General features: G+C 61.7%; 43 protein-coding genes. 19 read left to right on the top strand and 24 right to left on the bottom strand.

The features are described 5' to 3' along the window. Positions 1-749 (bottom strand): type I methionyl aminopeptidase (map, locus tag ACQY6C_RS12515; RefSeq protein ID WP_427969221.1); only part of this gene is annotated, 749 nt, incomplete at its 3' end. 40 nt (positions 750-789) lie between these two features. Continuing rightward, complete coding sequence (locus ACQY6C_RS12510) at positions 790-1,605, bottom strand: DUF4163 domain-containing protein (RefSeq protein WP_427969219.1); 816 nt, start codon at positions 1,603-1,605, stop codon at positions 790-792. Between the two features lie 60 nt (positions 1,606-1,665). Here ACQY6C_RS12510 and ACQY6C_RS12505 point away from each other — a divergent pair, with 60 nt between their 5' ends. From ACQY6C_RS12505 to ACQY6C_RS12475, 7 genes are all read left to right on the top strand, one after another. Then, positions 1,666-3,054 (top strand): leucyl aminopeptidase family protein, encoded by a 1,389-nt coding sequence (locus ACQY6C_RS12505; RefSeq protein ID WP_427969217.1) that lies wholly within the window; start codon positions 1,666-1,668, stop codon positions 3,052-3,054. Positions 3,055-3,150: 96 nt separating this feature from the next. After that, positions 3,151-3,504, top strand: a complete 354-nt coding sequence (locus ACQY6C_RS12500) for a hypothetical protein (RefSeq protein ID WP_427969215.1) — start codon at positions 3,151-3,153, stop codon at positions 3,502-3,504. A 7-nt stretch (positions 3,505-3,511) separates the two neighbouring features. Next, positions 3,512-4,444, top strand: coding sequence for an N-acetyl-gamma-glutamyl-phosphate reductase (argC, locus tag ACQY6C_RS12495; RefSeq protein WP_427969213.1), 933 nt, complete (start codon positions 3,512-3,514; stop codon positions 4,442-4,444). Positions 4,445-4,720: 276 nt separating this feature from the next. After that, positions 4,721-5,059 carry a P-II family nitrogen regulator gene (locus ACQY6C_RS12490; RefSeq protein WP_427969211.1) on the top strand — a complete coding sequence of 113 codons (339 nt, stop codon included), beginning with the start codon at positions 4,721-4,723 and terminating at the stop codon, positions 5,057-5,059. Between the two features lie 102 nt (positions 5,060-5,161). After that, positions 5,162-6,571: a type I glutamate--ammonia ligase gene (gene glnA, locus ACQY6C_RS12485; RefSeq protein WP_427969209.1), complete on the top strand. Its 1,410-nt coding sequence runs from the start codon at positions 5,162-5,164 to the stop codon at positions 6,569-6,571. Positions 6,572-6,736: 165 nt separating this feature from the next. Continuing rightward, positions 6,737-7,414 (top strand): phytanoyl-CoA dioxygenase family protein, encoded by a 678-nt coding sequence (locus ACQY6C_RS12480; RefSeq protein ID WP_427969207.1) that lies wholly within the window; start codon positions 6,737-6,739, stop codon positions 7,412-7,414. A 577-nt stretch (positions 7,415-7,991) separates the two neighbouring features. After that, positions 7,992-8,603 carry a lysozyme gene (locus ACQY6C_RS12475; RefSeq protein WP_427969205.1) on the top strand — a complete coding sequence of 204 codons (612 nt, stop codon included), beginning with the start codon at positions 7,992-7,994 and terminating at the stop codon, positions 8,601-8,603. On the opposite strand, the gene ACQY6C_RS12470 is transcribed toward ACQY6C_RS12475, so the two are convergent. The 4 genes from ACQY6C_RS12470 to ACQY6C_RS12455 all read right to left on the bottom strand — a co-directional run bounded on the left by ACQY6C_RS12470 (position 8,597) and on the right by ACQY6C_RS12455 (position 17,209). After that, entirely contained in the window at positions 8,597-12,796 is a 4,200-nt protein-coding gene (locus ACQY6C_RS12470) for a translocation/assembly module TamB domain-containing protein (protein ID WP_427969203.1), read from the bottom strand. The two genes, ACQY6C_RS12475 and ACQY6C_RS12470, sit on opposite strands and share 7 nt — an antisense overlap. Further along, positions 12,796-14,994 (bottom strand): autotransporter assembly complex protein TamA, encoded by a 2,199-nt coding sequence (locus tag ACQY6C_RS12465; protein ID WP_427969201.1) that lies wholly within the window; start codon positions 14,992-14,994, stop codon positions 12,796-12,798. Before ACQY6C_RS12465 ends, ACQY6C_RS12470 begins: the two co-directional genes overlap by 1 nt. Further along, the gene (locus ACQY6C_RS12460) at positions 14,963-15,796 is read right to left on the bottom strand and encodes an arginyltransferase (RefSeq protein ID WP_427969199.1); all 834 of its coding nucleotides are present in this window, start codon (positions 15,794-15,796) and stop codon (positions 14,963-14,965) included. The genes ACQY6C_RS12465 and ACQY6C_RS12460 overlap by 32 nt, the downstream gene beginning before the upstream one ends. 159 nt (positions 15,797-15,955) lie before the next feature. Next, complete coding sequence (locus ACQY6C_RS12455; RefSeq protein WP_427969197.1) at positions 15,956-17,209, bottom strand: threonine ammonia-lyase; 1,254 nt, start codon at positions 17,207-17,209, stop codon at positions 15,956-15,958. Positions 17,210-17,396: 187 nt separating this feature from the next. Here ACQY6C_RS12455 and ACQY6C_RS12450 point away from each other — a divergent pair, with 187 nt between their 5' ends. After that, positions 17,397-19,016, top strand: coding sequence for an amidohydrolase (locus tag ACQY6C_RS12450; protein ID WP_427969227.1), 1,620 nt, complete (start codon positions 17,397-17,399; stop codon positions 19,014-19,016). Positions 19,017-19,108: 92 nt separating this feature from the next. Here ACQY6C_RS12450 and ACQY6C_RS12445 read toward each other — a convergent pair whose 3' ends face one another. Continuing rightward, positions 19,109-19,255 carry a hypothetical protein gene (locus ACQY6C_RS12445; protein WP_427969195.1) on the bottom strand — a complete coding sequence of 49 codons (147 nt, stop codon included), beginning with the start codon at positions 19,253-19,255 and terminating at the stop codon, positions 19,109-19,111. A gap of 204 nt (positions 19,256-19,459) precedes the next feature. On the opposite strand from ACQY6C_RS12445, the gene ACQY6C_RS12440 reads away from it, so the two are divergent. Beyond that, on the top strand, positions 19,460-19,681 hold the full coding sequence (locus tag ACQY6C_RS12440) for a hypothetical protein (protein ID WP_427969193.1): 222 nt from the start codon (positions 19,460-19,462) through the stop codon (positions 19,679-19,681). A gap of 111 nt (positions 19,682-19,792) precedes the next feature. Here the strand turns inward: ACQY6C_RS12440 and tatC are convergent, their stop codons facing one another. The 9 genes from tatC to ACQY6C_RS12395 form a co-directional block, all read right to left on the bottom strand. Then, positions 19,793-20,647 (bottom strand): twin-arginine translocase subunit TatC, encoded by an 855-nt coding sequence (gene tatC, locus ACQY6C_RS12435; RefSeq protein ID WP_427969191.1) that lies wholly within the window; start codon positions 20,645-20,647, stop codon positions 19,793-19,795. Positions 20,648-20,656: 9 nt separating this feature from the next. Further along, positions 20,657-21,136, bottom strand: coding sequence for a Sec-independent protein translocase protein TatB (gene tatB / locus ACQY6C_RS12430; RefSeq protein ID WP_427969189.1), 480 nt, complete (start codon positions 21,134-21,136; stop codon positions 20,657-20,659). Positions 21,137-21,141: 5 nt separating this feature from the next. Continuing rightward, positions 21,142-21,402, bottom strand: a complete 261-nt coding sequence (gene tatA / locus ACQY6C_RS12425) for a twin-arginine translocase TatA/TatE family subunit (RefSeq protein ID WP_427969187.1) — start codon at positions 21,400-21,402, stop codon at positions 21,142-21,144. A 60-nt stretch (positions 21,403-21,462) separates the two neighbouring features. Further along, a complete protein-coding gene (gene scpB, locus ACQY6C_RS12420; RefSeq protein WP_427969225.1) occupies positions 21,463-22,104 on the bottom strand; it encodes an SMC-Scp complex subunit ScpB in 642 nt (213 codons plus the stop codon). Positions 22,105-22,124: 20 nt separating this feature from the next. Beyond that, entirely contained in the window at positions 22,125-22,934 is an 810-nt protein-coding gene (locus ACQY6C_RS12415; RefSeq protein WP_427969185.1) for a segregation and condensation protein A, read from the bottom strand. Continuing rightward, entirely contained in the window at positions 22,931-23,950 is a 1,020-nt protein-coding gene (gene nagZ / locus ACQY6C_RS12410; RefSeq protein WP_427969183.1) for a beta-N-acetylhexosaminidase, read from the bottom strand. Before nagZ ends, ACQY6C_RS12415 begins: the two co-directional genes overlap by 4 nt. A 102-nt stretch (positions 23,951-24,052) precedes the next feature. Next, on the bottom strand, positions 24,053-24,703 hold the full coding sequence (locus tag ACQY6C_RS12405) for an SPOR domain-containing protein (RefSeq protein ID WP_427969181.1): 651 nt from the start codon (positions 24,701-24,703) through the stop codon (positions 24,053-24,055). Positions 24,704-24,745: 42 nt separating this feature from the next. Further along, positions 24,746-26,491: an arginine--tRNA ligase gene (argS, locus tag ACQY6C_RS12400; protein ID WP_427969179.1), complete on the bottom strand. Its 1,746-nt coding sequence runs from the start codon at positions 26,489-26,491 to the stop codon at positions 24,746-24,748. A gap of 203 nt (positions 26,492-26,694) precedes the next feature. Beyond that, positions 26,695-27,345, bottom strand: a complete 651-nt coding sequence (locus ACQY6C_RS12395) for a hypothetical protein (protein ID WP_427969177.1) — start codon at positions 27,343-27,345, stop codon at positions 26,695-26,697. Between the two features lie 89 nt (positions 27,346-27,434). Here ACQY6C_RS12395 and ispH point away from each other — a divergent pair, with 89 nt between their 5' ends. From ispH to rnhA, 3 genes are read left to right on the top strand one after another with little or no spacing between them, the layout of a single operon-like run. After that, complete coding sequence (gene ispH / locus ACQY6C_RS12390) at positions 27,435-28,427, top strand: 4-hydroxy-3-methylbut-2-enyl diphosphate reductase (protein WP_427969176.1); 993 nt, start codon at positions 27,435-27,437, stop codon at positions 28,425-28,427. A gap of 15 nt (positions 28,428-28,442) precedes the next feature. Further along, entirely contained in the window at positions 28,443-29,423 is a 981-nt protein-coding gene (thrB, locus tag ACQY6C_RS12385; RefSeq protein ID WP_427969174.1) for a homoserine kinase, read from the top strand. 17 nt (positions 29,424-29,440) lie between these two features. Then, positions 29,441-29,896, top strand: a complete 456-nt coding sequence (rnhA, locus tag ACQY6C_RS12380; RefSeq protein ID WP_427969172.1) for a ribonuclease HI — start codon at positions 29,441-29,443, stop codon at positions 29,894-29,896. Between the two features lie 66 nt (positions 29,897-29,962). Here rnhA and ACQY6C_RS12375 read toward each other — a convergent pair whose 3' ends face one another. The 3 genes from ACQY6C_RS12375 to ACQY6C_RS12365 are packed head-to-tail and all read right to left on the bottom strand — an operon-like array spanning position 29,963 to position 32,247. Next, positions 29,963-30,139 carry a YegP family protein gene (locus tag ACQY6C_RS12375; protein WP_427969170.1) on the bottom strand — a complete coding sequence of 59 codons (177 nt, stop codon included), beginning with the start codon at positions 30,137-30,139 and terminating at the stop codon, positions 29,963-29,965. 60 nt (positions 30,140-30,199) lie between these two features. Then, positions 30,200-31,294 carry an NAD(P)/FAD-dependent oxidoreductase gene (locus tag ACQY6C_RS12370; RefSeq protein WP_427969168.1) on the bottom strand — a complete coding sequence of 365 codons (1,095 nt, stop codon included), beginning with the start codon at positions 31,292-31,294 and terminating at the stop codon, positions 30,200-30,202. Further along, complete coding sequence (locus ACQY6C_RS12365) at positions 31,291-32,247, bottom strand: alpha/beta fold hydrolase (protein ID WP_427969166.1); 957 nt, start codon at positions 32,245-32,247, stop codon at positions 31,291-31,293. The genes ACQY6C_RS12370 and ACQY6C_RS12365 overlap by 4 nt, the downstream gene beginning before the upstream one ends. Before the next feature lie 120 nt (positions 32,248-32,367). On the opposite strand from ACQY6C_RS12365, the gene ACQY6C_RS12360 reads away from it, so the two are divergent. The 7 genes from ACQY6C_RS12360 (at position 32,368) to ACQY6C_RS12330 (ending at position 39,774) form a co-directional block, all read left to right on the top strand. Continuing rightward, complete coding sequence (locus tag ACQY6C_RS12360) at positions 32,368-32,859, top strand: A24 family peptidase (RefSeq protein ID WP_427969164.1); 492 nt, start codon at positions 32,368-32,370, stop codon at positions 32,857-32,859. A gap of 87 nt (positions 32,860-32,946) precedes the next feature. Further along, the gene (gene cpaB, locus ACQY6C_RS12355) at positions 32,947-34,038 is read left to right on the top strand and encodes a Flp pilus assembly protein CpaB (protein ID WP_427969162.1); all 1,092 of its coding nucleotides are present in this window, start codon (positions 32,947-32,949) and stop codon (positions 34,036-34,038) included. 77 nt (positions 34,039-34,115) lie between these two features. Continuing rightward, a complete protein-coding gene (locus ACQY6C_RS12350; protein WP_427969223.1) occupies positions 34,116-35,717 on the top strand; it encodes a type II and III secretion system protein family protein in 1,602 nt (533 codons plus the stop codon). An 18-nt stretch (positions 35,718-35,735) separates the two neighbouring features. Beyond that, positions 35,736-36,392 carry a CpaD family pilus assembly protein gene (locus tag ACQY6C_RS12345; protein WP_427969160.1) on the top strand — a complete coding sequence of 219 codons (657 nt, stop codon included), beginning with the start codon at positions 35,736-35,738 and terminating at the stop codon, positions 36,390-36,392. Between the two features lie 3 nt (positions 36,393-36,395). Then, a complete protein-coding gene (locus ACQY6C_RS12340) occupies positions 36,396-37,688 on the top strand; it encodes a pilus assembly protein CpaE (protein WP_427969158.1) in 1,293 nt (430 codons plus the stop codon). Between the two features lie 92 nt (positions 37,689-37,780). Next, positions 37,781-38,752: a type II secretion system F family protein gene (locus ACQY6C_RS12335; RefSeq protein WP_427969156.1), complete on the top strand. Its 972-nt coding sequence runs from the start codon at positions 37,781-37,783 to the stop codon at positions 38,750-38,752. A 20-nt stretch (positions 38,753-38,772) separates the two neighbouring features. After that, positions 38,773-39,774 carry a type II secretion system F family protein gene (locus tag ACQY6C_RS12330; RefSeq protein WP_427969154.1) on the top strand — a complete coding sequence of 334 codons (1,002 nt, stop codon included), beginning with the start codon at positions 38,773-38,775 and terminating at the stop codon, positions 39,772-39,774. A gap of 114 nt (positions 39,775-39,888) precedes the next feature. Here ACQY6C_RS12330 and ACQY6C_RS12325 read toward each other — a convergent pair whose 3' ends face one another. From ACQY6C_RS12325 to ACQY6C_RS12305, 5 genes are all read right to left on the bottom strand, one after another. Beyond that, positions 39,889-40,371, bottom strand: a complete 483-nt coding sequence (locus tag ACQY6C_RS12325; RefSeq protein WP_427969152.1) for a MarR family winged helix-turn-helix transcriptional regulator — start codon at positions 40,369-40,371, stop codon at positions 39,889-39,891. A gap of 51 nt (positions 40,372-40,422) precedes the next feature. Then, entirely contained in the window at positions 40,423-41,292 is an 870-nt protein-coding gene (locus tag ACQY6C_RS12320; RefSeq protein WP_427969150.1) for a crotonase/enoyl-CoA hydratase family protein, read from the bottom strand. Between the two features lie 182 nt (positions 41,293-41,474). Next, positions 41,475-42,260, bottom strand: coding sequence for an SDR family NAD(P)-dependent oxidoreductase (locus ACQY6C_RS12315; RefSeq protein ID WP_427969148.1), 786 nt, complete (start codon positions 42,258-42,260; stop codon positions 41,475-41,477). A gap of 131 nt (positions 42,261-42,391) precedes the next feature. Beyond that, entirely contained in the window at positions 42,392-43,561 is a 1,170-nt protein-coding gene (locus ACQY6C_RS12310) for an acetyl-CoA C-acetyltransferase (protein WP_427969146.1), read from the bottom strand. Positions 43,562-43,767: 206 nt separating this feature from the next. Further along, the coding region (locus ACQY6C_RS12305) for a hypothetical protein (protein ID WP_427969144.1) at positions 43,768-44,172 on the bottom strand (405 nt) is incomplete at its 5' end.

Genomic DNA, 44,172 nt, shown 5'->3' with positions numbered 1-44,172 from the left:
TCGAATTGCGCCGATAGCGACTTGTCGCGGGTCACCGCAGTCCAGCCATCGCCAAGCACCTTGGCCCAGGGTTTGCCCGCATTGATCATCGGTTCGATGGTGAAGAACATGCCGGGCTTCAGCTCCGGCCCCGTGCCCGCCTTGGCCGCATGGATCACTTCAGGCGCGTCGTGGAACAGGCGGCCCAGCCCGTGGCCGCAGAACTCGCGCACCACGCCATAGCGAAACTGCTTTGCGTGCGCTTCGATCGCTGCGCCGATATCGCCCAGCCGCGCGCCGGGCTTGCCCGCCGCTTCGATCCCCAGCATCAGGCATTCATAGGTCACATCGACCAGCCGTTTCGCCTTGAGCGGCGGCTCGCCGGCAAAGAACATGCGGCTGCTATCGCCGTGCCAGCCGTCAAGCAGCGGGGTCACGTCGACGTTGACGATATCGCCTTCCTTCAGCGTCTTCTCGCTGGGAATGCCGTGGCAAACCACGTGGTTGATGGAGATGCAGCAGCTATGCGCATATCCGCGATAGCCGAGCGTAGCCGGCACCGCGCCTCCATCGAGCGTCATCTGCCGCACGGCATCATCGATGCTGGCGGTTGTAACACCCGGTTTCACAAGGTTGGTGACCTCGTCGAGAATTTCGGCGGCAAGACGGCCCGCCTTGCGCATGCCTTCGAAGCCTTCTGGCCCATGCAGCTTGATGGTGCCGTCACGATAGACGGTCTGATCGCCTTCGACTGTTTGATACTGGTTCATAGGCGCCCATGTAGCGTCGAAGCCGCCAAAATGCGAGCGCTCAGCGCATCACGCTGAAAGCTGCGGCATATTCGGGCTTAACCGCAGCGAGCACGGCGGCGTCTACCGGCACGGTGATGTCGTAGCTCCCTTCGGCATAGGAACCGGCGACATAGGGATCGGCGATCAGCCCGATGCGGTTGAATGTCTTGCCGTTGGAAGAGCCGAGCAGCACTGTCAGCTCGCCCACCTTGGGGCATTCGGAGAATATCCCACTGCCCTCGCCGGCGCGATCGCCAAGACGCTTGGCGCGTTCCTTGTCGAGTGCGGCGCAATAGCGTTGCTGCACCGCCTGCATGAATGAGTCAGGCGCCACAAAGAACTCGATCGGTTTCAACTCCTGTCCTGCCTCGCGATCCCATACCAGCGACGTCGATCCGTGGTTGGGATGCGCACCGCCGGTGTAGGTGTAGATCGCAGCCGACAGGCTCAGGAAACGCGGCGTATCGGCCACCACCAGCCATTCGGTTCCTTCGGCATAGGGGTGATAGGGGAAGTCCATCTCCTTGGCGTCGGCCTGCGCTTCACGCGCTTCGGCCATGAGCTTGCTTCTGTTGGTCTCGAGCACCTTGTCGAACTTCGCCTTCAGTTCGGGAATTGCAGCGGCCTGCGCCGGATAGGCGAAATCGAAACTGTAGAGATCGGTCTTCTCGCTGACCTTGACCCCTTCCTGCGTAGACGCTGCGACCGCGGTGGCGCTGCTTTCTGCAGGAGCATCGCCGGTCACAATTGCCTTGGCGTTTGCGCCCGTTGCTTCATCGCTATCCGCAGCGGACGAACAGGCACCAACGGCAAGCATTGCAAGGCAGAGGATCATTCTGGAGGGCAAGGTCATTCTCCTGGTGACATGCCGCCGGGCGCGGCTATTGGGATATCTATGACTGACCTGACCGATCTGATCCAGCCCGATCGCGGGCAAGACGCGACCACTATCCACCTGATCGACCGCGACGGGTTCGAAAGCTGGGCAAAGGCGCTTTCCAATGGGCAACGCGCAGCGCTGGCCGCTCAGAAGTTTGAAGGTGGCGGCTACCAGATCGGTATCGTGCCCGATGGCGATGGCTGGTTTGCGGTAGGCGGCGTGGCCGATCCGGACGAACTATCGAGCTGGTGTCTCGCCAAGCTGGCCGAAGAACTGCCCGAAGGCACCTATCGCCTGGCCAAGGGCGATGCCGGTGCTGCGATGTATGGCTGGATGACCGCGCAATATCGCTTCGACCGCTATCGCAAGGACGACAAGCCTGCCGGTCCGCGCGTGTTGCTGACCAAGCAGGTCAAGCAGATAGAGCCGATGCTGCAGGAAGCCAGCGCAGACTGCCTGGTGCGCGATCTGGTCAACACTCCTGCCGAGGACATGGGACCGGCGGCAATCGAAGCGGAGTGCGAGAAGCTGGCCAAGGAATTCGGCGCCAAGCTGAAGGTGAGCAAGGGCGACACGCTGGAGAAGGACTATCCCATGGTCCATGCGGTCGGCCGCGCTGCCGCGCGGACACATGCGCCGCGCCTGATTCATCTGGTCTGGGGTAAGGAGAAAGACCCCGTAATCGCCGTGGTCGGCAAGGGCGTGGCGTTCGATTCTGGCGGGCTCGACATCAAACCGGCCAGCGGAATGCTGCTGATGAAGAAGGACATGGGCGGCGCGGCCCATGCCATTGCGCTTGCCCGGCTGGTAATGCAGGCCGGCCTGCCGGTACGCCTGCACCTGCTGGTCCCGGCGGTCGAGAATGCGATCGCGGGCAATGCCTTCCGCCCCGGAGATGTCATTTCCTCTCGCAAGGGCCTGACGGTCGAGATCGGCAATACCGATGCCGAAGGGCGGCTGGTTCTGGGCGATGCGCTTGCCCGTGCGAGCGAGGAAGACCCGGAGTTCATCGTGGATTTCGCGACGCTCACCGGCGCGGCACGGGTCGCACTGGGGCCGGACCTGCCCGCTCTCATGACCCGGCGGGACGAAACCGCGCAGGACCTGATCGATGCTGGCCATGCGCATGACGACGAAGTCTGGCGGATGCCCTTGCCCGCCGCTTACGAGGAATGGCTCAAGTCCGATATCGCCGACACGAACAACACGCATAGTAACGGATTTGCGGGCGCAAGCGTGGCCGGTCTGTTCCTCGACAAGTTCGTCGGAGAGGACATCGACTGGGCCCATTTTGACACTTTCGCATGGCGCCCGGCACCCAAGCCAGGGCGGTCGAAAGGTGGCGCGGCCTATGGCCTGCGAGCAGCCTTCCACATGTTACGCGCGCGTTACGCTGGAAAATAAGACACCAGCGGCTAACTTGCCCGAAAGCGTTGCGGCGTATAAGCGCCCGCGAATCCAGTGCGGGCTCACCCGCACCAGCAAGGGGAAGCCGCCGAAGTGACCGGCAGTGCGACATATCAGGTTCCAGAAGGCCCGCTGTGCCTTGCGGGCCCGATCGCGCGTCCGGAGCCCGGCGCTCTGCCGCTGCGCGGGGACCTGGCGCATATCGCGCTGGCGGGCACACACCTGGCCGCTCATTATGTCGTGCCGGACATCCGGTCTGTCGGCGATGCCGCGGCGCCGCTTCTCCTCATGCCGCGCGATGACAGCGAGACTGTGACCACGCTGGACGCCGGAACCGAGCTTGAGGTGCTGGACATCGCCGGTGATTGGGTCTGGGGCTGCCTCGGCCCAAAAGGACCGGCGGGATACCTCAAATCCGATTGCCTCGCGCCCGTATCTGACCGATAGGCCCCGCATGACTATACGCGTCTTCATCGATGGTGCCGCGGGCACCACCGGGATCGAAATCCATGATCGGCTCGCCAGCCGCAATGAGTTCGAACTGATCGTGCTGGGCAATGCCGAGCGCAAGAGCGAAACTGCGCGGCGCGACGCGCTCCACACAGCCGATATCGCCATCCTGTGCCTGCCTGACGATGCCGCGCGCGAAGCGGTGGCGCTGGCCGAAGGATCCGACACGCGGATCATCGATGCCTCGTCGGCGCACCGCGTAGCCGATGGCTGGACCTATGGCTTTCCCGAACTGGTCGGGCGAGATGCGGTTGCGAATGCGGCGCGCGTTTCCAATCCCGGCTGCTACCCGACCGGCTTCCTGGCTCTGGTTGCCCCGCTGGTCCGCGCCGGCTTGCTCCCCGCAGACTGGCCTTACACATTCAATGCCGTTTCGGGCTATTCGGGGGGCGGCAAGGCGCTGATCGAACGGTTCGAAGCCAGCCCTGAAATCGCCTTCCGGGCCTATGGCCTTGGCATGGGGCACAAGCACCTTCCCGAAATGCAGAAATATGCCGGGCTGGTCCACGCCCCCGTCTTTTCGCCCAGCGTGATCCCGGCAATGCGCGGGATGGTGGGCGATGTCCCTTTGCCGCTGCAGGCCATGGGAGCGAAATCGAATCCGGCCGAACTGCAGGGCTGCCTCGCCGCCGCCTATGAGGACACGCCCTTCATCACCGTCCATCCATTGGCCGATGCCCCGACCGAGCTCTTGCTTGAACGGGATGCGCAGCCATGGGACGGGCTGGAGTTGTGGGTCTTTGCCGATAATGATGCGAGCCAGGTCCGGCTTGTCGCGCGGCTCGACAATCTGGGAAAAGGCGCCAGCGGCGCGGCGGTCCAAAGCCTCAATCTGATGTGCGGCTTGCCTGAAACCGCAGGCCTCAGGCTCGCCTGACTTCGAACCATTGCCTAAATTTTAAGCACTGGCAGTCCGTCTATTAGGCAGACGATCTGCCCGCGATCATTTCTTGCCCTGGCAGGCTTGCTTGCGAAACGCCTTTTCGTGCAAGGGCACTTCCTCTATCAGATCGTTTTCCACGCCTTGGCACGATTCTTGGATAAGAATTTGGAGCAAGAATCCGCCAGGGATTTGGTTCAGCCCACCGGCTTTGCCCCTAGTGAAACGCGCGAGGGGACAAGGCCGGTTCAACGTGCCGGGGGCCGTTAAGACGTGAAAAAGATCGAAGCGATCATCAAACCGTTCAAGCTCGACGAAGTGAAGGAAGCGCTGCATGAAATCGGCGTGTCGGGCATCACCGTGACGGAAGCCAAGGGTTTCGGTCGCCAGAAGGGCCATACCGAGCTCTATCGCGGCGCCGAATATGTCGTCGACTTCCTGCCCAAGGTGAAACTGGAAGTGGTGGTGAGCGATGCGATCGCCGAGCGTGTGGTCGAAGCGATCGCCGCCGCGGCACAGACCGGCCGCATTGGCGACGGCAAGATCTTCGTATCCACCATCGACAGCGCCCTGCGCATCCGCACGGGCGAAAAAGACGACGACGCAGTTTAACTGGGTGGTCCCGAACCGCACAGGCAAAGGGCCACAATCTTCTCAACCCTGCCCGAAAACGACGGGCGAATACAAAAAAGACTAGCTGGAGGCTGACTAATAATGAGCAAGGCGAAAGACGTCCTGAAACTGATCAAGGACAATGAGATCGAGTGGGTCGACCTCCGCTTTACCGACCCCAAGGGCAAGTGGCAGCACCTCACCATGTGCGCCGGCGTCATGGGCGAGGACGAGTTCGAAGACGGCCTGATGTTTGACGGCTCCTCGATCGCGGGCTGGAAGACGATCAACGAATCCGACATGATCCTGAAGCCCGATCTCGACGCGACCTGGATCGATCCGTTCAGCGCGACCCCGATGCTGATCGTGAATTGCGATATCGTGGAGCCTTCGACCGGCGACCTCTACAGCCGCGACCCGCGCTCGACTGCGAAGCGCGCCGAGGCCTTCCTGAAGAGCACCGGCATCGGCGACACAGTGTTCGTCGGCCCGGAAGCCGAGTTCTTCATGTTCGACGACGTCCGCTTCGAAGACGGCTATGCCGGATCGGGCTTCGCCGTGGACGATATCGAACTGCCGACCAACAGCGGCAAGGAATATGACGCCGGCAACATGGCGCACCGTCCGCGCGCCAAGGGCGGCTATTTCCCCGTCGCTCCGGTCGATAGCTGCATGGATATCCGCGGCGAAATGGTTGCGACCATGCTCGAAATGGGCCTGCCTTGCGACAAGCATCACCACGAAGTTGCCGCTGCTCAGCACGAACTGGGCCTGACCTTCGGCACGCTGGTGGAAACTGCCGACCGGATGCAGGTTTACAAATATGTCGTGCACCAGGTCGCCCATGCCTATGGCAAGACCGCGACCTTCATGCCCAAGCCGATCAAGGAAGATAACGGTTCCGGCATGCACACTCACATGTCGATCTGGGCCGATGGCAAGCCGACCTTCGCAGGCAATGAATATGCCGGCCTGTCGGAAAACTGCCTCTATTACATCGGCGGCGTGATCAAGCATGCCAAGGCGCTGAATGCCTTCACCAACCCGACCACCAACAGCTACAAGCGCCTGGTGCCGGGCTTCGAAGCCCCCGTGCTGCTGGCCTATTCGGCCCGCAACCGTTCGGCTTCGTGCCGCATCCCTTATGGTGCGGGCGACAAGGCGAAGCGCGTCGAGTTCCGCTTCCCCGATGCGATGGCCAACCCCTATCTCGCCTATTCGGCGCTGCTGATGGCGGGCCTCGACGGGATCCAGAACAAGATCCATCCGGGCGAAGCCATGGACAAGAACCTCTACGACCTGCCGCCGGCAGAGCTGGCCGAGGTTCCGACCGTCTGCGGCTCGCTGCGCGAAGCTCTCGAAGCGCTCGAAGCCGATCACGAGTTCCTGCTCAAGGGCGACGTGTTCTCGAAAGACCAGCTCGATGCCTATGCCGAACTCAAGTGGGAGGAAGTCCTCCGCACGGAGACGACCCCCTGCCCGGTCGAGTTCGACATGTATTACAGCATGTAATTTGATTGCGGCCCTCGGGCCGCAATCACGCCCTCAAGCAGCAAAGCGACAGGGCAACAAGATAGGGCCGCTCGGGAAACCGGGCGGCCTTCTTCGTATGTATGTCAGCTAACGACCCAATTGCGGACGTTGCAGGTCAACCCGGCCAGGAGTTATTGCGTCCGGATGCGCGACCTCCCCACATTCGATTTTTCCGTTGATGGCGCCCAACTATTCAAGGGCGCTCTAATGCCGTGCCTCGCCAACTTAGAGGCGGCGGTGGCAAACCTGCCGACCGACGAAGCTGGTGTCCGCATTAGCGGTGTTGATGCGCTGCGACCTCTGCTTGCTGCTGAAGGTTGCATTGGGTCAGTCGCCGCTTCAGTTCTGGGCATCCGAGCGAAGGCGGTGCGAGCAATCCTTTTCAATAAGTCACCGGAAACCAACTGGTCCCTTGCATGGCATCAGGACCGGACCATCTGTGTGAAGGAAAAGCGCGATGTGATGGGGTTCGGTCCGTGGACAGTGAAAAGCGGGTTGCTGCATGTCGCACCTCCATTCGACTTGCTTGGTCGCATGGTAACCTTGCGCGCCCACTTGGACGATGTGCCTGCTAGCAACGCGCCGCTGCTTATTGCTCCTGGCTCGCACAAACGTGGGCGAATATCGGTCGGCGAAGTTGATCAAGTGGTGCAAAACTGTGGCACCAAAGCGTGTTTAGCGGAAGCGGGGGACATCTGGCTCTATGCTACCCCGATCCTGCACGCGTCTGAGGCTGCAACTAAGCCAAGGGCTAGGCGCGTGTTGCAGGTAGATTTTGCTGCAGAACCGCTTCCCGATGGATTGGAGTGGCTGGGCGTCTAACGTCCGCTTTCCACCCCAATTTCAGCCGGTCGGCAATCGATCCATTAGCGGACATGGGGCGCAACTTCGAATAGATACGCAAGTTGTGCTTGGCCGTCCCAGTCCAAAGGAATAACCATCATCTTTCCTGACCATGCTGGCAGACGCGACGACCATCCCCGCCGATACTGCCGAAGCGACTCCAAGATTGTAAGAGGCGCACCACTTGCCGCCGGATCATCATCGAAGCCAGGCTCCCATTGGCAGCAGGGACAAATCCCGGTGCCGATTATTCCGCTTCGCTCATCATATGAGCTACCGTCAAAGTAGCCGGGAAAGCCGCAACAAGGGCATAGGAAGTTACCATCTTCGTCGCGTATGTTGTATTGACGAGCATCCTGCATGGGCTGGATTGATATCGAATGGAATGTCCGCTTTCCACCCACGTTCGGACATTACCCGCTTCCCCTAAAACCGCCACAGCCCGGCTACCTTACGTTCGTCTGCGCGGCAAGGCGGACCCGGAATCCATTTTCCTACTCGTCAAAGATCTGCCTAATTCCCCGGCCTCCCTTCCCCCAAAGCGAGGCCATCTCCCATGCAACGCAAAGCGATTTTCGACACCGTCCGCCAGATGATCGGGCGCGGGTTCAGCCAATCCGAAGTCGACACGCTCAACCGCGCGATCGACGCAGCCGAAAATTGCGATCAGGACAGTGTTCCATGTGTTCCATCGAGTAGGATTCCGCTGCGAGTTTCGCCCGTCGGTATCGCCCTGATCAAGCGCTTCGAAGGCTGCGCGCGGCTGCGACCGGACGGATTGATCGAAGCCTATCCTGATCCCGCAACGGGCAGCGAGCCCTGGACTATTGGCTGGGGCGCGACCGGGCCAGATATTCGCAAGGGCACAATGTGGACGCAGGAGGAATGCGACGCACGGCTTGAGCGGGATCTGGTTCGATACGCCGATGATGTCGCAAGGGCGATCAATGGCGCTCCCACCTCTCAAGCTCAGTTCGATGCACTAGTGAGCTTCCACTACAATACAGGGGCGATTGCGCGCGCCACGCTGACCCGCAAGCATGTCGCGGGCGATCATGCGGGTGCGACGGCGGAGTTCCTGCGCTGGAACAAGGCGAGCGGACGCGTGCTCAAAGGCCTGACCCGCCGCAGGCAAGCCGAAGCGCAGCTCTATGCCAGCACTCAGTAATCGCGGCGAACCTGCACGGTCACGGAATTGCGCCCGATGGTCGAAACCGAACCGAGCAGGGCCAGCCAACTTGTAATGCGGAATTCAAGTTCTGTTGCGCTGTAACCGCGCCCGTCGGTGACCAGTTCGACATAGAATTTGCGCCCGACATTCTTGCCCAGCGCAACGCCTGTCGCGCGGCCCAGCGCCGGATCGGCCTCCACGATCCGCAAGCGATCAAGACCGATGGCACTGCGCAGCTGGTTGATCGGGTCCATGCCCGATCCGCCCCTGAGGCTGGCGAGCGCGCTGCCCAATTGCAGGGCATCGGTCGCGGAAAGCGAGGTGATCGAACCGCCGAACAGCAGCCGCGAAAGGATTTCCTCTTCCGGCAGGGCGGGCTCGGAGGAGAAGGTGATTTGCGGTTCAAGCGCATTCCCGGTGACGCTGACGCTCACAGTCAGGCTGTCCTTGGTCGTCTCGGCCAGTATGTCGAGCTGCGGATCGATCGGGACATTCTCGTCGAAATCGATCTTTCCGCGAGTCAGGTCGAAACGGGTTCCGGCGAATGTGTAGTCCCCGCGCACAACTTCTGCCGAGCCGCCCATCCGCGGGTCGTCGGTCGTGCCGCGCAAAATGATATCGCCGCGCCATTCGCTGTTGAGCCCCATCCCGTCGACATCGATACCGCGCCTCGCCCGCGCATCGATGAGATAGCGCCAGCTACCCGTGCGTCGCGATACAGGCGCGATGTCGGCCGGAAGGTTGATCTCGCGCGTCGCGATATCGGGCAGGCTCGCCGCCTCCGCCGCGCTGCCCAGCGTCCAGCGTGCCTGGTTAACTTGCAGCCGCCCGGCGATGGTTCCGCCCACGCCGTTCGAAACGATCCGCAGTGGACCGGTTACCGTCGCAGAAAGACCGTTGGCCTCGATCAGCCTCGCATTGCTGGCCGCAGCGCGCAGATCCAGCCCGGGCCCACTGCCCGCCTCGATCCCCGAAAGATCGATCGTCCCGCTGCCGCGAACCTTGCCATCATTGGGTGCAGTGCCTTCAAAGCTCTGCAACCTGAGCAGCGAGCCGTCGAAATTCCCCCGCACGGTAATTTCGCGCAGATCGGTGCCGGAGAGCGAGCTTTGCAAACGCAGGCTCTCACTCGCAACGGACCCGCGCACGCGCGGTTCGAGCAAGGTTCCGCGCACATCCGCGGCCAACTCCACAGGCCCGGTCAGATCGAATGTCTCGATCGCGAGCAGCCGCCACAAGGCGTCCGCTCCGCCCTGGTAACGCAGCTGAGCGAACAGCGTGCCAGCTTGCAAACGATCGACCAGAGTGCCGTGCTCCGGCAGGCCGGTAATGCTTGCCTGGATACGCCCCAGCCGCGTCCCCTCGTCATCCAGTATGGCCCGCGCCTGCATCCGGTTCTGGCCCAGATCCGCCACCAGCGAGAGATCGAGCGGACGCGAAGTGAGGACCAGCCCAGACCGGCTGAGGCCATCCACCTTCAGTCGCGCCGAACCGGAGGGAGGAACGCCCGCTGCGTCCCGATATTCGATCGTGCCGGAAGCGGTGCCGCCAAGCCCAAGGTCCGCCCCGCCGACATCAAGCAACGAGAGCGGCATCGAGACAAGGCCAAGATCGAGGGCTGTCGCCCCGCCTCCGAACCTGCCCTCTGCCACCGCGCGACCTCGGCCATAGCGAATCTGCGAGCGCGAAAGCTGCCAGCCGCCATCCTCTTGCCGGGTCAGAACCGCACGGCGCGGCATCCTGATCCTGCGCCCGGCAAAATCGCCGCGCGCAATCAGCGCCATCCGGTCGCGGGCGAAGTCGCCGTCGAGCTGCAGGTTGAAGCGGCTGCCGCGCTGCCCGGCGATACGCGCAGAAATGTTGCCCTGCCCGTCGACCACATTCGCTTGAGCAGCCATCCGCCCCACGAACAGCCTGCCGTAACTGAGCCCTTCGGCGTCAAGCGTCCCTTCGATCCGGCTCGCGCCATCGTTCAAAAGCCCGGTCAGGTCGATATCGGCGCGCCCGAGCGCGATCCGTGTCTCGCCACCAAACGCGGCGTTGCGCGCAGCGAGATTGACGCCAAATCCCTGCCCGCCGTCCTGCGGCAGCAGAGCAATCGTACCGTCGAGCCCGCCGCCCTTCAGCGCGAGCGTGCCGCGCGCGGCTCCGTCGGCAAGTGTCAGCTGGCCGGAAATATCCGTCTTCCAGACCTGCAGCCGTTCGACCGCGAGTGCAGTCGGCCCCTGTTCAGGAGAGACGAGGCCCAGCACGCCCTCGAACGGCCCGAGCATCGACCCGCCTTCGGTTTCGATGCGGAAGCCCTGGTCGCTCGGGCTCAGCGCCACACGCACATCGGAAAGCCCCGCCGATGGCATGGGATCGGCGAAAACCAGCACCGCCCTGGGGCCCGTATCGTCGATCTCCGCCTCGGCGGTGAACTGGCCATATTGCGTATGCCTCCCTTCGCCGGAAAGCATCGTGCGCCCTTCGCTGACCTTGCCATCGAGCGTGAGCGTGAGCTTTTCAGCCTCGAGCGAAAACGCCTTGAAAGCGAGCGGCGAGCTTCCTCCCGCATCCACCCCGCCCTTGAACGCGATCTGCGGCCCGGCGAGATTGGCCAGCGTCGCATTGCTGACCTTGCCCACTCGGCCCGCGACATCGGCATGCAGCGTCCACGCCGTGCCCTGCCCCAGCTTGAACAGGATCTTCGCATTGGCATCGGCAGTGCCGATATTCTCCAGTGTGAGCGCACGGGCATTGACGGGTCCGGCCAGCGCATAGGCGCCATTCTCCGTGTCTCCGCGAAGCGCAAGGCGCGCAGAGAGACCGGGGAAAGTGAGCCGCAAATCGTCCGAAATGAGGCGCGACCCGCTATAGGTCAGGCGGCCTTCCAGCCTGCCATTCACCAGCTGCGGATCGATCCAGTCATTGCCCGTATCGACGCGCGCGCTGCGCATCTGCAAGGGAATGCTCCATTGCGATCCGTCGAAACTGGCGGTGCTGCGCTGTGTCAGATCGGCGGCGCGTATGTCGCCCGAAGCCAGCTCTGCAATTTCAATCTCATGATCTATCGCAAGATCGCGGAACTTCCCGTCGAGCGTCACATTGGCATGCGCGCCATTGAGTACGAAATCCTTCCCGAACAGTGCGGGGTCGGTAAGCCGCAAGGAGAGCCCGAAATCGTCGAAGCGGTTGTCCGCAAGGTCGATCGCGCCCATGCCCCCGCCCGCAAGCGACGCCCCCACGAAGCGCAGCTTTCCATCGAGCGTGCTGTTCTCAAGCCTACCCTCGGCAGAAATCGAGAGCTTGCCGCCCAGCGCGCGACCAGCGGCGCCGCCAAGTGCATCGAATGCGGCGACCTGGCCCAACAAGCCATAGGTCCCGGCGCGGTTTGTGACTTTGAACGATGCGAAGCGACGCCCGTCGCGCTGCACCAGCGCCCCGCCATTCCAATCCTTCCAGGTCCCGTCCCCTTCGACCCGCGCCGCATAGCCCGCGCTCGCGCCGGTCAGCCCTGCGATCACGCCGCCAGCGGGCGCGCGATAATCGAGCGCCATGTCGAACCGGTCGCCATCGGGTTCCGCGTCAATCAACAGCGCGAGCTTGTCTTCCCGCCCGAACTTGCCATCGGCCTTGAGCAGGACGCGCCCTTTCCGCACATCGGCGCGCGCGACCAGGTCAGCGCGCTGCGCATCGTCACCCACAATGCCAGGAGCGAGAGTGAGGTTCTCGATCTCGAAACGATCAACCCTGATGTCGAAATCGGGCAGGATCGGCGCATCGGGATCGCCGGGCAAAAGCTCGGGTATCCGGCTGAGCGTTCCGCGCCGCGCAACCAGCTCGCGCACATCAAGCCCCGCAGTCAACCAATGCAGCGGGCGCCAATCCAGACTCACCTCGGGCACGGTAAGGAATGGCCCCTTGGGATCGAGCAGCACGACGTCGTGCAGCACAGCCTTGCTGTAGATGTCTCCCTCGATCCGCCCGACCGTGAAACGCAGGCCCGATGCAGGAGCCACCTGCGCGATCTGATCGGCAATGAGACGCTTGCCAAAGGGACTATTGATGAAGACGAAGGCAAGCAGGAGTGGAGCGATGATTAGCGCCAATGCCCAGCCGATCCGCTTGGCCCAGCGCCGCTTGCGGCCGCTCGAGGCCGGCTCGGGCGCTTCCTGCTCCACAGTGTCGATGGCTTCTTCTTCCGCCATCAGAAGGTCTGCCCCAGGCCGACATAGACCACCACGCGGCTATCGAACAGCGGGTTACGATTAAGCGGCACGCCCACATCGACCCGGATCGGGCCGAAGCTGGTGTTGTAGCGCAGGCCCAATCCCGCGCCCCAATTGACGAAGCGGAAATCGGGCGTGGTCTTGAGCGATACCGTGCCCATATCGATGAATGGAACCAGCGAAACTGCCCCGTCCATCAGACCGGTATCTATGCGCGCCTCAAGCGAGAATTCGACCAGCGAGCGCCCCCCGGTCGGCTCCCCGAAATCGGTCCGGGGGCCGACTGCCTGGTAAGCATAGCCACGTACTGACCCTGCCCCGCCGGCATAGATCCGGCGCGACGGCGCGATCTGGAAGATTTCTGCACCCTGGATACTCGCGAGGCGCGTTCGCCCGGCAATGACCATGCCTTCATTCAACTGCTTGTAAATCGAGGCATCCAGCTGGTTGCGAAGATAGAATGTCTCGCTGCCTTGCGAACGCGAGACTTCCGGCGCCAGAAATGCCGTAACCCGGAAGCCTTTGGTCGGGTCAAGCAGGGAGTCGCTGGTATCGATCGTGGCGCGCCCGAACAGCGATCCGATGAGATATTCCTGACGCGGGCGCGGAATACCGCCGATCACCCGGTTGCGCTCGTCGGTGAAGAGAACCTCCGCCCCGACCGACCAGCTGAAGGGCTTCTGAAACAACAGATTTGACAACCGCTCGAATGCTCCACGCACAGCGACCGTGCGCGCATCGACCGCTTCGGTCTTCACATTGCTGGCATAGGCATCAACCGTCAGCAGCTGGTCGCGGCCGCGAAAATTATTTCGACGATAGGTAATGCCCGTAAGCTGCTCTCGCGTACCGGCGATCCCCCGGATCCTCAGCATGCCTTCAGGCGGGAAGAAGTTGCGGTCCTCCCAGCTCGCTTCCACCTTGAAACCATCTTCCGTGCCATAGCCAATCGCCCCGGCAATGCTGCGCGTCTTGGCCTTTTCCATGGTCACATCCAGCGCCACGACACCGGGCTTATCGCCTTCTGGCGGCGCGGTTTCGCGCGGAGTTACGGTGACAGACGAAACGAGCCCTGTTGCGACGATCGCACGTCGAAGATCCAGCTCCAGACTGCGTTGGTAGGTGTCGCCCATATCGAAGCGCGCGATCCGTTCCAGGTGCCTGTCTGAAAGGTATTTCGGAACGTTACTCGTCACTTCGCCAAAGGCATATTTCCCGCCCGGCTCGACCGGCATGGTCAAATCGCCTTCCGCGCGCGCGTGATCGACCAGCAGTTCAGGATCCTTGATCGCGGCAAAGGGATAGCCGCTCTCTCCCAGCGCTTCGTCGAGACCGAAGCGCCCCTGCACGATGCGGTCGCTCGACAGTGGATCTCCGCTCTCGATACCGACTGCGCCGCGCAAGGCATCATGGTCCGGTGCCGTGTCGAGCCCGCCCAGATCGATCGCCCCGAATGCATAGCGGTCGCCCGGCAGGATATCGAAGCGCACGCGCGGCGCAGGCTCGCTTCCATCGCGGCCCGGTCGCAAACCCGCTATCGAGCGGATGACCTGCGCGTTGTAATAGCCATAGATGCGTAGCAGGCGATTGAGCAAATCCTCATCGCTGCGCGCACGGGCCGCGAGTTGCGCGACATTGCCTTCGCCGCCGCCAAGCTCGCGAATGGTGGAGAAGGATCGGAAGCGGGCCAGAAACTCGTCGCGTTCGGGGAAGATGTCGCCATCCTCCGGAAATCCGATCACCAGCCTCTTGCCGACTTCGAATTCCTTGAGCGGCAGTTCCTCGGGCCCTTCAATTTCGGGCGCGTCTGCCAATGCTTCCTGTGCATCTCGGTCGCGCTCGATCCGCTCGGGTTCGGCTATCTGAAGATCGTCGGGCCAATCGAGCGTGATCGCCGGTGTGTCTGTTAGCGGAGAATCCGGCTGGAGGTCGGACTGCACCTGCCCGCCATCGCCCCCTTGAGCTGTCTGCGCTCTATCGGCGGCCCAATCGTCAGGATTTTCGACAGCCGAATCCGGAATCAGTTCTTCAAGTCGCTGCGGCGGGTCGCCTTGCTGGCCAGTGCTTTCTTGCGCTGCGAGCGCAAGCGATTGTGCGGCGAAAAGCCCGGTCAGCGTCAGTCCGGCAATAAGACGGGGAATGCGGCTAGCTCGTCTCGAATTGGGATTGCTGCCCATCCTTGTGCGCGCCGACGAGCGGCAATTCACGTCGCTTGGTGGCCTCGGCGATAAGCCCGTCCTGCTCGTCACTGGACATCCGCACCCAGCCATCGCGCGTGAGCTTCTCCAGCGGCCGATAACGCACCTTGTACTGCATCCGGGGCGACCCCTCGACCCAGTAACCAAGATAGACATAGGGAAGACCCTCTGCGGCGGATCGGCGGATATGGTCAAGGATGATATAGTTGCCAAGCCCCGAGCGCTCGGCGTGTTCCGGATCGTAGAAACTGTAGATCATCGACAGCCCGTCACCCTGGCGGTCGGTCAGGCATGCGCCGACCAAACGGCCCGGCTCGCCAGTCTCGGTGGGCTCGCGATACTCAATCACCATGCTCGACACGGGTGTATGCTCGACCATGTCGGCATAATCCATCTCGTCCATCGTCGCCATTCCGCCATCGGGGTGACGCACGCCGAGATATTTCAGCAGCAGTTCGAACTGCTCCTCGGTCGCCCAGGGGCGGCATTCGGTCGCGATCAGGTCGCTGTTGACCTTGAGATTGCGGCGCTGCGTAGAAGACGGCCTGAAATCGCCGGTCGCCACGCGAACCGAAACACAAGCCTGGCAATCGAGACAGCTGGGCCGGTAGGCGACCGTCTGGCTACGGCGAAATCCGATGCGGCCAAGCGCTTCGTTGAGCTGATCGGCATGCGCGCCTTTCAGCTCGGTAAACACCTTACGCTCGCTGCGCCCAGGCAGATATGGGCACGGCGCAGGGCTCGTTACGAAGAAGCGTGGGAAGCGTATCGGGGCCGTCACGGGTCTGAGCTGGTCCTTTCGCAGCGGGAATCGGGCAAGTGCGCGTTAAGGCAATGTTATGCCTTTTTGAGACCGGCGGTAAAAGACCCTTAACCATGAAACATGGTAAATATTGGATTACTTTGCACATTTGGACGGCGAGCGAGCGCCCGTGCGCGATCAGTTGAGCTCGACCGGGTTCACACGATAACCCTTGTCCTCGAGCGACTTAACCAATGCATCGAGCTGTTCCCGATCGCGTGCTTCACACTCGATATCGGTTATCAGCCCCTTGGCCGGCAGCGAGGTAAAAATGCGCTGATGGTAGATTTCGATGATGTTGACGTGGTGCCGGTCGAATTCGCGCATCACCTTGAACAGGGCGCCCGGGCGATCCTGCAGAGTGATCCGCAGCCGCGCCAGCCGCCCTTGCCGCGCCAGATCGCGCAGCAGCACATTGGCGAGCAGGCGCGTGTCGATATTGCCGCCGCACAGCACCAGACCGACCTTCTTGCCAGCAAAATGTTCGGGATTCGACAGCACTGCCGCAAGGCCGGCCGCGCCTGCGCCTTCAACCACGGTCTTCTCGATCTGGAGCAATAGAGAGACCGATTTCTCCAGCGCTTCCTCTTCCACGAGCATGATGTCGTCGACCAGCTCGGAAATGATCTGCGATGTGAACCGTCCCGGCGCCTTCACGGCAATGCCCTCGGCCAGCGTATCGCCGCCACATTCCATCTCGTCGCCCTTGATATGGGCATACATGGACGGGAAGAGCTGTGCCTGCACGCCCACCACCTCGATCGAGGGATTGAGCGCCTTGGCAGCAGTCGCCATGCCCGAGATGAGCCCGCCGCCACCGATGGGCGTAACCAGGCAATCGAGTTCGGGCACATCCTCCAGCATTTCGAGCGCGACCGTTCCCTGCCCCGCCGCGACCAGCGGATCGTCAAAGGGATGGACGAAGGTCAGGCCAAGCTGCTTTTCCATGCTGCGCGCATGTTCATAGGCTTCATCGAAAGTCTCGCCTTCCAGCACCACATTCCCGCCAACGCTTTCGGTCTGCATGACCTTGATCGTCGGTGTGGTGCGCGGCATCACGATCGTCACCGGAACGCCCAGTCGGCTGCCGTGGTAGGACAGCCCCTGGCTATGGTTGCCGGCCGAAGCCGCAATCACGCCGCGCTGTCTCTGCTCCTCGGTCAGGTGGAGCAGTGCGTTGAGCGCTCCGCGCTCCTTATAGGCGGCGGTGAACTGCAGGTTCTCGAATTTGAGCCAGATCTCGCACCCGGCAATGTCCGACAGCGTCTTCGAGCGCATCATCGGTGTACGCACGACGCTGCCTTCAATCCGCGCGGCTGCGGCGCGGATATCGTCGATCGTAAGCGCGTTGAGCGCTTCAGTGGAGCTGGCAAAGGCCGGTTTTGCAGTCATGGCTTGGCCCGACTAGGCGCTCGTCTTCCCTTCCGCAACGCGATTTCATTTGCAGCGGGACAATTTCACATTAACCCCGCGCAGCATGACCAATATCCAGACCCGGACATCGAGGGCTTTCGACTGGAGCCCAGCTATCTCCCGCCTCATTGCCAGAACTGTCGCGATTGCCGCTCTTGCGCTCGCCATGATCGCGCCGCCTGCCTTGGCCGACACGCTGGTGAACAACGTCCAGGGCGTGACTGTTTCCTCAGACGGCTCGATCAAGCGCTTCACCGGGCTTGTGATTGGCGAGGATGGAAAGATCCGCCAGGTTCTTGCGTCCGGCGACAAGCCTCCGCGCGATATCGATTACCAGGTGGACGGCAAGGGCCGCGTGATGCTGCCAGGCATGGTGGATTCGCATCTTCACGTGATGAACATCGGCTTCGGGGCGCTGACACTCGATCTTTCCGACACCACATCGCTTGAAGAAGCGCTCACCAGGATTGCCCGATTTGCAGCCGAAAACCCGGGGCGTCCGTGGATATTGGGCCGGGGCTGGAATCAGGAGAAGTGGGGCCTAGGCCGGTTTCCGACCGCCGCCGAACTCGACGCGGTCGTGTCGGACCGTCCGGTCTGGCTGGAACGGGTCGATGGCCATGCCGGCTGGGCCAACAGCATGGCGATCAGGCAAGCAAAATTGGGTGCAGACACGAAAGATCCTGCTGGCGGGCGGATCACCCGCAAGGCCGGATCGCGCGATCCTCAAGGCGTGTTCGTCGATGCGGCCATGCAGCTGATCGGCACGGTGGTACCCGCACCCCGTCCGGCAGACCGTGACCTCGCGTTCCGCAAGGCCCAGGCCTATCTGCTCGCGCATGGCATCACAGCGGTTGGCGACATGGGCATATCGCTGCACGACTGGCAAACCTATCGCCGGGCGGGCGACCTTGGGCAGCTCAAGGTCCGGATCATGGCCTATGCCGACAGTCTCGAGTCGATGGAACTGATCGCCGGCCCCGCACCAACACCATGGCTCTATGATGACCGGCTTCGACTGAATGGTATCAAGCTCTATCTGGATGGAGCGCTCGGTTCGCGCGGCGCATTATTGAAGACGCCCTATGCCGATGAGCCTGGCCAAACTGGCCTGGCACTACTTTCGCCGACGCAACTCAGAAACCTGATGAGCCGTGCCGCGCTCGAAAACTTCCAGGTCGCGATTCATGCCATTGGCGACCAGGCCAATGCCGAAGTCCTCAACGCCATCGATGAACTGAGCGAGAGTTACAAGGGAGACCGGCGCTGGCGCATCGAACATGCCCAGATCGTCGATCCTGCCGATATCGCCAAGTTCGGTCAGCACGGCATCATCGCCTCGATGCAACCCCTGCACCAGACATCCGACCGGTTGATGGCCGAAGCGCGGCTGGGGCCTGACCGGCTGGCAGGTGCCTATGCCTGGCGCAGCATAGCGGCGACGGGTTCGCCGCTTGCGTTCGGTTCGGACGCGCCGGTCGAACCGGCTGATGTGTTCGGCGGTCTGGCCGCAGCGATCAGCCGCACCGACGCCAATGGCGAACCTTTCGGTGGCTGGCTGCCACAGGAAGCGGTTTCGCGCGAAGCGGCGCTGGCCGCCTTTACCAGCAACGGTGCCTATGCCGGGTTCGGTGAAGGGCGTTTCGGTCGCCTGGAAGCTGGAGAGAGAGCCGACTTCATCCTGGTCGACCGCGATCCTCTGCTGGCGTCGCCGCGCGAGATGCGCATGATCGAAGTTCTCGAGACGTGGATCAACGGAGAGCGGGTCTTCACAAAGGGCAAATAGTCATTCTGGAGGCTTTGATCGTCCGGGCCTCTCGCCGGGCGACCATATCCAGTCGTTTACCGTCTCTTTACCTTGTGGCCCCAGTAATCAAGTCAGGCAATTTCGGTGTGGACATCGCCGCCCGCGATGTTATCGAGATTGCTCTGCATGGATGGGCCGGGATCGCGCTCAAAGGGAAGGCAGACTTTCCCGATCCGGAAATGCGGAGTGGTCGCAAGATAACTGGGCGGTCGCGTCACACGGAAAGATCTGCTTTCATGTCGTGGCGCATTCAGCACGGAGCGTCGCGGCAATTTTGCCACAGCGAACAAAAATGCGTTCAATTTCATGCGTTTTTGTTTGTGAGTTGAGGGTTTTAGACTTGAAGGGGCTTGTAAGGCTGGGGAAGCTCGTTTAATTACGACCCCGAATTACAAAGCCGAGATCTCATAGGAGACGAATCAATGAAGTTCCGTAAGATTGCTGCTGCCACTGCAGTAGTTTCCCTCGCCGCCTCTCCGGCAATTGCAGAAGCTGCTTTCAGCCGCACTGCTGCTCCTGTCGAAGGTGAAAGTGAAATTGGTGGCGGTTCGGGCATCCTGATCGCTATCCTGGCTGCTGCAGCCGTGATCGGCGGCATCATCATCGCTGCTGACGGTGGCGACGACGAACCCGTCAGCCCGTAAGCTGATCGGATACGAGTTTAGAAAGGGGCTCCTTCGCGGGGCCCCTTTTTTTGTCTGCTTTCCGGTCAAATGGGATGCAGGGAATGCGTGAATCTGAAAGCGGAAGAACTGCTAGCTCTCGGTCTTCGGCTGTGTAGCTTCTTCAGCTACAGCCTCGGTTCCATCAGTCTGGTCTTCCGTAGCTGTAGCCTCCTCCGCATTGTCCTTCTGCGGCGCCCCCCTTTCCTGCCAGCGCATCAGCAATAGCGATCCTTCGAACAGGATGAGCAAAGGCACGGCGAGGATAAGCTGAGATCCGGGATCAGGCGGCGTGACCACCGCGGCGACCGCCACCACTCCAACAATCACATAGCGGCGCGCGCCAGCCAGTTGCGCACGCGTAACAATGCCTGCCCGATTAAGCAGCAGGAGAAGCACCGGCAAAAGGAAGCTGATTCCGAAGGCGAGAATGAACTGCATCACCAGGCCGAGATAGTCGCCCGCCGTAGGCAGCGCCTCGATCTCGAGCCCGCCCGCACTACCTTCAAAGCCGAGGAACCAACGGAACGCCGTCGGCATTACCACGAAATAGGCCAGCGAAGCCCCGGCAGCGAACAGGATTGGCGTCGCTATCAGGAAGGGCAGGAACGCCTTCTTCTCTTTCGCATAGAGGCCCGGCGCGACAAAAGCCCAGAGCTGGTTCGCGATGATCGGGAAACTGACGAAGAACCCTGCGAACAGCGCGACCTTCAACTCCACGAAGAAGACTTCGTACAGCTTGGTGAAGATCAATTGCCCTTCACCGTCAGGAAATGCGCCTTTGAGCGGCTGGACCAGAAAACCGAGAATCGGATCGGCAAAATACAGGCACACCGCGAAACCGACCGCCAGCGCCAGCACGCAGCGAACGAGCCGGGTACGCAGCTCTACCAGATGATCGAGCAACGGCGCCTGCGTGTCATCGATATCGCTGAGCTTGAATGCCATGGCTGCGCCCTATTCCCCCGACACCGACTTGCCGAGTGGTAACTCGGGTTCGGAATCGGGCTTCGACTTATGCGGCGCGGGATCATCGGCGTCGGGATCGTGAGTCGTGGGCGCCACAGTCGCGGACCCGGCATCCGGGGCAGCGGCCGATTGTGGCTGCGGCGGCGGCCCTGTCATCAGATCACCACCATCGCTGCCCTCAGCCTCATCGACAACCTCACCGGCGGCCTCCCCTGTAGCCTCCCCGGTAGTCTCCGAAGTGCGCGCCATGATTTCCTCGTTCTGCGCCTTCCATTTCTTTTCCATTTCCTCAAGCTCGGCCTCGCGGATCATCGCGTCGATGCCGGTACGGAAATGGTTGGAGACGCGGCGCACCTTGCCGATCCAGCGGCCAGCCGTGCGCAAGGCCATAGGCATGTCCTTCGGGCCGATCGCGAGGATCGCCACAATTACGATCACCAGCAGTTCGCTGGCGCCGATATCGAACATGCCGGTTAACCTCTGAGGTCGGGAGGATCGGTGCGCGGCGCAGGCTGCGGTTCGGACGAAGCCTGATCGACGGTCGACGATTCGTTTACCCGTCCTTCGATCTGCGGAGCAGGCTTGGACGAAGTCTTGTCTTCTTCGGCCATGCCCTTCTTGAAGCTGCTGATACCCTTACCGAAATCGCCCATCATTTCGGAAATGCGCCCGCGCCCGAACAGCACGAGAATTACTAGGGCAATGATAATCAGCTGCCAGGGACCAAGGCTCATTGAAACTCTCTCAAAACTGCGACTGGGATCAATATAGGCTCACCGAAGCGCAAGCGCCAGTCAGGCGGACGAATCCGCGGAAAAATCGTACAATTCCTCTGATTCGAGTCCATCGCACTCGTCCTCGTCGTCATCTGCGCTGATCTCGTGTTCTTCGTCGGGCTGCATGGCCGCCTCAAGCGCATCGTCGACCGGATCGAGCAGGCCGGCGGCCCGCAGTTCGTCGATCCCGGGCAGGTCTCGGCGGCTGGAAAGGCCGAAATGCTCAAGGAACTCGGGGGTGGTTGCATAGATCACCGGGCGTCCGGGAACTTCGCGGCGGCCCGCCAGCTTGATCCAGCCTGCCTCCATCAGCACGTCGAGCGTACCCTTGGCGGTCTGTACCCCGCGAATCGATTCGATCTCGGCCCGGCTGACCGGCTCATGATAGGCAACGATCGCCAGCACTTCGGTGGCCGCCCGGCTGAGCCGGCGGACCTGTTCGCGCTCGCGGCGCAGCAAATGGGCGAGGTCGGGTGCCGTTTCGAAGTGCCAGCGCTTACCGCGCTCGACCAGGCAGATGCCGCGCTTGTCATACTGCCCAGCCAGCGCGCGCAATGCCTCTCGCACCACGGCATTTTCCAGCCCGCCGAGGTGCCCTGCAAGGGCCTCAACCGTCATCGGTTCTTCCGACGCAAACAGCGTAGCCTCGACCGCGCGCATGATTTCGTCTGGCTGTTCCGTCACTGCACGACTCTCCGGATACGCATGGCGCCGAATATCTCTTCCTGATCGATCTCGACCCGGCCCAGCCGCGTCAGTTCAAGCGCAGCCACGAAACTCGATGCCAGCGCCGATTTGCGTAGGCGCGGCTCCGCATGCGGCGGCAGGAAATCGCGCAAGTCCATCCAGTCGAGCGTGACACCGATCATGGCGGAGACGCGATCGAGCGCGCTCTCCAGCGTCATCACCGGACGATCCGAGACGTGGTAGATCTTGGGAGCTGTGCGCGCCTTGACCTGGCCATAGGCCTGCATCAGCGCGAAGCTGTCACATTTCCACTGGGTCTTGCGGTCGATCCGCAGGCCTTCGGGGGCGCCACGAACAAAAACATCACGCCCGATCCGGTCGCGCGCCATCAGCCGCGCTGCTGCCTCTCGCATAGCCCCCAGCCGCTGCAGACGCAGTTGCAGCCGCAGCGCCAATTCCTCGGGGCTTGGGTCTTCCTGCTCGTCCTTCGGGAGCAGCAGCGCCGATTTGAGATAGGCCAGCCACGCCGCCATCACGAGGTAATCGGCGGCCAGTTCCAGTCGCAGCGCCTCTGCGCGTTCGATATAGGTCAGGTACTGGTCGACCAGCGCCAGGATCGAGATCTGCCTCAGATCGACCTTCTGCCGCCGCGCCAGATCGAGCAGAAGGTCGAGCGGGCCTTCCCAGCCGTCAAGCTCAAGATAGAGCGCATTGTCCTCGCCCTTGTCAGTGGCGGGACCGGCCCAGCCTGCATCGTCCTCGGCTATCGGCGGCGCGTCGAACATGAGGCCGTCATCGGTCATGCTGCAACTCCCGCCAATGCCAGCAGCGCGTCTCGCTTGGCCAGCAGCTCGCCTATCTCGGCGCTCCCTCTGCGACCTTCTGTTCCGCTCAGCGCCCTTTCGAGCCGTTCGCCTGCCTTCACGGACATGGCGGGGAGTACATCGGCGATGCCTTCCATATCCACGAGCTTGCCCCAGCAATTGAGCACCACATCGCACCCCGCTGAAATGGCTCGCGCAGACCGCTCCGGGATCGTCCCGTCCAGCGCCTGCATGTCGATATCGTCTGTCAGCAACAGTCCGTCAAAACCGATGCGCGTGCGGATGATCTCCTGCACCACGAAAGGCGAAAGCGTCGCCGGATTCTCTGCATCCCAGGCGGTGAACAGCAGGTGCCCGGTCATACCGATTGGCGCATCCTTCAGCGACCGGAATGGTGCAAGGTCGATCTCGAGTTCTTCCTCGCTCGCGGTGACGCGCGGAAGGTCCTTGTGGCTATCGCACATGCTGCGTCCGTGGCCCGGCATGTGCTTGATGCAGCCAGTCACGCCGCCGCTTGCCAGACCGTCTAGAATTGCACGGCCGATTGCCGCGACCTGCTGAGGATCGCTGCCCAGCGCGCGGTCGCCGATCACATCATTGGCCCCCGGCTGGCGCACATCGAGCGGCGGGTGAAAGTCCACAGTGATGCCCATTTCGGACAGTTCCAGCGCCATGCCGTGCGCATTGGCGCGCGCCGCTTCAATCGCGCTTGCCGGAGCGAGCCGGTAAAGCACATCGAAAGCCTCGCCTGCCGGATAGGAACACCAGTGCGGCGGCTTCATCCGTTGGACGCGCCCACCCTCCTGGTCGATCGAAACAAACAGGCGATCCCGCCCGTGGATCGCACGCAAATCCTCGGTCAGGCGGAGCAATTGATCCGGATCGACGCAGTTGCGCGCAAACAGGATATAGCCCGCCGGATCGGCCTCCCTGAAGAAGGCGCGCTCATCCGCCGTAAGCTCAGGCCCGGCAATACCGAAAATGGCAGGCGTCATGTCGGAAAAACTCGCAGCAAAGCCCTGAAACGGCAAGTTCCCGCAAGGTTAACGTGGGGGAAAACGACGCATTTCCGCGCTATTCCGAGCTCTTGCGGCAGATCAGCGCTTTACCTGGCAGGCAAGGCCATCGGCCTTGAGCGCGTTGCAGAGCGCCTTTGCCGCCGTGACGTCACCGGCGACCGCCTGCAGTCGGTAAACCGTGCCGATATCGGCCTGCCCCTTCACGACCCTGTGGCGCACGCCGTTTAGGGCCGTGGTCTGCCGTGTCAGAGTGGACCAGCCTGTCTCGGCGTCCGCGCGATTGCTGTAGGCACCGACCTGGACGCCCACCCCGTCAGTCGAGACGACCTTGTCCGCAGTCGTGCGGGTGCTGATCGAAGGGCCGGGTGCCGGTTCGGGCTTTGTATCCTTGATCTTCCCGTCGCGCGTCTGCCCCTCGCCCACAGCAGGAGCTATATCGCCTGTACCGGCAAACTGCTTGCCACCTGGATCTTCAGGCTTTTCCTTATAGGGACCGGCGGGTGCCTCGATCGTGCTGCCATCGGCAACGGCGGCATCACCCATGCCCCGTTTCGACCACAGCCATATCCCACCGACCACAGCTGCAGTCAGCACCAGCAGGATCATGGCGAAACCCGCGATCTGGGCTGTATCGAACCCGCCTTCTTCCTCATACTCGTCCGATTCGAGCCAAGGCAGGCTTTCGTCCTCGCTCAGCGCGAGTTCGGCTTCCTGTTCGCTACCTTCCATGTCACTTCCCCTTGCCCGAGCGCATCAATGAAGCCCGGCGGATCACATGCTTTCTACGGCTTCCACACCTAGAACGCGTAAGCCGTTTCTAATAACTTGCCCTAACTGAAGCCCGAGAAAAAGCCTCGCACCAGTCAATTCGGCATCCTGTGCCACGATGAAGCGCTTCTGCACCTCGTCATTCCCCAGGTTCCAATAGGTGTGGAAGGCCGATGCAAGGTCGTGGAGATAGAAGGCGATCCGGTGCGGCTCGCGTGCCTGCGCGGCTGCTTCGACCTGCCGCGGGAATTGCGCAGCCAGCTTGACCAGTTCGAGTTCCTCATCGCCCAACAAGTCGAGCCGATCGGGCGAAGGGCCAAAGCCTTCATCCGCCCCCTTTCGCAAGGTCGAGCAGATCCGCGCATGGGCATATTGCACATAGAAAACCGGGTTTTCCTTGCTCGCTTCGACCACCTTGGCGAAGTCGAACTCCATCTGCGCTTCGGGCTTGCGGGTCAGCATGGTGAAACGAACCACGTCCTTGCCCACTTCGCGCACGACATCGGCCAGCGTCACGAAAGTGCCCGAACGCTTCGACATCTTGACCGGTTCGCCGCCGCGCATCAGCTGAACCATCTGGACCAGCTTGACGTCGAATGGAATCGAGCGGCCTTCACCTTCGCTGAGAGCCGCGACCGCTGCCTTGATCCGCTTGACCGTGCCGGCATGGTCCGCGCCCCAGATATCGATCAGCTCGTCTGCACTCTCGGCCTTCTGCATGTGGTAGGCGAGGTCAGCACCGAAATAGGTCCAGCTGCCGTCAGACTTCCTGATCGGCCGGTCCTGATCGTCGCCGAACTTGGTCGAGCGGAACAGCGGCAGTTCGACCGGCTCCCAATCTTCGGGCGCCTTGCCCTTGGGCGCTTCCAGCATGCCGTCGAACACCAGATCGTGCTGGCGCATCCAGGCCTCCGCCTCGTCGGGCTTGCCTGCTGCGTGGAGCGCGGCTTCGGACGAGAAAAGGTCGTGATGGATGCCGAGCAGGGCCAGATCGGCCTTGATCAGCTCCATCATCTGCTCGACTGCTTCAGCACGGAAGATCGCCAGCCATTCCTCTTCCGGTTCGTCCTTGAACCGGTCGCCCAACTCGCTGGCGAGATATTTGCCGACAGGAATCAGATAATCGCCGGGATAGAGCCCTTCGGGGATCTCGCCCACGTCTTCGCCCAGCGCTTCGCGGTAGCGCAAATGTGCCGACCGCGCGAGGACATCGACCTGGCCGCCAGCATCGTTGATATAGTATTCGCGGGTTACGGTGTGCCCGGCATATTCTAGCAGGCTAGCCAGCGCATCGCCCACCACCGCGCCGCGGCAATGGCCCATATGCATGGGGCCCGTCGGGTTGGCAGAAACATATTCCACGTTAACGCGCTTGCCAGCACCCACGTCCGAGCGGCCATAATCGTCGCCTTGCGCAGCGATGGCGGAAATCTCGTCCAGCCAGGCAGCGCGGTCGAGCCGGAGGTTGATGAAGCCTGGACCGGCAATCTCCGCACTGGCGATGGCGGGATCGGCCTCCAATCTGTCGACGATCTTGCCCGCCAGCTCGCGCGGATTGGTCTTCGCCTGCTTGGCCAGCACCATCGCGGCGTTGGTGGCGAGATCGCCATGGCTGGGATCGCGCGGCGGTTCGACCGTGACATTGTGACGCGGTGTATTGGCAGGCAATTCGCCTTCCGCCTCAAGCGCCATGAGCACGGCATCAATCTTCTGCGCATAGGCAGCGTAAATGGTCTGCGACTGTGACATAGGCGCGCGGTTAGCCGACTTGCGAAAAATCGCAAGCTTTGGCGGGATCGATAGCAGTCTTAGGCTGTATCGACATTCAGAGGTTGATGTGACGAAATTGGTGGATTTGCGTGATCCGGCGCGCAGCGACCTTCCGGGTCGTGAGCACCGGAAGCACGGGAATTCGCCATTTGCAGGCCATCAGGGCTGAATGTCGGCGCAGCCTATCGGGTGACGTTATAGGCCAGTTGTTGTTCGGTGAGCTGAAATCCCACCAACAGCTCGAAGCTGGTGCGCTGGATCGCCGCGCGAACCTGCGGATCCGACAGCGGGTCGAGTGCCGCATCGGGATCGCCCGCCTTGCGCTTGCGCGTGATACGCTCCTGAATGTCAGGCGGAAGCGTTGCCTCGGCCTTGTTCACGAAGGCACCGGCCTGCGCGCTTGCCTGCGCGCGCTCCTGCCCATCCGCGAAGTTGAGCGTGACAGTTCCGATTCGCTTGGTCTGGACCGCGCCGCCACCGCGCACGACAGTCGAGAAATAGGGCAAGTTCACCTGCCGCGCGCCCCGCGTATCGGTGCGCCGGGCGAGCACATCGAAGGTCGCGTTGGAATAGACCCGATCGCTGCTCTCGTCGCACGTGTGGCGCAGATTGGTGATCGAAGCCACCAGATCGAGATTGTCAGCCGTCCGCGCGCCTTCGCTACGGAAAAGTGTGACGTCCCCTGTATATTCCGGAATCCCGACAGCAGGACAGGAAGTCATAACCGCAGTGATACCTACGCCCTGATCGACCACCAGATCGCCCTCGCTGGCGCAACCGGCCAGCGCAGTGGCAATGGCGGCGATCGGAAGGATAGATTTGCGGGGGCTCATACTGCAGTGATCCTCAGAAATTATGGCTATGCATCGAAAGCGTCTGCACGCCCTAGCGGCGTGCGCAGCAAAGCGCTAGAGGGCGGCGCATGAATGCACCCTTGCAGAATGCCAAAACCGGGGACGAGCGCGCTGTCGAAGGCGCAAAGCCCGGCATCACCCTGCTGATCGCGGCACCGCGCGGTTTTTGTGCAGGCGTCGATCGGGCGATCGAAATCGTCGAGCGTGCGCTCGATCGCTACGGAGCGCCCGTCTATGTAAGGCATGAAATCGTACACAACCGCTATGTAGTCGACGGGTTGAAAGCCAAGGGCGCGATATTCGTCGATGAACTCGACCAGGTTCCGGACGGGGCGCATGTCGTCTTCAGCGCGCATGGCGTACCCAAGAGCGTCCCGGCCGAAGCGAGACAGCGCAAACTGCTCTATGTCGATGCGACCTGTCCATTGGTAAGCAAGGTCCACCGCCAGGCCGAACGGCAAGTTGAGAAGGACCGTCACATTATATTCGTGGGCCATGAAGGTCACCCCGAAGTGATCGGCACGATGGGCCAGGTAGAACCCGGCCGGATGTCGCTGGTCGAGACGGTGGAGGATGTCGGCAAACTGCCGTTTTCCGCTGAAGACGAGCTTGCTTTCCTTACTCAGACGACGCTTTCGGTCGACGATACAGCAGAGATTGTCGCGGCACTGAGGGAACGCTTTCCGGGCATCGCCGGGCCCAAGGCGGAAGACATCTGCTACGCCACATCCAACCGCCAGGCCGCAGTCAAGCGGATCGCGCCGGGTAGCGATCTGGTGCTGGTGATCGGGGCGCCCAATTCCTCCAACTCGCTGCGGCTGGTCGAAGTGGCCGAACGCATGGGAACCGATGCCAGGCTGATCCAGCGCGCCGATGATATCGACCCCGCATGGCTGGAAGGCGTCGGCACCGTGGGCCTGACGGCGAGCGCTTCCGCGCCCGAGACACTGGTCCGCGAAGTGGTCGAAAAGCTCTCGGAATGGCGTGAGGTAACCGAAGAGACCATTTCCGCTACCGAGGAGAAGATGGTCTTCAAGCTGCCTCGCCAGCTGACCGAATAGGCGGACGAACGAAGCATGGCTGTTTACACCCATCTCTCCGCGGAAGATCTTGCCGATCTGATCGACTCCTACAACGTGGGAACGCTGGTTTCCGCCAAGGGCATTGCGGAAGGTGTCTCCAACAGCAACTGGCTGATCGAAACGACCGGCCACGATGGCAGCGGCGCCCGCTTCATCCTCACTATGTACGAGCGGCGGATCGAAACCAGCGACCTGCCCTTCTTCCTTGGGCTGCTCGACCACCTGGCAGAACACGACTGCCCCGTCCCGCGCACAATCCACGATCGCAGCGGCGCAGCCTATCGCGAGATTGGCGGCAAAGCGGTGGCGCTGATCGAATTCCTGCCCGGAGTTTCGGTCGACAATCCAACCGCCGAACAGGCACACTCGGTCGGCGAAGCATTGGCACGAGTGCACCTTGCGGCGCTCAATTTCCCGATGCAGCGGAGCAATGGGCTGGATATCGGGGAATCGCACCGCGCCCTCGAACGATGCGGTGAACAGCCGCTAGCGACAATCGACGCTGACCTGCCCGGCATGATCGAAGCGGCGCAGACCCTGCGTGACCGCTGGCCGACTGATTTGCCGCAATCGGTCTGTCACACCGATCTGTTCCCCGACAATGTGCTGATGCTGGATCACCACGTCTCGGGCATGATCGACTTCTACTTCGCATGTAGCGAAGCAATGGCCTACGATCTGGCGGTGACACATGCGGCATGGTGCTTTGGCGATCACGGAGGCCGCTTCGATCACGCGGTCGGCGCGGCACTGATTGAAGGGTATGAATCGATCCGCCCGCTCGACGCACGCGAGCGGAAATGCTTGCCGGTCCTGGCTCAAGGTGCCTGCATGCGATTCATCGCCAGCCGCGCCGAAGACTGGATCGACACTCCGGCCGATGCATTGGTGACACGCAAGGATCCGATGGATTTCGTCCGGCGGCTCCGCTTTTACGCCGAAGCGGGGGACAAGGCGTTTGCAGGCAAGGCATGATCGGGCAAATCAAACCCATGAAGAAAGTCGAAATTTTCACTGATGGCGCCTGCAAGGGCAATCCCGGTCCCGGTGGCTGGGGGGCGCTGCTGCGCATGGGCAAACACGCCAAGGAACTGGTCGGCAGCGAAGCTGACACCACCAATAACCGGATGGAGCTTACCGCCGTGATAAAGGGGCTGGAAGCGTTGATCGAGCCCTGCGACGTCGAGCTCTATTCAGACAGCAAATATGTGATCGACGGGATCACAAAGTGGGTTGAAGGGTGGCAGAAGCGCGGCTGGATCAATGCCAGCAAGAAGCCCGTTCGCAATGCTGATCTGTGGCATCAACTGATCGAGGTTGCCGGACGCCACGAAATCGACTGGCATTGGGTCCGGGGTCACAATGGCCACCCCGAAAACGAGCGCGTCGATCAATTGGCCAGCGATGCCGCCAATGAGATTGCGCGCAATGGGGCAAACCCAGGCTAGGCCCGTTCGGGCGCCCGAATGTCAGGGGAAGCGGGCCAGGCACAGCGGCCCGGCCCAACTCCAAAATCAATAGTTGTCGACGACCTCTGCGCCGGGCCCATTCTTCAGAACCGAGCTGATCGCGTTCTTGGCACTAGCCTTGGAGGAATAGCCCTCGGTCCACCAGATCGTTTCCGAGTTGTAGATGAAGTAAGCGACGAACTCGCCTTTCTTGTTCTTACGGATTTCGAAGCGATGCGCCATTTCTGTCCTCCATGTCAGGCAGTTGGATGGATTGCACCGTAGTCATCGCTCAGCAAAAATCTAGCCAAAGCGTGCCGGGGAGTAGGTTTCCGCACAGATTGCTTCCGTCATGGCATCGCGCTCCCGGTTTAGAAGCAGTTGCGCGCCCAGCCGGGCAGCGGCCGGAGCGGTCTGGATGCCGTATCCGCCCTGCCCCGCAAACCAGAAGAATGTGGGCTCCCGCAGGTCCGGGCCATAGACCGGCAAACGATCGGGCGAGAAGCTACGCAATCCGGCCCACTTCCGTTCGACGGCCTCCACCTTCCAATTGGTGGTGCGTTCGAGCCTGTCGATTGCGAGCGCGACATCGAGTTCTTCCGGAGCGGCATCGACAGGGTCGCTGGGCGTCTCGTCATGTGGGCTGAGCCACAGCCGCCCGTTCTCCGGCTTGAAATAGAAACTGCCGGATATGTCGAGGCATAGCGGCATATCGTCATGCGGTGCGGGATCGATGCGCAGTTGCGCCACCGTACGACGATAGGGCTGGATTCCGAGCGGGTGCACACCGGCCAGTTCCGCAATCGTGTCGGCCCAGGCACCGGCGGCGTTGACCAGTCGCCCTGCACGCACTTCGCGCCCATCCGCCAGATGGAGTGTCCAGCCCTCCCCCCGGCTGATGGCCGTAACGCGAGCACGGCATTCTATCTCCACTCCGGCTTTCCTTGCAGCCGACAGATAGTGCGCATGCAAAGCCGCAACGTCGATATCGGCGCAGCTTGGCTGCCAGATCGCGCGGTCCCATTCCGCACGCATGCCGGGCACAAGTTCGGCCAGTCGAGAAGCGCCGATACGCTCGAACTGCGCACCCGATGCGGCAAACCGATCAAAGAAGTGCTCGATCTTCTGCTCGTCTTCTTCGCGCGCGAGATAAAGTGCGCCGCGTTGCCGCAGATATCCGCGATCGCGCAGGAATTGGCCGGAAGCGAGCGTGAGCGGTACGAGTTCCGGGCCGCCATAGCATTCTTCCCAGAAGGCGGCTGAGCGTCCGGTCGCATGGTAGCCAGGCGCGTCCTCGGCCTCGAGCACGACCACGCTCGCCTGATCGCCAATCTCCCCCGCGAGGCTCGCCCCGGCCATTCCGGCACCAATTATCGCAATATCGTAAGCCCGGGTCACTTGCGCGGCGCCACCTTGTCCAGAAACTCTGCAATGGCGGCCATCGCGCGATCGCGCACCGGATCGACCTCACGCAGGATCTCGTGACGGCATTCCTTCCCGAATCGAACAAGCTCTGCATTGGGGAGCCGCCGCGCGGCCTCTTCTATCGCCGACATCGCGACAAGCTTGTCGTTCGAAGTGCCGAGCATCAGCACTGGGGTTGCGACTCGCTCAAGCGCACCGGCCGAGAAAATTCGCTGCATCGAGGCATAGGACCGCTCGACCCAGCCCCAACTACCCGGTCCCATCACCAGTTCGGGCCGGTGCCCGCGCCACCACATCTCATCGGCATAGCGATCGTCATCATGTGTCAGCAGTGCTTCGCGCCCGGCGGGCACAGCTCCCGGCTTCTCGCTCCACTTCCAAGCCGGGCGGGCCGGATCGCCCACCGCGCACATCAACTTTGCCGCAGCATGGGCCAGAAGGTTGGGAATCGGACCAAGGAACCCAAGCATGGGCGCGGAAAGTACCAGTGCATCGGGATCGACCTGGCCTTCGACCAGGCTACGCAGGAGGATATGCCCGCCCATCGAATGCCCCGCCAGGATATGCGGCGCTGGCGTTTCCGCCTTCCATTGCGCCCAAAGCGTCGCGAGATCACCGACCCAGACCGAAAAATCCCCTATGTGCCCCGTCACCGCATCTTTACCGAGGCGCCCCGAACCGGCCTGTCCACGCCAATCGGCGGCGGTAACGCGCCAGCCCGCGCGGTGCCATTGTTCCAGCGCCTCGAAGTATTTCTCGTAATTGTCGCCTCGCCCCGGCAGGAACAGGATCGAACCGCGCGCGCCTTCGCCGTTCTCGCGGACAGGCCCGGGCCAGTCGATTCGCCTCAGCCTGTATCCGTCGCCTGCCTGCCAGAAACTTTCCTTCGCATCGGGCGGTATCGCGCGACGGTTAATTGCGGGCAAATCGCCCCCTTTAACCGTCCCATCGCTGACATCACTAATAGCGGGCCTCCGATACTGGTTACTTTTTGGTAAGCCATAACCTGTAGCACCGACCACTGAAGGGGGACCTTTGGGGGCCATATGCTGGGTGAATATCTCCACTACGGACTGCTTGTCGGCTTGGCAATCGCGCTGCTGTTTGCCGCGTTTACCGACATTCGCCGTCGCCAGATCGATAATTGGCTGAATGCCATCATCGTGCTGGTCGCACCGCTTTACTGGTGGGCAAGCGGACTGGATCTGTGGCCTGGTGTGGCCTTGCAGCTTGGCGTGGCAATCGGTGCCTTTGCGATCCTGGCTGGTCTGTTCGCTCTCAAGATGATGGGCGGCGGCGATGTAAAGCTGCTGACCGCACTGGCACTCTGGATCCCACCCATGCCGTTTCTTCAACTGCTGATTGTGATGGCTCTGGTTGGCGGCCTGCTGACCATCGTTTTTGGCGCATGGCACGTCATGCGCCGCCAGCGCGACCGGCTCGCCATTCCCTATGGGGTCGCGATCGCAATCGGCGGCCTCTGGGTGCTTGGAACAAATTTACTGCCGGCTGCCAGCAAAGCAGCCGGATTGGGATGAACCCGATTTTAACCAGTCTGGAATTAAGGACTTAAACCATACCCGCCCGAACAGGAACAGGGCAGACACGAGGGGGCTAGATTAGCCATGGATAGGAAGAAGCTGGTATTGCTGCTTGGCGCGCTGGTCATTGCGATCGGCACTGCATTGGCAGCTCGGAGCATGTTCGCAGGCGCTTCGTCGCCAGAGGCGTCGGCGGCACCCGTGCCGACGGGGCCGAAAGTGCTGGTCGCCAACCGTGCGCTGCCAACGGGCACGATTGTCACGGCCGACGCGATCGGTTTCCAGCAATGGCCGGAAGAGCTGGTGCAGGATGTCTACTTCATCGATGGCGAATCCGATGTCACTCAGCTGATGGGCACGGTCGTGCGTCATCCGATCACCGCTGGTGAGCCGGTCACGCAGGGCTCGCTCGTTAGCCCTGGCGACCGCGGCTTCCTGGCTGCAGCGCTTGGTCCGGGTATGCGTGCCGTAACCGTTCCGGTGTCGGCCAAGACCGGTGTTGCAGGCTTCGTCTTCCCTGGCGACCGCGTCGACCTCGTGCTGACGCAGACCGTCAAAGGTGACGAGGGCCAGTCGCTCAAGGCTGCCGAGACTGTGCTTCGCAACCTTCGCGTGCTCGCAACTGACCAGTCGACCACCCAGGACACCAACGATTCTGGCGAGACCGTGGTCCGCACCTTCCGTACGGTGACTCTGGAAGTGACGCCCAAGATCGCTGAAAAGGTCGCGGTCGCGCAGACCATCGGCACGCTCAGCCTGGCGCTGCGTTCGATCGCGGACAACCAGGCCGAACTGGAAAAGGCGATTGCTTCGGGCGATGTCGTGATCCCCGATAACGCTTCTCCCGAAGAGGAAGAAGAGCTGATTCGCACGGCCATGAACCGTCCGATCGACAAGGGTACCACCTACTCGACCGGCGGCGACGTCTCGCGCTTCCAGCGCAGCTCGATGCCGGCTGTGAACGGAGGCTATCGCGCCAAGCCGAGCCCTGCCGGGATGAGTGTACCGGTTGCCGGTGCGCGCACTTACAGCGGTCCGTCTGTCCGCGTGACACGCGGCAAGCAGACCACCCAGGAGCCTGTGGGCAGCACCGGTCGCTTCCTCGGCCAGACGTCTCAGGGCGTCTCGGACGCAGGCAAGACAGTGCCGGTCGCCAGCTCCGTGCTGGTGAACTGAGGGGCCGGACGATGATCAGCAAGACCAAACGCGTCGAAACAGTTCCGGCATTCGGGATCAATACGAGGGGCAAGACCATGAAACGCCGCCTGACTGCAAAACTGCTGCTTGCCAGCCTGGCCATTGCGCCGCTCGCAAGCATGCCCATGACAACCGCAACGGCCCAGTCCGTACGCAGCCCGGCGCAGGACATCGTCCTTTCGATCGGTCGCGGCGAACTCGTCACCGTTCCGGGATCCATGTCAGATGTCTTCATCGCCAACGATGCGATCGCTGATGTGCAGGTCAAATCGCAGCGTCAGCTCTATGTGTTCGGCAAGGCCGGTGGCGAAACCACCGTCTATGCCAGCAACAGCAGCGGCGATGTGATCTGGTCGGCCAACATCCGCGTCGGATCAAACATCGACAGCATCGACCAGATGCTCGCCCTGGCCATGCCAGAAGCGAAGATCGGTGTCGCAACGATGGGAACCAACACTGTGCTGCTGACCGGTACGGTCGGTGCACCCGAAGACGCCGCGGAAGCAGAGCGCCTGGTGCAGGCACTCGTCGGCGATGACACCAACGTCATCAGCCGCCTGAAGATGGCAACGCCGCTGCAGGTCAACCTGCAGGTGAAATTTGCCGAAGTCAGCCGTTCGCTGGTTCGCGCCATCGGTTCGAATCTGACCACGATCGACGGTTCCAGCGGCTTCCAGTTTGGTGTTGGCACCGGTCGTGAAGGTTTCTTCAATAACTTCCGCCCGAACAGTGCAACCGGCGTCGGTAACGAGACGAAGATTCTCATTCCGGATGTCAACAATCCGGGAAAGTTCATCGAAGTTGATGCAACGTCGGTCAATCCAATCACTGGAGGTTCGACGCTGGGCTGGGCAACCAAGTTCCTGGGGCTGGACCTCCTTGGTGCGCTCGATCTGGCTGAACGCGATGGTCTCGTGACCACGCTTTCGCAACCCAACCTGACCGCACTTTCGGGCGAGACTGCCGACTTCCTTGCCGGCGGCGAATTCCCGATCCCGACGAGTCAGGGGCTGGGATCCACTTCGATTGAGTACAAGAAGTTCGGGGTTAGTCTGGCCTATACGCCTACCGTGTTGGCCAACGGTCGGATCTCGATCCGCGTACGGCCGGAGGTTTCCGAACTATCAAGCCAGGGCGCTGTGACGATCAACGGCTTCCAGATCCCGGCGCTTACAGTGCGCCGCGCGGAAACCACCATCGAGCTCGGTTCCGGCCAGAGCTTCATGATCGCAGGCCTGATGAGCAACAATGCACAGAACACGATCGACAAGGCGCCGGGTGTCGGCGATGTGCCGATCCTGGGCAATCTGTTCCGCTCGCGCTCGTTCCGCAAGGGCGAGACCGAACTGGTCATCGTTGTGACCCCGTATCTGGTCAAACCGGTCGATGCGAGCGAGATCAAGTTGCCGACAGATGGCTTCCGTTCCTCGACGGAACTGGAGCAGCTCCTCGGCTATCGCAACAATGGCGGTGTTTCGGGCGAAGCTCGCCCCGGAGCGACCGCAGTCGACAAGGATGCAGCCCCGCCTTCGGTGGGTGCATATAATGAGACTTCGGGCAATCCGTCGGCTCAGACCAATCCGGAACGCCAGGCTGGCGACCAGAAGCGCCGCAATGAACGCCGCGCCGAAGCTGCCAAGCCCGGTTTCAGCTTTTAATTGGGAAAGGTGAGAACGATGCCCATTGCAAAACACAGCAAGCTGGCCAGGACGCCCGCTATCGCCCTCGCCCTCTCGCTCGGCCTGGTGCTGGGTGGCTGCGGCGGTATGCCGACCAACCAGTCGCTCTACAGCACCAAGCAGCCGGTGGTCGAACGGACCAACTACACGTTCGACGTGCAGACCGGCCAGGGTGGCCTGAACATCAGCGAACAGCAACGTCTGGCCGCCTGGTTCGAAACGATGGAGCTCGCCTATGGAGACCGCGTATCGATCGAGGATCCGATGGCTAGCACTGCTACCCACGATGCGATTTCCGAACTGGCTGGCCGGCACGGCATACTCGTCAGCGACGTAGCGCCTGTCACGGCAGGCCATGTTCAGCCGGGCTACGCCCGCGTCGTGCTGACCCGGTCGAGTGCTTCGGTCCCGGGTTGCCCCGACTGGTCGGCCAAGTCCGACATGAACTACAACAACGGAACCCATCCTGGGTATGGCTGCGCGACCAACGGCAATCTCGCTGCAATGGTCGCCAATCCGCAGGACCTGCTCGAAGGGCAGAAGGGCACCGGCGAGACAGTGATCATGAGCTCCACCAAAGCCATCGACACTTATCGCGAACAGTCGCCAACGGGGGCTGACGGCCTCAAGCAATCCGAATCCGGAGGTAAATAAGCCATGAACGCGCCTTGGAAATCCGGCATGCCCGGCAACCGCGATCCCTTTGCCGCCTATATCTGCGACGATGCCGCGCTGGACGTCTTGCGTCCGGTCGTGATCGAGCTGGGCTGGCAGCCAGAGAAGTGCAACAAGGGTGGTCTGCGCAATGCGATCCAGTCGCTCAGCGTCAGCGCCAGCCCCAGCATTCTGGTCGTCGATCTGTCCGAGAGCGGCGATCCGCTCAACGACATCAACGCGCTGGCGGAAGTCTGCGAACCGGGAACGGTCGTTATCGCGATCGGCCAGGTCAACGACGTGCGCCTCTACCGCGACCTGCTTTCGAGCGGAATTCACGACTATCTGCTGAAGCCGCTTTCCGCAGGTCCGCTGCGTGATGCGCTTAACCAGGCGCAGGCGGTTTTCGCCTCTCCGAAGAATGCCGATGGCGAAGGCGCCAAGCGCCACATCTCCACGGCAATCGTCGGAACGCGTGGCGGCGTAGGTGCATCCACGCTTGCGACCTCGCTTTCGTGGTTGTTCAGCACCGAGCACAAGGCGCCGACGGCGCTGCTCGACCTGGACGTTCATTTCGGCACTGGCGCGCTGGCGCTCGACCTCGAGCCTGGCCGCGGACTGACCGACGCGATCGACAATCCGAGCCGTATCGACGGGCTGTTCATCGAACGGGCCATGATCCGCGCGAACGACAATCTGTCGATCCTTTCGGCCGAAGCTCCGATCAACTCGCCGCTGATGACCGATGGCGCCGCCTTCGTTCAGCTGGAGGAAGAGTTCCGTCAGGCGTTCGAAATGACGGTGGTCGATCTTCCGCGCAACATGCTGATCAACTTCCCCCACGTACTGGCGGATGTGAACCTGGTGTTGCTGGCAACGGAAATGACGCTGGCCTCCGCCCGCGACACGATCCGCATCCTCAGCTGGCTCAAGACCAACGCGGCGCATGCGCATACGATGGTCGTCGCCAACAAGGTCCAGTCGGGCGTGGCTGAAATCAGCAAGAGCGATTTCGAAGCCTCGATCGAACACAAGATCGATTTCTCGATCCCATACGACATCAAGGCTGCCGCCAACGCAGCCAAGATGGGCCAGGTGTTCGTCGATGCCAATCGCTCGAGCAAGGCAACCTCCGCGATCAAGCAGATTGCAGAGCGCGTGATGGGCGCCAGCGAAGAAGAACTGGCCGATACCAATCCGAACGGCAGCAAGAAGTCGCTGCTCGGAGGGTTCGACCTGAAATCGCTGCTGGCGAAGAAGGAAAAGTCAGATTCGGTAGCGGAACTGGCTGAGTAACGGGCGCAATGGGCCGCCAGCTGTGAGCGATCGCAGCCGGTGGCCCTGTCGACCGGGAATATCGGGTTGAGACGGAAAGGCGGGACTCTCGCATGAACATGATCCAGCTCCTGCTCATTGCCGGCGTTATGCTCGGCGTGCTGGTGGTCGGCTATACGATCCTGGCTGGCCCTTCGGCCGCCAAGGAAAGCCAACGGCGCCTGCAGGCAGTACGTTTTCGCCACTCCGAAAGCACAGACACAAAGGTTGAATCGCAGCTCAAGAAGGCGATCGCGGCCCGTAAGCCAAAGGCGCACAAGGTCGCCGGTTCCAGCTCGCGTCTGGAAGCCCTCGAAGTGCGCCTCGACCGGACGGGCAAACGCTGGACGCTGTCGCAATATGCCTACGCGTCGCTGGGCCTGGGTCTGGCAATCGCATTGATCATGCTGCTGCGCACTGGCGCATTGATGCTCTCGCTGGGCATCGGCCTCTTCATCGGTGCTGGCCTTCCGCACCTTGTCGTCGGCTATTTCATCAAGAAGCGTACCAACAACTTCAACGGGAAATTTCCCGACGCGATCGAGCTGCTGGTTCGCGGCTTGCGCTCAGGCCTTCCCGTCACCGAAACGCTCGCCGTGGTCGCGGAAGAAGTGCCGGGCCCGGTGGGCGAAGAGTTCAAGGGCGTCGTCGAACGGATCAAGATCGGCCGGACAATGGAGGAATCGCTCCAGGAAACGGCAGACCGGCTTGGCATTCCCGAATTCAACTTCTTCTGCATTACTCTGGCAATCCAGCGTGAAACCGGTGGTAACCTGGCCGAGACGCTGTCGAATCTGTCGGACGTGCTCCGCAAGCGCGCTCAGATGAAGCTGAAGATCCGCGCAATGAGCTCGGAATCAAAGGCATCGGCTTACATCGTCGGCGCCCTGCCGTTCATCGTCTTCACCATGATCTGGTGGATCAACCCTTCATATATCGGGGGTTTCTTCACCGACGACAGGCTGATCGTCACCGGACTGGGTGGTCTGGTCTGGATGTCGATCGGCGGCTTCATCATGGCCAAGATGGTCAGCTTCGAAATCTGAGCGAGGGATAGGACGAAACAATGAATACTCCCAACCCCACGCTGCTCGGCTTCGACGTTATCATCGTCGGGACGATCCTTGCCGGAGTCGCGGCCTTCGCTGTCCTGATGGCGATCTATGCTGCGGTCACCGTGAAGGACCCGATGGCCAAGCGCGTCAAATCGCTCAATGACCGTCGCGACGAGTTGAAGGCCGGTATTGTCACGTCGAACGCCAAAAAGCGCGCCAGCCTGGTGCGCAAGAGCGATCAGACCGACAAGATGAAAGAAACGCTGGGGAAGATGAAGGTTCTCCAGCAGAGCCAGATCGAAGTCATCCAGCAAAAACTGGCGCATGCCGGTTACCGCAACAAGGAACTGGCCGTCTTCGTCATCGGCGCGCGCCTTGTCCTTCCGATTGTGCTTGGCGTGTTGGGCGTGTCGTTGATCTACGTGATCAATTACTTCCCCGATTGGGGCGGCGTTAAGCGTGTCGGCGCGATGGGCGCACTGCTCTTCGCGGGCTACAAGGGCCCTGAAATCTTCCTGAAGAACAAGGCCAGCAAGCGTACCGACGAAATCCGCAAGGGTTTGCCCGATGCGCTCGACCTGCTGGTGATCTGCGCCGAGGCCGGCCTGACCGTTGACGCTGCGTTCAATCGCGTCGCCAAGGAACTGGGCCGCGCTTATCCCGAGCTGGGCGACGAATTCGCATTGACCGCGATCGAGCTGTCCTTCCTCAACGAACGCAAGAAGGCTTTCGACAATCTGGCCTATCGCGTCGACCTGGAGGCAGTGCGCGGCGTGGTCACGACCATGATCCAGACCGAACGCTACGGTACTCCGCTGGCATCGGCCCTGCGCGTGCTATCGGCCGAGTTCCGCAACGAGCGCATGATGCGTGCGGAAGAAAAGGCCGCGAGACTTCCCGCGATCATGACGGTTCCGCTGATCCTGTTCATCCTGCCGGTGCTGTTCATCGTGATCCTTGGTCCGGCTGCATGTTCGATCGCCGACGCCTTCGCTGCCAAGCCGGGCCGCTAAGGCAGGCAAGATCAGGCACCAGGAATGAGTAGAGGCCGGGCCGCGCAAGCGGTCCGGCCTTCCTTGTCCCAGTGTTCCTTGTTTCAGTGTTCGGCCCGACCCCGCGCCGGAATGTCACTCATATTTGTCGGCGAGGCCGGCAACCTGATCGGAGATTCGACGAAGGATTTCGCGAAAGCGCTGTTCATCTTCGGAATCGAGCGCCGCAAAAACCTCGCGCTCCAACCGCCTGACCATCGGCATCACTTCGCGATGCACATTGCACCCTTCCTCGGTCAGTTCGAGCAAATGCGAGCGCCCGTCTTGCGAGTTGGGCTGGCGAACGATCAGCTTGCGGTCTTCAAGCACCTTGCAGGCGCGGTTGACCGCCACCTTGTCCATCAGGGTCGCTTCGGCAAGGTCACGCTGAGTCGCGGCACCCGAATCGCCCAGCACGGCCATCACCCGCCATTCGGGAATCTTGAGGCCGAACCGCGCGCGATATTGCCGCGCGATGTGCCCGCTCAGCGCGTTCGATGTGACCGAGAGCTGGTACGGCAGAAAGTCCGCCAGTCTCCCCACACCCTGTTGCCCGTTCGACGAACCATTATCGCTCATACTGCAGGTTTCTAGTGAAACCACCGGGCTTGGCAAGAGCGTGCCGCCTGTTCAGCGATACTCGGGCTCATCCCACCAGGGGTAGAAATCGGGCATATCCTGAGTGACCTTGCCCGGATATTCGGGTGCGCGCTTTTCCAGAAAGCTGGCGATTCCTTCGCGCGCGTCGGCCCCGCGGCTGAGGCGGTAGATCGCCCGGCTGTCGATCCTGTGAGCATCCATCGGATGATCGCCGCTGGGCAGCCGCCACATCATCGCCCTGGTCATCGCCACCGAAACGGCAGAGGTGTTGTCGGCAATCTCGCGTGCCAGCGCGCGCGCCGCATCCATCAATTCCGCTTGCGGATGGACCGAGCGGACCAGCCCCCCTGCCCTTGCCTCTTCAGCGTCGAAGATCCGCCCGGTGTAACACCATTCGAGCGCCTGACTGATCCCGACAATGCGCGGCAGGAACCAGCTCGAACAGGCTTCCGGATTGATTCCGCGCCGGGCGAAGACGAAGCCGTAGCGCGCTGTATCGGCGGCCAGACGGATATCCATCGCCAGCTGCATCGTCGCGCCGATCCCCACGGCAACACCGTTGCAGGCGGAGATCAGCGGCTTGGTGCTGTCGAACAGTCGCAGGGTGACCCTGCCCCCACCATCGCGCACCTTGGGGTCGGAAAGGTCCGCCACTTCAGTGGCGTCGGAAAAGACGTGACCCCCGCCCTCCGGCGTCAGATCCGCGCCGGCGCAAAACGCACGGTCACCATGTCCGGTAAAGATCACCGCCCGTACGCTGTCATCGGCATCGATGTCGTCCATCGCCGCAATCAGCTCGTCCATCATCACCCGGGTGAAGGCATTCATCTTGTCGGGGCGATAGAGCGTGACGGTGGCAATGCCGTCCGACTTGTCTACCTGGATCTGGGTATAGCTCATCTCATTGTCTCCCTCTCTGAAACCCTACAGGATGGAACACATGGAACACGGTCCAAGGCGGAAAAACACGCGCCCCCATTCGCGCGTCGGGAACGGACGAATGAGGGCGTCTGGAGGTCATGGCCATTAACCTACCGAACCGGGTTCGAGTAGGAAATGACGGGCAGTTGCGTCATCGATTATCAGCGAGGGGCCATTCTGATAGCGCCGTCGAGACGCACGTCCTCGCCATTGAAATAGCCGGTTTCGATCATGCACATTGCCAGCTTGGCATATTCCGCCGGGTCGCCAAGCCGCTTGGGGAAGGGCACCGAAGCGCTAAGCGATTCGATCGCCTTTTCCGGCAAGCCCATCAGCAGCGGCGTGAAGAAAATGCCCGGCAGGATGGTGTTGACGCGGATGCCCTCATTCATCAGGTCGCGCGCGATCGGCAGCGTCATGCCGACAACGCCGCCCTTCGATGCCGAATAGGCCGCCTGCCCAATCTGGCCGTCTTCCGCCGCCACCGACGCGGTGTTGACGATCGCGCCGCGATCGCCGTCGTCGCTCAGCGGATCAAGCGTCATCATGCCCGCAGCCGATTTGGCGATGCAGCGGAAGGTACCGATCAGATTGACCTGGATGACGAATTCGAAAGCGGACAGCGGGAAATGGCTGATGCTGCCATCTTCCTTGCTGCGGCTGGCGGTCTTGATCGCATTGCCGATCCCCGCGCAATTGACCAGGATGCGTTCCTGCCCGTGAGCCGCGCGCGCCTTGGCGAATGCAGCATCGACATCTTCTTCGCTGGTCACATTGACCTTGCAGAAGGTGCCGCCCAGTTCCCCTGCCAGGGCAGTGCCCTTTTCTTCGTTGAGATCGAAGATAGCGACCCTGGCGCCTTTCGCGGCGAGCGCGCGCGCGGTGGCCGCACCAAGGCCCGATGCACCACCAGTTACAACTGCGGGGGTATTGGTTGAAACTTCCATCGTATCTCTACCTCTCTCTTCCGTTCGCCCAGAGCTTGTCGAAGGGTCGCATTTTCATTGGGTTCCCGCGCCAGAAGGACAGGCAGTGCCGCGACAGGCCCGGCACGAACGGGACAGCTTGATCGCGCCGTCTACACCGCCTCCACGATGGTGACATTGGCAACGCCGCCGCCTTCGCACATCGTCTGCAATCCGTATTTCTTGCCATGACGATGCAGCGCGTGGATCAGCGTCGACATAAGTTTTGTACCAGAGGCCCCGAGCGGGTGGCCCAGCGCGATCGCTCCGCCGTGGACGTTGAGCTTTTCCGGATCGGCGCCCGTGTGTTTGAGCCAGGCAAGCGGCACGGAGGCGAATGCCTCGTTCACTTCGAACAGGTCGATATCCGATATCTTCATGCCGGCGCGCTCCAGCGCGCGGTCGGTCGCGAACAACGGTTCTTCCAGCATTATGACAGGATCGCCGGCGGTCACGGTCAGATTGTGGATTCTGGCAAGCGGAGTGAGATTGTGGCGCTTGAGCGCTTCCTCACTCACGATCAGCGCGGCCGAGGACCCATCGCAGATCTGGCTGGCGCTGGCGGCCGTGATCGTACCATCCGGGCTCAGCAATTTCACACCGGCAATGCTTTCCAGCGTCGCGTCGAAGCGGATGCCCTCGTCCACCGTATGCATCTCTGTACCTTCAGGTGTTTCGATCTCGACCGGTACGATCTCCTTCGCGAAGGCGCCCTCATTGGTTGCCGCCATTGCTTTCTGATGGCTTGCGAGCGCGAACCGATCGAGATCATCCTTGGTGAAGCCATGCTTCTGGACGATCATCTCCGCCCCCATGAATTGCGACCACTGGATGCCGGGATATTTTTCCTCGAGGCCGGGTGATTTGTAAGTCCCCAACCCTTCCTTCATGTGGAACATGGCGGGCGAACCCATCGGTACGCGGGTCATGCTTTCGACGCCGCTGGCGATCACCACGTCCTGCGTTCCGCTCATCACCGCTTGCGCGGCGAACTGGATCGCCTGCTGCGAGGATCCGCACTGTCGATCGATCGTGACGGCGGGTACGCCCTCGCCCAATTTGCTCGCCAGAACCGCGTTGCGGCCGACTTGCATCGCCTGTTCACCCGCCTGGCTGACGCAGCCCATGATGACATCTTCCACGGCGTTGGGATCGATACCCGTACGATCGACAATCGCATCAAGGGACCTGGCTGCAAGGTCGACCGGGTGAACCCCGGCCAGGCGCCCGCCGCGCCTTCCGCCCGCTGTCCGAACTGCATCGACGATATAGGCGGTGGCCATCGGTCTTCTCCCAACTTGGTTTCGAATTGCTACTCGCCTAGGGCGGGTTTACGTTTGCGTCAACCTGGGTTGTGGCGCGAAACCTGTCAAAACCGTCAGTTCGATTGTGGAACTGCTGTTTGGGTGTTTCAAATCATCAATTTTAAGAATCGGTCCGCACCCAATGGATTAGATAATACCCAGCCAATAGGCTTGCAGTGACGAACTCAATCAACACGCTTTACGCGGATCGCTCGCCTCGTCCCGATCTTGGCCTTGTAGCTGCCAAGCGATGCCTTCTCGATGGTAACTGGGTCACCGACCTCCGGCGTTCCCAGTACAGGAGTGTTGTCGATCTGCGTCCACCGTGCTCCACCTTCGACGGAAAATGTCACGCGTCCGCCACTGGTCCTCCCAAACCTAGCAATTGAACTGGAAATTTTCTTAACCTCTTCATCGTCACCATCGCCCTTAAAGAGGCCGATCTTGGGCAAAGTGAAGCCAACCAATCCCTTGCGGGTCTCTTTGACCTGTTCCCGGTCGGCAATCAGCAGATCCTTCTTCTCGCGCGCTTCGTGAACCGGTGCGACCTCGCTATCGAAACAGGCGAGCCGTTCGGTTGGGTCTTCGAT

It is taken from the genome of Altererythrobacter sp. (genome assembly GCF_050299635.1).
Taxonomy (GTDB): domain Bacteria; phylum Pseudomonadota; class Alphaproteobacteria; order Sphingomonadales; family Sphingomonadaceae; genus Erythrobacter.
This window is presented reverse-complemented; position numbering and strand designations above follow the sequence as displayed.

Excerpts from the sequence above, each read along its gene's own strand:
- ACQY6C_RS12480 (WP_427969207.1), top strand. The coding sequence starts at position 6,737 with ATGCGCGACCTCCCCACATTCGATTTTTCCGTTGATGGCGCCCAACTA.
- ACQY6C_RS12455 (WP_427969197.1), bottom strand. The coding sequence starts at position 17,209 with ATGACTGCAAAACCGGCCTTTGCCAGCTCCACTGAAGCGCTCAACGCG.
- scpB (WP_427969225.1), bottom strand. The coding sequence starts at position 22,104 with ATGCGCGCGGTCGAGGCTACGCTGTTTGCGTCGGAAGAACCGATGACG.
- ACQY6C_RS12345 (WP_427969160.1), top strand. The coding sequence starts at position 35,736 with ATGCCCATTGCAAAACACAGCAAGCTGGCCAGGACGCCCGCTATCGCC.
- glnA (WP_427969209.1), top strand. The coding sequence starts at position 5,162 with ATGAGCAAGGCGAAAGACGTCCTGAAACTGATCAAGGACAATGAGATC.
- ACQY6C_RS12470 (WP_427969203.1), bottom strand. The coding sequence starts at position 12,796 with ATGGCGGAAGAAGAAGCCATCGACACTGTGGAGCAGGAAGCGCCCGAG.
- ACQY6C_RS12440 (WP_427969193.1), top strand. The coding sequence starts at position 19,460 with ATGAAGTTCCGTAAGATTGCTGCTGCCACTGCAGTAGTTTCCCTCGCC.
- ACQY6C_RS12315 (WP_427969148.1), bottom strand. The coding sequence starts at position 42,260 with ATGGAAGTTTCAACCAATACCCCCGCAGTTGTAACTGGTGGTGCATCG.
- nagZ (WP_427969183.1), bottom strand. The coding sequence starts at position 23,950 with ATGACGCCTGCCATTTTCGGTATTGCCGGGCCTGAGCTTACGGCGGAT.
- ACQY6C_RS12330 (WP_427969154.1), top strand. The coding sequence starts at position 38,773 with ATGAATACTCCCAACCCCACGCTGCTCGGCTTCGACGTTATCATCGTC.
- ACQY6C_RS12335 (WP_427969156.1), top strand. The coding sequence starts at position 37,781 with ATGAACATGATCCAGCTCCTGCTCATTGCCGGCGTTATGCTCGGCGTG.
- ACQY6C_RS12415 (WP_427969185.1), bottom strand. The coding sequence starts at position 22,934 with ATGACCGATGACGGCCTCATGTTCGACGCGCCGCCGATAGCCGAGGAC.
- rnhA (WP_427969172.1), top strand. The coding sequence starts at position 29,441 with ATGAAGAAAGTCGAAATTTTCACTGATGGCGCCTGCAAGGGCAATCCC.
- ACQY6C_RS12325 (WP_427969152.1), bottom strand. The coding sequence starts at position 40,371 with ATGAGCGATAATGGTTCGTCGAACGGGCAACAGGGTGTGGGGAGACTG.
- ACQY6C_RS12465 (WP_427969201.1), bottom strand. The coding sequence starts at position 14,994 with ATGGGCAGCAATCCCAATTCGAGACGAGCTAGCCGCATTCCCCGTCTT.
- tatA (WP_427969187.1), bottom strand. The coding sequence starts at position 21,402 with ATGAGCCTTGGTCCCTGGCAGCTGATTATCATTGCCCTAGTAATTCTC.
- argS (WP_427969179.1), bottom strand. The coding sequence starts at position 26,491 with ATGTCACAGTCGCAGACCATTTACGCTGCCTATGCGCAGAAGATTGAT.
- ACQY6C_RS12510 (WP_427969219.1), bottom strand. The coding sequence starts at position 1,605 with ATGATCCTCTGCCTTGCAATGCTTGCCGTTGGTGCCTGTTCGTCCGCT.
- ispH (WP_427969176.1), top strand. The coding sequence starts at position 27,435 with ATGAATGCACCCTTGCAGAATGCCAAAACCGGGGACGAGCGCGCTGTC.
- ACQY6C_RS12350 (WP_427969223.1), top strand. The coding sequence starts at position 34,116 with ATGAAACGCCGCCTGACTGCAAAACTGCTGCTTGCCAGCCTGGCCATT.
- ACQY6C_RS12320 (WP_427969150.1), bottom strand. The coding sequence starts at position 41,292 with ATGAGCTATACCCAGATCCAGGTAGACAAGTCGGACGGCATTGCCACC.
- ACQY6C_RS12505 (WP_427969217.1), top strand. The coding sequence starts at position 1,666 with ATGACTGACCTGACCGATCTGATCCAGCCCGATCGCGGGCAAGACGCG.
- ACQY6C_RS12450 (WP_427969227.1), top strand. The coding sequence starts at position 17,397 with ATGATCGCGCCGCCTGCCTTGGCCGACACGCTGGTGAACAACGTCCAG.
- ACQY6C_RS12310 (WP_427969146.1), bottom strand. The coding sequence starts at position 43,561 with ATGGCCACCGCCTATATCGTCGATGCAGTTCGGACAGCGGGCGGAAGG.
- ACQY6C_RS12475 (WP_427969205.1), top strand. The coding sequence starts at position 7,992 with ATGCAACGCAAAGCGATTTTCGACACCGTCCGCCAGATGATCGGGCGC.
- cpaB (WP_427969162.1), top strand. The coding sequence starts at position 32,947 with ATGGATAGGAAGAAGCTGGTATTGCTGCTTGGCGCGCTGGTCATTGCG.
- argC (WP_427969213.1), top strand. The coding sequence starts at position 3,512 with ATGACTATACGCGTCTTCATCGATGGTGCCGCGGGCACCACCGGGATC.
- ACQY6C_RS12340 (WP_427969158.1), top strand. The coding sequence starts at position 36,396 with ATGAACGCGCCTTGGAAATCCGGCATGCCCGGCAACCGCGATCCCTTT.
- ACQY6C_RS12395 (WP_427969177.1), bottom strand. The coding sequence starts at position 27,345 with ATGAGCCCCCGCAAATCTATCCTTCCGATCGCCGCCATTGCCACTGCG.
- ACQY6C_RS12405 (WP_427969181.1), bottom strand. The coding sequence starts at position 24,703 with ATGGAAGGTAGCGAACAGGAAGCCGAACTCGCGCTGAGCGAGGACGAA.
- tatC (WP_427969191.1), bottom strand. The coding sequence starts at position 20,647 with ATGGCATTCAAGCTCAGCGATATCGATGACACGCAGGCGCCGTTGCTC.
- ACQY6C_RS12375 (WP_427969170.1), bottom strand. The coding sequence starts at position 30,139 with ATGGCGCATCGCTTCGAAATCCGTAAGAACAAGAAAGGCGAGTTCGTC.
- tatB (WP_427969189.1), bottom strand. The coding sequence starts at position 21,136 with ATGTTCGATATCGGCGCCAGCGAACTGCTGGTGATCGTAATTGTGGCG.
- ACQY6C_RS12360 (WP_427969164.1), top strand. The coding sequence starts at position 32,368 with ATGCTGGGTGAATATCTCCACTACGGACTGCTTGTCGGCTTGGCAATC.
- thrB (WP_427969174.1), top strand. The coding sequence starts at position 28,443 with ATGGCTGTTTACACCCATCTCTCCGCGGAAGATCTTGCCGATCTGATC.